This is a genomic window from Hyphomonas oceanitis, from assembly GCF_036964545.1.
Lineage (GTDB): Bacteria > Pseudomonadota > Alphaproteobacteria > Caulobacterales > Hyphomonadaceae > Hyphomonas > Hyphomonas oceanitis.
Window position 1 is genome coordinate 173,014 of sequence record NZ_JBALTL010000004.1, and the last position, 57,398, is coordinate 230,411.

The 57,398-nt window shown below is 59.1% G+C and carries 54 protein-coding genes and 2 tRNA genes (2 of these 56 only partly in view); 41 read left to right on the forward strand and 15 right to left on the reverse strand.

All coding sequences use genetic code 11. The features are described from left to right. Together V7651_RS12460 and V7651_RS12465 are read left to right on the forward strand one after the other, a co-directional pair. Nucleotides 1-968: the 3' end of a hypothetical protein gene (locus tag V7651_RS12460; RefSeq protein ID WP_335613390.1), read on the forward strand. Its footprint begins 1,558 nt before the window's first position; the window shows 968 of its 2,526 coding nt (coding positions 1,559-2,526); its start codon lies off the left edge, out of view; it ends in the stop codon at nt 966-968. 119 nt (nt 969-1,087) lie between these two features. Further along, on the forward strand, nt 1,088-3,694 hold the full coding sequence (locus V7651_RS12465; RefSeq protein WP_035539257.1) for a TonB-dependent receptor domain-containing protein: 2,607 nt from the start codon (nt 1,088-1,090) through the stop codon (nt 3,692-3,694). Nucleotides 3,695-3,770: 76 nt separating this feature from the next. On the opposite strand, the gene purB is transcribed toward V7651_RS12465, so the two are convergent. Further along, nucleotides 3,771-5,069: an adenylosuccinate lyase gene (gene purB / locus V7651_RS12470; protein ID WP_335592029.1), complete on the reverse strand. Its 1,299-nt coding sequence runs from the start codon at nt 5,067-5,069 to the stop codon at nt 3,771-3,773. 179 nt (nt 5,070-5,248) lie between these two features. Between purB and V7651_RS12475 the strand changes: the two genes are divergently transcribed. Then, on the forward strand, nt 5,249-6,220 hold the full coding sequence (locus V7651_RS12475; protein WP_035539260.1) for a peptidoglycan-binding domain-containing protein: 972 nt from the start codon (nt 5,249-5,251) through the stop codon (nt 6,218-6,220). A gap of 51 nt (nt 6,221-6,271) precedes the next feature. Continuing rightward, the gene (locus V7651_RS12480) at nt 6,272-6,973 is read left to right on the forward strand and encodes a VIT1/CCC1 transporter family protein (RefSeq protein WP_335613391.1); all 702 of its coding nucleotides are present in this window, start codon (nt 6,272-6,274) and stop codon (nt 6,971-6,973) included. Nucleotides 6,974-7,056: 83 nt separating this feature from the next. Here V7651_RS12480 and V7651_RS12485 read toward each other — a convergent pair whose 3' ends face one another. Beyond that, nucleotides 7,057-8,274: an NADP-dependent isocitrate dehydrogenase gene (locus V7651_RS12485; protein WP_335592032.1), complete on the reverse strand. Its 1,218-nt coding sequence runs from the start codon at nt 8,272-8,274 to the stop codon at nt 7,057-7,059. Nucleotides 8,275-8,351: 77 nt separating this feature from the next. Here V7651_RS12485 and V7651_RS12490 point away from each other — a divergent pair, with 77 nt between their 5' ends. After that, complete coding sequence (locus tag V7651_RS12490; RefSeq protein WP_335613392.1) at nt 8,352-9,152, forward strand: RNA methyltransferase; 801 nt, start codon at nt 8,352-8,354, stop codon at nt 9,150-9,152. Nucleotide 9,153: 1 nt separating this feature from the next. On the opposite strand, the gene V7651_RS12495 is transcribed toward V7651_RS12490, so the two are convergent. Next, the gene (locus V7651_RS12495) at nt 9,154-9,918 is read right to left on the reverse strand and encodes a crotonase/enoyl-CoA hydratase family protein (protein WP_035539265.1); all 765 of its coding nucleotides are present in this window, start codon (nt 9,916-9,918) and stop codon (nt 9,154-9,156) included. A gap of 157 nt (nt 9,919-10,075) precedes the next feature. On the opposite strand from V7651_RS12495, the gene V7651_RS12500 reads away from it, so the two are divergent. After that, on the forward strand, nt 10,076-11,269 hold the full coding sequence (locus V7651_RS12500) for an acyl-CoA dehydrogenase family protein (protein ID WP_335613393.1): 1,194 nt from the start codon (nt 10,076-10,078) through the stop codon (nt 11,267-11,269). A 13-nt stretch (nt 11,270-11,282) separates the two neighbouring features. Then, nucleotides 11,283-12,329, forward strand: a complete 1,047-nt coding sequence (locus V7651_RS12505) for an acyl-CoA dehydrogenase family protein (protein ID WP_335613394.1) — start codon at nt 11,283-11,285, stop codon at nt 12,327-12,329. A 16-nt stretch (nt 12,330-12,345) separates the two neighbouring features. On the opposite strand, the gene V7651_RS12510 is transcribed toward V7651_RS12505, so the two are convergent. After that, the gene (locus V7651_RS12510; RefSeq protein WP_335613395.1) at nt 12,346-13,305 is read right to left on the reverse strand and encodes a LysR family transcriptional regulator; all 960 of its coding nucleotides are present in this window, start codon (nt 13,303-13,305) and stop codon (nt 12,346-12,348) included. An 87-nt stretch (nt 13,306-13,392) separates the two neighbouring features. Between V7651_RS12510 and V7651_RS12515 the strand changes: the two genes are divergently transcribed. Together V7651_RS12515 and V7651_RS12520 are read left to right on the forward strand one after the other, a co-directional pair. Continuing rightward, nucleotides 13,393-13,971, forward strand: coding sequence for a hypothetical protein (locus V7651_RS12515; RefSeq protein WP_335613396.1), 579 nt, complete (start codon nt 13,393-13,395; stop codon nt 13,969-13,971). Continuing rightward, nucleotides 13,968-14,597, forward strand: coding sequence for a GNAT family N-acetyltransferase (locus V7651_RS12520; RefSeq protein WP_335613397.1), 630 nt, complete (start codon nt 13,968-13,970; stop codon nt 14,595-14,597). The genes V7651_RS12515 and V7651_RS12520 overlap by 4 nt, the downstream gene beginning before the upstream one ends. Before the next feature lies 1 nt (nt 14,598). Here V7651_RS12520 and V7651_RS12525 read toward each other — a convergent pair whose 3' ends face one another. From V7651_RS12525 to pgi, 7 genes are all read right to left on the reverse strand, one after another. Then, nucleotides 14,599-16,368, reverse strand: coding sequence for a glycoside hydrolase family 15 protein (locus V7651_RS12525; RefSeq protein WP_035539275.1), 1,770 nt, complete (start codon nt 16,366-16,368; stop codon nt 14,599-14,601). Further along, on the reverse strand, nt 16,365-17,096 hold the full coding sequence (gene otsB, locus V7651_RS12530) for a trehalose-phosphatase (RefSeq protein ID WP_051624854.1): 732 nt from the start codon (nt 17,094-17,096) through the stop codon (nt 16,365-16,367). The genes V7651_RS12525 and otsB overlap by 4 nt, the downstream gene beginning before the upstream one ends. Before the next feature lie 8 nt (nt 17,097-17,104). After that, on the reverse strand, nt 17,105-18,505 hold the full coding sequence (locus V7651_RS12535; protein WP_035539279.1) for an alpha,alpha-trehalose-phosphate synthase (UDP-forming): 1,401 nt from the start codon (nt 18,503-18,505) through the stop codon (nt 17,105-17,107). Between the two features lie 223 nt (nt 18,506-18,728). Beyond that, nucleotides 18,729-18,803, reverse strand: a tRNA-Phe gene (locus V7651_RS12540). A gap of 56 nt (nt 18,804-18,859) precedes the next feature. Then, nucleotides 18,860-19,081, reverse strand: coding sequence for a DNA gyrase inhibitor YacG (locus tag V7651_RS12545; RefSeq protein ID WP_084146309.1), 222 nt, complete (start codon nt 19,079-19,081; stop codon nt 18,860-18,862). Then, on the reverse strand, nt 19,078-20,127 hold the full coding sequence (locus tag V7651_RS12550; RefSeq protein ID WP_206741571.1) for a ribonuclease E/G: 1,050 nt from the start codon (nt 20,125-20,127) through the stop codon (nt 19,078-19,080). Before V7651_RS12550 ends, V7651_RS12545 begins: the two co-directional genes overlap by 4 nt. 3 nt (nt 20,128-20,130) lie before the next feature. Further along, complete coding sequence (gene pgi, locus V7651_RS12555) at nt 20,131-21,717, reverse strand: glucose-6-phosphate isomerase (protein WP_335613398.1); 1,587 nt, start codon at nt 21,715-21,717, stop codon at nt 20,131-20,133. A gap of 178 nt (nt 21,718-21,895) precedes the next feature. Between pgi and tuf the strand changes: the two genes are divergently transcribed. The 3 genes from tuf to V7651_RS12570 all read left to right on the forward strand — a co-directional run bounded on the left by tuf (nt 21,896) and on the right by V7651_RS12570 (nt 24,535). Then, nucleotides 21,896-23,086 (forward strand): elongation factor Tu, encoded by a 1,191-nt coding sequence (gene tuf, locus V7651_RS12560; protein ID WP_035542525.1) that lies wholly within the window; start codon nt 21,896-21,898, stop codon nt 23,084-23,086. Nucleotides 23,087-23,215: 129 nt separating this feature from the next. Then, complete coding sequence (locus tag V7651_RS12565) at nt 23,216-24,376, forward strand: aspartyl/asparaginyl beta-hydroxylase domain-containing protein (protein WP_335613399.1); 1,161 nt, start codon at nt 23,216-23,218, stop codon at nt 24,374-24,376. A gap of 83 nt (nt 24,377-24,459) precedes the next feature. Continuing rightward, nucleotides 24,460-24,535: transfer RNA gene (locus tag V7651_RS12570), tRNA-Trp, on the forward strand. A 30-nt stretch (nt 24,536-24,565) separates the two neighbouring features. On the opposite strand, the gene V7651_RS12575 is transcribed toward V7651_RS12570, so the two are convergent. Then, nucleotides 24,566-25,870, reverse strand: a complete 1,305-nt coding sequence (locus tag V7651_RS12575) for an FAD-dependent oxidoreductase (protein ID WP_335613400.1) — start codon at nt 25,868-25,870, stop codon at nt 24,566-24,568. A 195-nt stretch (nt 25,871-26,065) separates the two neighbouring features. On the opposite strand from V7651_RS12575, the gene V7651_RS12580 reads away from it, so the two are divergent. Further along, on the forward strand, nt 26,066-27,655 hold the full coding sequence (locus V7651_RS12580; protein ID WP_335613401.1) for a sensor histidine kinase: 1,590 nt from the start codon (nt 26,066-26,068) through the stop codon (nt 27,653-27,655). A gap of 7 nt (nt 27,656-27,662) precedes the next feature. Here the strand turns inward: V7651_RS12580 and V7651_RS12585 are convergent, their stop codons facing one another. After that, on the reverse strand, nt 27,663-28,214 hold the full coding sequence (locus tag V7651_RS12585; protein ID WP_035539925.1) for a thioesterase family protein: 552 nt from the start codon (nt 28,212-28,214) through the stop codon (nt 27,663-27,665). Nucleotides 28,215-28,277: 63 nt separating this feature from the next. Beyond that, entirely contained in the window at nt 28,278-28,769 is a 492-nt protein-coding gene (locus V7651_RS12590) for a flavin reductase family protein (RefSeq protein WP_206741583.1), read from the reverse strand. Nucleotides 28,770-28,904: 135 nt separating this feature from the next. Here V7651_RS12590 and V7651_RS12595 point away from each other — a divergent pair, with 135 nt between their 5' ends. Beyond that, the gene (locus tag V7651_RS12595) at nt 28,905-30,515 is read left to right on the forward strand and encodes an alpha-amylase family glycosyl hydrolase (protein ID WP_035539929.1); all 1,611 of its coding nucleotides are present in this window, start codon (nt 28,905-28,907) and stop codon (nt 30,513-30,515) included. Here V7651_RS12595 and V7651_RS12600 read toward each other — a convergent pair. Then, complete coding sequence (locus V7651_RS12600; RefSeq protein ID WP_335613402.1) at nt 30,512-31,528, reverse strand: LacI family DNA-binding transcriptional regulator; 1,017 nt, start codon at nt 31,526-31,528, stop codon at nt 30,512-30,514. The two genes, V7651_RS12595 and V7651_RS12600, sit on opposite strands and share 4 nt — an antisense overlap. Before the next feature lie 273 nt (nt 31,529-31,801). Here V7651_RS12600 and zwf point away from each other — a divergent pair, with 273 nt between their 5' ends. The 27 genes from zwf to proS all read left to right on the forward strand — a co-directional run. Then, nucleotides 31,802-33,268, forward strand: coding sequence for a glucose-6-phosphate dehydrogenase (zwf, locus tag V7651_RS12605; protein ID WP_035539933.1), 1,467 nt, complete (start codon nt 31,802-31,804; stop codon nt 33,266-33,268). Between the two features lie 4 nt (nt 33,269-33,272). After that, on the forward strand, nt 33,273-33,983 hold the full coding sequence (pgl, locus tag V7651_RS12610) for a 6-phosphogluconolactonase (protein ID WP_035539937.1): 711 nt from the start codon (nt 33,273-33,275) through the stop codon (nt 33,981-33,983). Further along, entirely contained in the window at nt 33,983-35,815 is a 1,833-nt protein-coding gene (gene edd / locus V7651_RS12615) for a phosphogluconate dehydratase (protein WP_051624938.1), read from the forward strand. The genes pgl and edd overlap by 1 nt, the downstream gene beginning before the upstream one ends. Then, nucleotides 35,816-36,787, forward strand: coding sequence for a glucokinase (locus V7651_RS12620; protein WP_035539942.1), 972 nt, complete (start codon nt 35,816-35,818; stop codon nt 36,785-36,787). Beyond that, complete coding sequence (locus V7651_RS12625) at nt 36,784-37,419, forward strand: bifunctional 4-hydroxy-2-oxoglutarate aldolase/2-dehydro-3-deoxy-phosphogluconate aldolase (RefSeq protein WP_035539943.1); 636 nt, start codon at nt 36,784-36,786, stop codon at nt 37,417-37,419. Before V7651_RS12620 ends, V7651_RS12625 begins: the two co-directional genes overlap by 4 nt. Nucleotides 37,420-37,664: 245 nt before the next feature. Next, nucleotides 37,665-38,039, forward strand: a complete 375-nt coding sequence (locus V7651_RS12630) for an NADH-quinone oxidoreductase subunit A (RefSeq protein WP_035539945.1) — start codon at nt 37,665-37,667, stop codon at nt 38,037-38,039. Next, entirely contained in the window at nt 38,009-38,611 is a 603-nt protein-coding gene (locus V7651_RS12635) for a NuoB/complex I 20 kDa subunit family protein (protein WP_162174863.1), read from the forward strand. The genes V7651_RS12630 and V7651_RS12635 overlap by 31 nt, the downstream gene beginning before the upstream one ends. Nucleotides 38,612-38,620: 9 nt before the next feature. Further along, a complete protein-coding gene (locus V7651_RS12640; RefSeq protein WP_035539947.1) occupies nt 38,621-39,241 on the forward strand; it encodes an NADH-quinone oxidoreductase subunit C in 621 nt (206 codons plus the stop codon). Further along, a complete protein-coding gene (locus tag V7651_RS12645) occupies nt 39,241-40,446 on the forward strand; it encodes an NADH-quinone oxidoreductase subunit D (protein ID WP_035539950.1) in 1,206 nt (401 codons plus the stop codon). The genes V7651_RS12640 and V7651_RS12645 overlap by 1 nt, the downstream gene beginning before the upstream one ends. Next, entirely contained in the window at nt 40,443-40,784 is a 342-nt protein-coding gene (locus V7651_RS12650) for a nuclear transport factor 2 family protein (RefSeq protein WP_035539952.1), read from the forward strand. The genes V7651_RS12645 and V7651_RS12650 overlap by 4 nt, the downstream gene beginning before the upstream one ends. Before the next feature lie 3 nt (nt 40,785-40,787). Then, nucleotides 40,788-41,240: a VOC family protein gene (locus tag V7651_RS12655; protein WP_035539954.1), complete on the forward strand. Its 453-nt coding sequence runs from the start codon at nt 40,788-40,790 to the stop codon at nt 41,238-41,240. Next, nucleotides 41,241-42,029: an NADH-quinone oxidoreductase subunit NuoE gene (nuoE, locus tag V7651_RS12660; protein ID WP_335613403.1), complete on the forward strand. Its 789-nt coding sequence runs from the start codon at nt 41,241-41,243 to the stop codon at nt 42,027-42,029. A gap of 3 nt (nt 42,030-42,032) precedes the next feature. Further along, nucleotides 42,033-43,337 (forward strand): NADH-quinone oxidoreductase subunit NuoF, encoded by a 1,305-nt coding sequence (gene nuoF, locus V7651_RS12665; protein ID WP_335591832.1) that lies wholly within the window; start codon nt 42,033-42,035, stop codon nt 43,335-43,337. 6 nt (nt 43,338-43,343) lie between these two features. After that, on the forward strand, nt 43,344-45,443 hold the full coding sequence (nuoG, locus tag V7651_RS12670) for an NADH-quinone oxidoreductase subunit NuoG (RefSeq protein ID WP_335613404.1): 2,100 nt from the start codon (nt 43,344-43,346) through the stop codon (nt 45,441-45,443). A gap of 9 nt (nt 45,444-45,452) precedes the next feature. Beyond that, nucleotides 45,453-46,544: an NADH-quinone oxidoreductase subunit NuoH gene (nuoH, locus tag V7651_RS12675; protein WP_335613405.1), complete on the forward strand. Its 1,092-nt coding sequence runs from the start codon at nt 45,453-45,455 to the stop codon at nt 46,542-46,544. After that, nucleotides 46,541-47,026 (forward strand): NADH-quinone oxidoreductase subunit NuoI, encoded by a 486-nt coding sequence (nuoI, locus tag V7651_RS12680; protein WP_035539961.1) that lies wholly within the window; start codon nt 46,541-46,543, stop codon nt 47,024-47,026. The genes nuoH and nuoI overlap by 4 nt, the downstream gene beginning before the upstream one ends. Before the next feature lie 133 nt (nt 47,027-47,159). Continuing rightward, nucleotides 47,160-47,699 carry an NADH-quinone oxidoreductase subunit J gene (locus tag V7651_RS12685; protein WP_418887185.1) on the forward strand — a complete coding sequence of 180 codons (540 nt, stop codon included), beginning with the start codon at nt 47,160-47,162 and terminating at the stop codon, nt 47,697-47,699. Between the two features lie 4 nt (nt 47,700-47,703). Continuing rightward, a complete protein-coding gene (gene nuoK / locus V7651_RS12690) occupies nt 47,704-48,012 on the forward strand; it encodes an NADH-quinone oxidoreductase subunit NuoK (RefSeq protein ID WP_035539963.1) in 309 nt (102 codons plus the stop codon). A gap of 7 nt (nt 48,013-48,019) precedes the next feature. Next, nucleotides 48,020-50,170, forward strand: coding sequence for an NADH-quinone oxidoreductase subunit L (gene nuoL / locus V7651_RS12695; protein ID WP_335613406.1), 2,151 nt, complete (start codon nt 48,020-48,022; stop codon nt 50,168-50,170). After that, on the forward strand, nt 50,170-51,669 hold the full coding sequence (locus V7651_RS12700) for an NADH-quinone oxidoreductase subunit M (protein ID WP_035539965.1): 1,500 nt from the start codon (nt 50,170-50,172) through the stop codon (nt 51,667-51,669). The genes nuoL and V7651_RS12700 overlap by 1 nt, the downstream gene beginning before the upstream one ends. Before the next feature lie 6 nt (nt 51,670-51,675). After that, nucleotides 51,676-53,103, forward strand: a complete 1,428-nt coding sequence (gene nuoN, locus V7651_RS12705; RefSeq protein ID WP_051624940.1) for an NADH-quinone oxidoreductase subunit NuoN — start codon at nt 51,676-51,678, stop codon at nt 53,101-53,103. Continuing rightward, on the forward strand, nt 53,100-53,837 hold the full coding sequence (locus V7651_RS12710) for a biotin--[acetyl-CoA-carboxylase] ligase (protein ID WP_335613407.1): 738 nt from the start codon (nt 53,100-53,102) through the stop codon (nt 53,835-53,837). Before nuoN ends, V7651_RS12710 begins: the two co-directional genes overlap by 4 nt. A 5-nt stretch (nt 53,838-53,842) precedes the next feature. Then, nucleotides 53,843-54,610, forward strand: a complete 768-nt coding sequence (locus tag V7651_RS12715) for a type III pantothenate kinase (protein WP_335613408.1) — start codon at nt 53,843-53,845, stop codon at nt 54,608-54,610. Between the two features lie 75 nt (nt 54,611-54,685). Beyond that, nucleotides 54,686-56,302 carry a ribonuclease J gene (locus tag V7651_RS12720; protein WP_241767044.1) on the forward strand — a complete coding sequence of 539 codons (1,617 nt, stop codon included), beginning with the start codon at nt 54,686-54,688 and terminating at the stop codon, nt 56,300-56,302. A gap of 5 nt (nt 56,303-56,307) precedes the next feature. Continuing rightward, nucleotides 56,308-56,736, forward strand: coding sequence for a methylmalonyl-CoA epimerase (mce, locus tag V7651_RS12725; RefSeq protein WP_035539973.1), 429 nt, complete (start codon nt 56,308-56,310; stop codon nt 56,734-56,736). Continuing rightward, nucleotides 56,736-56,969: a DUF1467 family protein gene (locus V7651_RS12730; RefSeq protein WP_035539975.1), complete on the forward strand. Its 234-nt coding sequence runs from the start codon at nt 56,736-56,738 to the stop codon at nt 56,967-56,969. Before mce ends, V7651_RS12730 begins: the two co-directional genes overlap by 1 nt. A gap of 49 nt (nt 56,970-57,018) precedes the next feature. Beyond that, nucleotides 57,019-57,398: the 5' end (the start) of a proline--tRNA ligase gene (proS, locus tag V7651_RS12735; protein ID WP_035540025.1), read on the forward strand. It continues 940 nt past the right edge of the window; the window shows 380 of its 1,320 coding nt (coding positions 1-380); the start codon lies at nt 57,019-57,021; the stop codon falls past the right edge of the window.

Genomic DNA, 57,398 nt, shown 5'->3' on the forward strand with positions numbered 1-57,398 from the left:
AGGTCAACGAAGCCGAGGCTATCGGTGAATGGGGTGGCCTCGTCATCCTGGGCCGCGCACCCATTAACCGCTGTCGCAACGCCGCCACACCGGCCACAGTCAATTGCGACAACGTCGTTGAAGGTGTGAGCAATCCCGATGCTGTCTATGGTGGCGTTACGGCTGACGATAACAGCGGTTCGCTCCGCTACATGGTCCTGAAGCATTCCGGCTTTGCTCTGGCGCCGGGTAACGAACTGAACGGCATCAGCCTTGCTGGCGTCGGTTCGGGCACGACGGTGGATTATGTCCAGGTTCATAACAGTTCGGATGACGGCATCGAGTTCTTCGGTGGCACAGTGAATGGGAAACACCTGGTTCTTACCGGTAATGATGACGACTCACTCGACACAGACAATGGCTACGATGGCAGCCTGCAGTACGTTATCGTGAAGCAACGTTCGCTTGGTGGTGACAACATGGTTGAAGCCAGTAGCGTCGCCGGTGTCACACCAGCTTCCAATGCCAAGGTTTCGAACTTCACCTTCATCGGCAACAATTCAGGCAACGCGCTCCGTCTCAACACGGGCACGATTGGTACCTATGTGAATGGTGTCGTCAGCAACCTGTCTGAATGCTTCCGCTGGGAAGACTCGGCCGGCAACGGTGTCGCTGGTTACCAGGCCGGTGTCGATCCGTCCTTTGCCTCAGTCCTGTTCGATTGTGCCGCCGGCCTTTCAACGGATGGCTCTGACGCTGCAGCAGCAACCGCTGCCGTCGCAGCCGACGCCAACAATTCGACTGGCACGGCCAACACGCTGACATCGACCTTCGTCAACGGTCCGGCAGAAACGGCCGTCACGCCATACGATGTGACGGGCCTTTCGGGCGATCTTGAGGCTGTCGACTATATCGGCGCCGTCAAAGACACCACCGACACCTGGTGGCAGGGCTGGTCGTGCGGTCTCGAGGCCAGCGACCCTTGTTGAGTTGAGAACCGCCGGGACGGCCGCCTTGTGTGCGCGCCGTCCCGGCACTTCCCATTTTCGGCCGACAGGGAAGGCTTGATTGAAAAGCCCCTGAATTACGGCAAGCTAGGTTCAAAAAAATGTCCAATATTCCAGTCAGATACAAATGGTTGCTGTCGACAGCGATCGCCTTGGCTTTGGTTCCTCTGGCCGTTGCCCAGGAGACTGGCAGCGCCAATGACGCTCCCGAAGACAGCCGCACACTCCAGACAGTCGTTGTTCGTGGTCAATTCATTCCGGAGCCACAACGTGAAACCTCCCAGGTCGCGACCTTCCTCTCGACCGAAGATCTGACACGCCAGGGCGACTCGAACGCCGCGCTCGCGCTGACGCGCCTCAGCGGTCTCAGCATTGTGTCGGGTAAGTTTGCCTATGTGCGCGGTCTTGGCGATCGGTATTCGTCGGCCCTGCTCAATGGTTCGCCGCTTCCAAGCCCTGAGCCACTGCGCCGCACCGTTCCGCTTGATCTGTTCCCGGCGAGCGTTCTCTCAGGTGCTGCCGTTCAGAAAACCTATTCCGCAAATTATCCGGGTGAGTTTGGTGGTGGCGTGATCGACCTCCAGACGCTTCGCCAGCCGGCAGAGAATTTCCTGACGATCAAGGCGGGCGTGTCTGCGAACACCGAGACCACGGGTTCCGACGGTCTCTTCGTTCGTGGAGGCGATCTCGACTGGTCAGGTTATGACGACGGCCTGCGGGACATTCCGGGTCCACTCGGCGCACTGCTCGCCTCTGGTGAGCGACTCAACGACCAGACACCGGCGCAGATTGAAATCATCGGTGAGAGCCTCGTCAACTCGCCACTGTCTGTGATCCAGCAGGGCAAGATGGATCCTAATCCAAGCGGTTCGGTTGAAGGCGGACTCATCCTCGACAAAGGCCAGTATGATATCGGTCTGATTGGCGTCGTTGGGTTTGACTCCGGTTGGACAACCAGAGACGCGACACGCCAATATGTTGAAGGCGGCGTTCTGGGCAGTGACCAGCGCCAATTGTCGACAGCGTATGACGCGACAATAAATGCACTGGGCTCTGGTTCGATCGGCTGGGGTGACAACGAAATCCAGGCCACGCTCTTCTACGTCCACACGACGACCAAACAGGCCGAGATCACAACAGGGACGGACTTCAACGCACCGGGCTCGACGGGCGAGATCTTTGATGAATCCTCGGGCTGGTTCGAGCGCGAGCTGAGCTTCCTGCAGCTGCGTGGCGATCACAAGGTGAATGGTATCGACCTGTCCTGGCGTGGCGCGTATGCCGTGTCCACGCGCGATGCGCCTTACGACCGTTCGCTGCGCCGCACACCAAATGCCGACGGTGAGCCACTCTATTCCACCGCAAATAACTACGGCATCCTCTTCTCCAATCTTGAGGACAAGATTGGCAGCTTTGGGGCTGATGCGTCCTATACGGTCGATATTGGCGATGCGCGTGAACTGGTCATGTCCGGTGGCTTCGATGTTGCGTCGACCGAGCGTAGCTATGACTTCCTGTCGCTGCGCTTTGTTGGGGGCAACGCGATTCCGCTTGATGTGCAGCAGGCGCGTCCTGACTATCTGTTCTCGCCGGACAATATCGGGCCAGGACGTTTCGTCCTGCAGGAAATCACGACACCGAACGATTCCTATTCGGCTGGCCTCGACGTGAATGCTTTCTATGTCCAGACGGATCTCGACATTCTCGACTTCGTGCGGGGTACGGTTGGCTTCCGCTACGAGGACGCTGAAGAAACGGTCAAGACATTCGACCGCTTCGGGAACCAGGGTGCTGGCGATGTGAATCTCAGCAATGACTATGTCTTGCCGACGTTTACGCTGACATGGAACTTTGCTGACGACCTGCAGCTACGCGCTGGCTACTCGCAGACGATTGCCCGTCCGCAATTCCGTGAACTGGCCTTGTCCTCGTTCATCGATCCTGAAACCGACCGGGTTTACCGCGGCAACAGCGGTCTCGTGGACAGCGAACTGAAGAACTACGACGCGCGTGTCGAATATTACCTTGGGCGCAACCAGTTCATCACTGCTGGCGCCTTCTACAAGGACATCAAGAACCCGATCGAGGAAGTGCAATACTCAACGGCTTCATTCGTTTTCGAAACGACCTTCATCAACAGCCCGAAAGCCGAGCTATATGGTGCGGAGCTGGAGTATCGCACGAATTTCAGCATGCCGATTTCGAATGCATGGTTTGATGCACGCGAGTGGCTTTTCTCTGCCAACTACACCTACACCTCTTCTGAAGTGCAGGCTCAGGATGGCGATCAGGTGTTCGACCCGATCTCGCGTTCGCGTCGTGATGCTGCCCTGTTCGGCCTGGATGGCTCCGATCTTCAGGGGACGCCACAGAATATCCTGAACATGCAGTTCGGCTGGGAGAGCGATGTTGACCAGTTTACGCTGCTTCTTGGCTGGGTTGATGACAGGATCCTTCAGCGCGGCTTTGGGATCGGTGCTGCAGCCCTGCCGGACGTTGTCGAGGAGCCAGGTGTCCAGCTTGACCTGGTGTTCAATCGCACACTCACGCTCGGCGGCCGCGACGTGGAGCTCGGCCTGAAAGGTCGTAACCTGCTCGGCACGAAACACTCGGAGTATCAGATGACCCAGGGCGATGTGGGGCGCACCGAGTTCAATACTTACGAGCGCGGAACGACAATCTCAGCGAGCCTGTCGACCACGTTCTAGATTTGTAGCGTACCTAAAAGAATACCCTGCGAAGCACTCCGCTTCGCAGGGTATTTTTATGCCAGTTTTTAGCGGGCTATGCCGCGCCGAAGACGCGTTCGAAAATCGTGTCGACGTGCTTGAAGTGGTATTCGAGATCAAACAGGTCTTCGAGTTCTTCATCCGTCAGTTTGGCTTTGACGTCGGGATCGGTCTTGAGCAGGTCGAGCAGGTTGCCTTCGCCGCGCCAAGTGCGCATCGCGTTGCGCTGGACGAGTGTGTAGGACTCCTCGCGGCTGACGCCATGTTCAACAAGGGCCAGCAGGATGCGCTGCGAATTGTGCAGGCCGCCCATGCTGTCGATCGTGCGCATCATGTTTTCCGGATAGACGACCAGGTTCTCTACAACGTTCGCCAGGCGATGAAGGGCAAAATCCAGATGGATTGTTGCATCCGGGCCGATGCCGCGCTCGACGGAAGAGTGCGAGATGTCGCGCTCGTGCCACAGGGCGACGTTCTCGAGGGCTGGCGTGACCGCCGACCGGACGAGGCGGGCAAGGCCCGTCAGGTTTTCCGTGAGGACCGGGTTGCGCTTGTGCGGCATGGCCGACGAACCCTTCTGGCCGGGCGAAAAGAACTCCTCGGCTTCCAGCACTTCGGTGCGCTGCAGGTGGCGCACTTCTGTCGCGAGGCGCTCGACGGATGAGGCGATCACGCCGAGCGTGGCGAAATACATGGCATGACGGTCACGCGGGATGACTTGAGTCGAAACCGGCTCGATGGCGAGGCCGAGTTTGGAAGCCACGTGGGCTTCGATCTGGGGGTCGATGTTAGCAAATGTGCCAACAGCGCCGGAGATGGCGCAGGTTGCGATTTCCTCGCGGGCAAGTTCCATCCGGGCGCGGGCGCGCTTGAACTCGGCGTAGAAGGTAGCGAGTTTGACGCCGAACGTGGTGGGTTCGGCGTGGATACCGTGGCTGCGGCCGATCGTTGGGGTGAATTTGTGCTCGCGGGCGCGTGTTTCGATGGCCTTCAACACGCGGTCGAGGCCCCCAAGCAGGAGGTCCGCGGCGCGCACCAGCTGGACATTGAGGCAGGTATCCAGCACGTCCGACGAGGTCATGCCCTTGTGCAGGAAGCGCGCTTCCTCGCCGACATGTTCGGCGACGTTCGTGAGGAAGGCGATGACGTCATGTTTCACTTCGCGCTCGATGGCGTCGATGCGGTCGACTTCGAAGGCGCCCCGCTCGCGAACGGCCTTTGTAACGCCTTCAGGGATGATCCCCAGGTTTTCCATGGCTTCAGCGGCGAGTGTTTCGATCTCCAGCCAGATGCCGAAGCGTGTTTCGGGAGACCATATTTCGGCCATTTCGGGACGGGTATAACGCGGAATCATGGGAAGCCTCTCTGCTTGTGTGGCCCGTATAGCCCGGAATCGCCCGATTGCCAGTGCCAGCGCGCCGCAGAAGGCCTGTTCGCGCCTTACCTGAACAGGCTGGCAGGTCAGGCCCGGCTGGGTTAAAACGGATTCAGGAACATACGATCGGGTGGGGTTGCCGACCGCAGCCAAGGGGAATGATGATGAAAAGACTGCTGTGGACCACAGCCCTGGCCATGACGCTGGGAGGCTTCGCGAGCGCACAGGGCGGCGCGGAGTATCCACCGACATCCGATACGGGTTCCTGTTTTGCGCGCGTATTGATGCCCGAGACCACAGAGGTCGTGACCGAACAGGTGCTGGATGCGCCGGAGCGGACGGAGATCAAGGTCATCCCGGCAGTCTATGAGACCTATACGAAGGAGATCATGGTGAAGGAGGCCACGACGGCCTACACAGTGATCCCCACAGAATACGACACACAAACCGAGCAGGTTCTTGAATCGCCGGAGCGGATCGAGACCGTCGTCATTCCCGCAGAATATGAGACCTATTCCGAGAAAGTGCTGATCCGGCCTGCTTATACGACATGGAAGCCCGGAGCAGGCCTCTATGGGCGCAATGTGACGGCGGCCAGCGCTGATGCAAGCTCGGTCGTATCGACGGGCGAGCTGCTTTGCCGCGTCGAGGTGCCCGCGCAGTATGATGAGGTGAAGCGGACCCGCCTGCTTCAGCCCGAGCGCACCGAAACGAAGATCATTCCGGCAAAATACAAGACAGTTACCAAGCAGCTGGTGAAGACGCCCGCTCGCGTTGTTGAAGAGGCCGTGCCCGCTGTCTACGAGACGCTTTCGCTGCAGAAGCTCGTGACGCCCGCGCAGGAGCAAACAATGGTCATTCCGGCCAGCTACAGGACCGTTGAGAAACGTGTTGTGACCGGTGGTGGCAGTGTCGAATGGCGCGAAGTGCTTTGCGACACGAATGCCTCGGCAGCGAAGATTGCGGAAGTGCAAAAAGCGCTGACGGCAAAAGGCTACAAGGTGCCTGCCGACGGTGATTTCGGGCCAGCAACGCTGAAGGCCATGGAAGCCTACCAGCGCGCAAACGGGCTGCCTGTTGGTTACCTGACGGTGAGTACCGTAGAATCACTAGGTGTTTCCGTCGAATAGCGACCTATAAGGTCATGCTCAGTCACACACCGCTTGCGGCAGAGGATAGTCATGGCCCGGTCCCATCATCATGTTGAACGCCATCTCGTGTCACGCATCGGCTGGATGCGTGCGGCTGTGCTCGGTGCCAATGACGGCATCGTGTCGACGGCCAGCCTCATCATCGGCGTCGCTTCGGCATCGGCAGCTCAAGGGGAGATCCTGATTGCCGGTGTCGCGGCGCTTGTTGCTGGCGCGATGTCGATGGCGGCGGGTGAATATGTGTCCGTGAGTTCGCAGTCGGATGCGGAGCAGGCCGATCTTGCGCGCGAGCGCAAGGAACTAAAAGACGGACCGGCGGCGGAGCATGCGGAACTTGCGGGTATCTATGTCGAGCGGGGACTGACTCCTGACACGGCAAAAGAGGCCGCGCGGCAGCTGATGGCGCATAATGCGCTGGAGGCCCACGCGCGCGACGAACTCGGCATTACGGACCTGACAGCGGCAAAACCGGTACAGGCGGCATTCTCATCGGCTGTTTCGTTCATTGTTGGTGCGGCGCTGCCGCTGGCGCTGGTCTGGCTCGTCCCGTTGACCAGTCTGATCTGGGTTGAGGCTGTCGCCTCGCTTGGCTTCCTGGCGCTTCTGGGCGCAGTAGGCGCGCGGGCGGGGGGCGCCGATATGCTTCGGCCGACCATACGTGTGACATTCTGGGGCGCTCTGGCGATGGCGATCACTGCCAGTATTGGCCATCTTATTGGCGGCGTCATCTGAGACCGGCAGTCTCATATTGTTAAAAAAGCCCCGGCACCTTTTGGCGCCGGGGCTTTTGATGTTTTAGCGCTGGAGCGCAGGTCTTATGCCTTCGACATCTCGGCTTCGAGGTTCTGAGCTACCTTCTCGATAAAGCCTTCGGTCGTCAGCCATTCCTGGTCTGGACCGACGAGGAGCGCGAGATCCTTGGTCATGTCGCCAGCTTCGACTGTTTTCACGATGACCGATTCCAGCGTCGCAGCGAACTTGCTGACTTCCGGTGTGCCATCCATGCGGCCGCGGTGGCTGAGACCTTGCGTCCAGGCGTAGATCGAAGCGATCGAGTTCGTCGAGGTGGCCTCGCCCTTCTGGTGGTTGCGGTAGTGGCGCGTAACGGTGCCGTGTGCAGCTTCGGCTTCAACCGTGTTGCCATCGGGTGTCATCAGAACGGAGGTCATCAGGCCGAGCGAACCATAGCCCTGTGCGACCGTGTCGGACTGGACGTCGCCGTCATAGTTCTTACAGGCCCAGACGTAACCGCCGGACCATTTCATGGCGGCTGCGACCATGTCGTCGATCAAGCGGTGTTCGTATGTGCCGCCAAATTCCTTGAACTTGTCAGCGAATTCCGCGTCGAACACTTCCTGGAAGAGGTCCTTGAAGCGACCGTCATAGGCTTTCAGGATGGTGTTCTTGGTCGACAGGTAGACCGGCCATTTGCGCTGCAGGCCATAGTTGAAGCTGGCGCGGGCGAAGTCGCGGATCGACTGGTCGAGGTTGTACATACCCATCGCGATGCCGGCCTCAGGGAAATCGAATACTTCTTTTTCGATCTTTTCGCCGTTCTCACCGACCCAGGTCATGGTGAGCTTGCCCTTGCCGGGAACGAGGAAGTCAGTGGCCTTGTACTGGTCGCCGAAAGCATGACGGCCGATGACGACTGGCTTGGTCCAACCTGGAACGAGGCGCGGTACGTTCGAGATCACGATAGGCTCACGGAAGACGACGCCGCCGAGGATGTTGCGGATCGTGCCGTTTGGCGACTTCCACATTTTCTTCAGCTTGAATTCTTCGACGCGCTGTTCGTCGGGCGTGATCGTGGCGCATTTGACCGCGACGCCATACTTCTTGGTGGCTTCTGCAGCATCGACGGTGATCTGGTCGTCGGTCTCATCGCGCTTCTGGATCGAGAGGTCGTAATACTTCAGGTCGATATCCAGGTAGGGATGGATCAGCTTGTCCTTGATGAGCTGCCAGATGATGCGGGTCATTTCGTCCCCGTCCATCTCGACAATCGGGTTCTTGACCTTGATCTTCGCCATGTTTTGAAATCCTTGCGGTTGGAGCTATTGGAGTGGCCTATAGCAGAGCGGGTCGCCGCGTCAAAACAGGTTCCTACATGTCAGATCAGCGCAGACCATGCGTCATCCTCCATTCTCCCCAACTTGGTGAAAACATAGGCGCTGCCGCCCGTGTCATGCGCAATTTCGGGCTGACCGATCTGCGGCTTGTCAGCCCGCGCGACGGGTGGCCCAATCCGGCAGCCGATACGATGTCAGCTGGCGCCTTTGATGCGGGTGTGGTCGTCAATGTCCATGAAACGCTGCAGGATGCGCTGGAGGGGGTGACCTATCTCATCGCGGCGACGGCTCGGCTGCGCGGTATCGAAAAGCGCGTGACGGATGCAGTGGGGGCGGCAGCGGCCGCTTTCGGGCGCTCGGGAGGTGATGGTAAGGGCATTGCCGCGGTCATGTTCGGGGGCGAGAAGGCCGGTTTGCCGAACGAAGCCGTGGCATTGTCGGACCTTTTAATGACCTATCCGGTGGATCCCGACTTCAAGAGCCTGAACCTGGCGCAGGCTGTGTGCGTGTTCGTGCATGAGTGGGGCAAGTTGAACGCAGCCGAAAACCCGTCAAACTTCCCGTCTCAAAATCAGGTCAAACCCCTAGAAGTCCCCTCGATGCCCGATGCAAACCCATCGACGCGCGATGATGTGTTCCGGATGTTCGAGCATTTCGAGTTTGAACTGGAGCGGGCCGGCTATTTCTTCCCACCGGAAAAGACGCCGCTGATGAAGGACAATCTGCGGTCAGCACTGATCCGAGCTGATTGGACGGAACAGGAAGTGCAGACTTTCCGCGGCGCGATAAAAGCACTGGCCATCGGCCGCGGAAAGGCACGTGTCGTTCGAGAGGACTAGGCTATTTGCCTTTCCAGACCGGCGCCCGCTTCTCGATGAAGGCGCGCGGGCCTTCCTTGAAGTCTTCCGTGGTGACAAGGCCTGCGAAGGCGGTGCCGCTGGCTTTCCAAAGTTCATCGTCGCCCTTCTTGAGCGCATCCACGGTGACTGTGCGGCTTGCCTGAACGGCGAGCGGGGCGTTGGCCATGATGCGGTCGGCGAGCGATGTCGCCTCGGCCATGACGTCGGCTTCCGGGACGACCTTGTTGACCATGCCGAGTTCATAAGCGCGCTGCGAGGAAAGCGGATCACCTGTCAGGATGACTTCCAGTGCCATGGGCATGCCGATGACGCGGGGCAGGCGGAAAAGGCCGCCAGCACCGGCTACCAGCGAACGCTTCACTTCAGGCAGGCCGAAATTGGTTGTGTCGGCGCAAACGATCATGTCGCAGGAAAGGGCGATCTCCGTACCGCCGGCAAGGGCGCTGCCGGTAATGGCGGCGATGAGCGGCTTGGTGCGCTCGCGGCGCGCGATCCCGGCAAAGCCGCCTTTTTTGGTGCTGAGCGCAGCGCCATTGCCTGCGCTGATTTCCTTGAGGTCGGCGCCGGCGCAGAAGGCCTTGCCATTGGCGGTGAGGATAGCGACCCAGAGGTTCGGGTCTTCCTCAAATTTGTCGAGTGCAGACTCGATGCCCTGGGCCATCACGCCGTTGATGGCGTTCCGGGCGTCCGGGCGGTTCAGGGTGATGATCGCAAGGTGGCCCTTGGTTTCGAATTCGACTGACATCTTGGCATTCCTCCAAATTGATTTTGGTCAGACTAGGAGGGGTTACGCAGCGTCTGCCAAGCGGAAAGACGACTGATGTCGTTAAAGGCGAAAGCGCCTCTTGGCGGACCCAAGGGAAGGCCTGCCAAGGTCGCCAAAAATAACGGAGACATGTCCAATGGACCTTTCATTCAGCCCGGAATACGAGGCCTTCCGCAAGGAAGTGGCGGATACACTCGCTGCCAATGCCCATCTCGCGCCGACGCCGGAAGACCGGGGCATGAAGAATGCGAAGCGGCAAGCCTGGCAGAAACTGCTGATCGAGAACGGCCTCGCGGCGCGCACCATCCCGACTGAATATGGCGGCTATGGCGCCGAACCGGATATTCTGAAGTCACGCATAATTGCCGAAGAGTTTGCACGCACCGGTCTCCCACGGGCCATGTCGAACCAGGGCATCTCCATGCTTGTGCCGACCCTTCTGGAACTCGGCACCCCCGAACAGAAGGCTGCCTATATCCGGCCGACCCTCCATGGCGAGATGATCTGGTGTCAGGGCTATTCGGAGCCGGGCGCCGGATCGGACCTTGCTGCGCTGCGCACGGCCGCGGTGAGCGATGGTGACGATTATGTCATCAATGGCAGCAAGATCTGGACGTCGACGGCCAAGCAGGCCGACATGATCTTCTGTCTCGTCCGGACTGATCCGAGCGCCAAGAAGCATGAAGGCATTTCCTATATCCTGTTCTCCATGGATACGCCTGGCATCGAGGTTAGGCCGCTGGTCGACATGACGGGCACGGCGAATTTCAACGAAGTGTTCTTCACCGATGTGCGCGTGCCGAAGAGCGGCATTGTATTTGCCGAGAACAAGGGCTGGCAGGTGGCCAATGCCACACTGACGCATGAGCGGGGTATGCTGGGGGACCCGAACGCGACCAAGGCGCGCCTGGTCGAACTCGTGGAGCTGATGAAGACCGAACGTGTGAACGGCGAACGGTTGATCGACAATCCACTGCTGCGCGATCGGTTGCTGAAGCTTCAGGGCGAGGTCTATGCGATGCAGGCGAACGGCTTGCGTATCACGACGCACAATCTGAAAAAGGAAAGCGCTGGGCTCGCGGGACTGGTCGTCAAGCTGATGGGCTGTGACTTGAACCACGAGATTGCGCGGCTTGCGATCGATGCGCTTGGCGAGCTTGGCATCATGTATGAAACGGGCGAGCATTTGCGCGCGGATGGTTCGTGGCAGTCACGTTACATGTATGACCTTGGTCTGATCATTGGTGGCGGCACGGCGCAGATCCAGAAAAATATCATTGCGGAGCGAGGCCTCGGCCTGCCGCGCGAACCCAAGCTGGCCAAGGCCTGAGAGGAGAAGACCGATGGAATTTGCACTCTCTGAAGACCAGCGCATGTTGCAGGATAGCCTGAGTGGCTTTCTCAAGGATACGGCACCGCTTGATACGATCCGCAAGATAGCAAAGGGCGATAGAGAAGCGTCATCCGCACTTGCGACCGGCCTGGATGACTTTGGCCTGTCAGGCCTTCACGTTTCGGAAGATCAGGGCGGATTGGGCCTTGGCCTTCTGGATGCCTGCCTTGTGCAGGAGGCGCTGGGATATGCTATCGCACCAAGCCGTTTCATGGCGACAACTGTGACGGCTCATGCTCTGCGGCATGCGGGCGATGCGCACCTGCCCGCCATTGTGGCCGGCGAGATGCGGATGGGACTTGCGCTGACGGAACTCTCATCGCGGCGCGATGGCGCTGGGGTGACGGCTGAGAAGGGCAGGCTAAGTGGTACGTCCCTGCTCGCACTTTCAGCTGAAGAGTCCACGCACATGCTGGTGGCAGATGCGGCCGCTGGTCTGCACATTGTTGAAACGCCAGATAATGTTTCTATGCAGACAATAGACCGGACGCGGGTGTTTTCGGAAGTCAGGTTTGCAGGGGAGGAGAGCGAAGTTTCCCTGAAGCCAGACGATGAAGCTCTGGCGGTGGCCCGCCTCCTTGCAGCGGCCGATACGCTGGGCGCAGCGCAGGCCATGATTGACAAGGCCGTGGCTTATGCGGCTGAGCGCCAGCAGTTTGGCCGGGTGATCGGATCATTCCAGGCAGTCAAGCATATGTGCGCCGAGATGGCAGCACGGCTGGAGCCATCGCGCGCGCTGATCTGGCATGCGGCGCATGCGCTGGATACGGGCGAGCCCGAGGGACTGGTGATGGCGACGCTGGCGAAATCGCATCTCGCCGAGGCGGGTACGTTTATCGCCCGCACGTCGACAGAAGTGCACGGCGGGATGGGCTTTACCGATCTTGTCGGTCTGCACTACTGGTTCAAGCGGGTTGGGGCAAACCGGCAGCTCTTTGGTAGCCCGGAACAGTGCCGGATGGACGCGGCGCGCCTTCAAGGCTGGTTGGCAGCCTGATCGGCTGCGTGCGCACTTAGGCGCCTGAGCCCGCTGCATCGGGTCGGATCAGGGTTTCACGGAACCAGAGGGCTTCGCGCGGATCAAGCGATGCTTTCAGCCAGTCTATGACGGCCTGTCCGCGCTCCAGCCGGCGGATACGTTCCGTATAGGTCATCCAGAACTGGATTGAGGCGACCTCGGGCAGGGCGAGAGGCACAAGCTGGGGATAGGCGGCGCCGATATAGGAGGGCAGGATGGCGATGCCCCCATCGGCGAGGCATAGCGCAATCATGGCGGCCGCCGAGTTTGTGACCAGTGCAAAAGACATAAGCTGGCGCGCCAGGTATATGCCATTGGCCCAGCGCTCTGACTGGTTGATATAACCTTCATGCAGCAGGCAGCGATGGCCATGGAAGTCCATCAGGGTCGCGGGGTGGCCGTGGCGTTCCAGATAGGGCGCCGTGGCAAAGCATAGATAGTGCACAACCCCCATGCGACGCCCGATCAGCTCGCTGCGCTTTGGGCGCTCGAACTGGATCGTGATGTCCGCTTCGTTGTTGAGCAGATCCGGGCTTGCCTCTGATACCGTCAGAGTGAGTTCGATGCCCGGATGGGCGCTTTGGAAATCCGGCAGGCGTGGTGCCAGCCAGTAGGGGCCGATTCCGTCGCCGGTGACGAGGTGTACAGGACCGCTATACGGCATATCGCTGTCGGAAACGTCATTGTGCGCTGCTGAGACAATATCGGCCATGACATTGGCATGCCGTAGCAGCATCTGGCCAGCAGCCGTCAGGTCGACGCCGCGTGTAGAGCGTTTCAGCAGCTCTGTGCGAAGGGCTGCTTCCAGTTCGGTGATGCGACGACTGATCGTTGGCACGGAACCGCCGAGCCGTTCGGCAGCCGCAGACATGCTGCCCAGCTCCGCCACTGTGCGGAAGATACGGATCCTGTCCCAGTCAAATGTCTCCGCGAGCACGCGTGTGTCCCCTTTCACGGGTGTAAGTCCCCGTTTCACCAGTTGGTAAAGCCACGCGGCGATGCCTGTGGCATCACACAAGTACGCTTGTAGTGGTAAACAGATATGAACACAATCACAAATAGTATATCGGCGCGTGGCGTGATCGATCTTGATCGCGTTGCGGCCAAGGCGGTGGAATTTGGATTTCGCCGGGGGACATTTTCCGAGCTGGAACAGGGCGTTGCTGTGGCGGAGGCCCTGATGCAATCAAAACTGGCAACGCCCGAAGCGATTGGCGAGATGGATCGGATCACCGGCATGACAGCCTGGGTGACGGGCGATCCGGTGGATGGGATATTCCTGTCGCTGCCACTGACGCCGACTGGCGAATCAGCCGTGCGAAACGGGACATATACGCCAGGCTCGCCTGATCCCGCGCATTTGTGTTCGGGCGGGCAGGGGTGTTCGGCATTTTATATAGGGGTCTACGCAGGCGCCAACCGCGACGCCCGACGGAAGGTGATGACGGCCGCAGCGGTAATGCGCGTGGAGCTGTTCAGCGCCTATCCATGCTTCGCGCGCGGCGCCACAGAAGACGGGCGGCGTTCAATGGACAGCCTCGGCTTCAAGCCCTTCGATGGCGGGTTGCCGGACTTGTATGTTCAGGAAGCGCTGGACCCTTCGCGGTGGGCTGCAGCATGACAGAGCGGCCAGTTATAGGTGAGCAAGTGCTCTGCCGACGGGTGCCGGAAGGGGCGTTCGAGCGATATTCCGCGCGCCCTGTTCGGACGTTGGAAGACTATCAGAAGATGGCGGCCATAAGGGCGGCTGTTTTCATGTCGGAACAGGACTGCCCCTATGAAGAGGAGTTCGACGGGAACGATCTTTGTGCCACGCATTTCCTCGTCTTCGATGGCCCGCAGCCGGTTGGCACGTTGCGGATGCGCTGGTTTGCTGGGTTTGCGAAGCTTGAACGTGTGGTCCTGTTGCGCAGCCAGCGCGGTCGTCCTGCGTTGCAGGTCATGCTGGCGGAAGCATTCGAATTGGCTGCCCGCAAGGGCTATGAGATGATGATCGCCCAGATACAGGCGCGGCTATGGCCGGTCTGGTCGCGCACTTTCAAGTGCCGCATCGTGCCCGGGCGGCCGTGTTTCTGGTTCTCGGACTATGAATATATCGAGATTGAAATCCCGGTGCCGCACCACCCGCAAGCGCTCTCGGCAGATGAAGACCCGATGGTCATGATCCGACCGGAAGGGCTGTGGGACAAGCCGGGCGTGCTGGATGCATCTGTCGGGCGGTCAGGCCAGCCGGATGTCGCCGCCTGACCTAGATCACCTCTGACCATGGCTTGCTGAGCAGGGCGGCGGAATTGATGATGCCCACCATGCAATAAGTCTGGGGGAAGTTGCCCCATAGCTCGCCTGTCGACGGGTCGAAGTCTTCCGAGAGCAAACCGACATGGTTGCGGCTGGACAGGACAGACTCAAACATTTCGCGTGCCTCGTCGACCCGGCCGACGCGATAGAGCGCGTCGATATGCCAGAACGTGCAGGCCGTGAAGGCAGTCTTGGGACGCCCAAAATCATCCTCGGTCTTGTAGCGATAGACGTGATTGCCTTCGCGGAGTGTGCTGTCGATGGCGTCTACTGTTGCGACATAGCGCTCGTCGCTCGCGGGCACGAAGCCGATCTCGGCCATGAGCAGGACGGAAGCATCGAGCGTCTCTCCGCCGAAAGAGGCTGTGAAGGCGCCGACCTTGGGGTTCCAGGCCTTCTCCAGAATGGTCTTGTGGATGATGGCGGCACGTTCAGACCAATAGGTTGCTCTGTCGGACAAACCGAGATGAGCGGCGATCTTCGACAGGCGGTCACAGGCCGCCCAGCACATGATGGCCGAGGATGTGTGCACTTCCGCGATGGTGCGGAATTCCCAGATGCCAGCATCTGGCGTGTCATGCACAGCGAAGGCGCGCTCGCCGACGGGTTCCAGCTGACGGAACTCGGCTATGCCAGGCCGTGAAATCAAGCGGCTGTCGAAGAAGGATTGCGAGACGCCGAGAACGACCTGGCCATAGACATCATGCTGGATATGTTCGGCGGCCTGGTTGCCGCGGCGAACCGGGCCGGTATGGCGGAAGCCCGGCAGATGCGTTGCGTGTTCCTCGGTGAGGTCTGATTCAAGGCCGATGCCATACACGGGCTGGATATGCCCCCCCTTGGATTGGGCCACGATATTGCGGACCCAGCGCATATAATGTTCCAGCGTTCCCATGGCGGACAGGCGGTTCAGCGCAGTGACCGTGAAATAGGCATCCCGGATCCAGCAAAAGCGATAGTCCCAGTTGCGTTCAGAGCCTTCGTGCTCTGGGATCGATGTCGTAAGTGCAGCGACAATGCCGCCTGTTTCCTCAAAGACGCACAGTTTCAGGGTGATGGCGGCGCGTATGGCGGCTTCCTGCCACTCATAGGGCACAGCGAGGCTGCGCGCCCATTTTGTCCAGTATTGACGGGTGCGTTCTTCCCAGTCGAGCGTGATCACATCGACCGTATCGGTCAGCGACTCGTCTGCACCAAGGATGAACGACACGTCCTGTTCCAGCAGGAAGCTGGTGCCCGAGAGGACATAGGAAACGGGCGCATCGGTCGTGACGCGGAAAGCCAGCTCACCATCATTGAAACGGATATGGTTGACGCCGCGCACAGTTGGCAGCTTGCGGTCGCCCCAGTCTGTTTCCGGCGTCAGTGTTATGCGGATACGCGGTGTACCGGAAACCACATGGAAGCGGCGGACGACGGAAGCCGGGCGAAAGACTCGTCCACGTGTTTCAAAGCGTGGGGCGAAGTCGATGATCTCCATCACTGCGCCATCCTCTGATTCAAGACGTGTGCGGAGGATGGCGGTGTTGGTGTCATAGGATTGCGAGCGCGATACCAGCCCGTCCATCCAGATGTCGAACTGGCCGCCGCCGCCGAGCAGCTTGTTGAAAACCGGCTCGCCATCAAAGCGTGGCAGGCATAGCCATTGATAATTCCCCACAGAGTTTACGAGTCCTGCAATTGTTCCGTTGCCGACGACTCCCAGATCCAGTCCGTTCATGATGATGCAAACTCCCTGAGTAGTGCGTGAACGTCTGCAACAGACGCAAGCCTGTGATGTGCCACTGTTGAGCCTTCGCCGACTTTAATGGCTAAACCACCCAATGATTGCGCGGCGGAAAAAGCGTCTTCGTCCGTCGTATCATCTCCAATCATGACCGGACGTCGGCCCTTGAATGGCGCACTGGACATTGCTTCCGTCAGGCAGGCGCCCTTGTTGGCAGCACTTGGTTTTGCCTCATATACCATCTTGCCATGCTGAATCGAATAATCAGCGAACGGCGTGATTGCGTGGTTCAAAGCTTGGCCAAGCTCATCCTCAACATCCGGCGCCGCGCGATAGTGAATTGCGAGGACAGGCCCTTTTGGTTCAAGCTGAACGCCAGGATTGCGTGTTGCGATTATCTGTAGCGCAGCGACCAGCCCGGCGGGGGCGTCGGCAATAGTACCGGTCGATGTTTCGTTTGGCGCTGCGCGCCGGAGGCCGTGATTGCCGAAGCGCCACAAATCCGGAGGCACGCGTTTTGAAAGATCTGACAGATCACGGCCAGAGAGGACTGCCAGCGCGCCGCCAACGCGTTCCGCACATGAGATGAGCACGTCGTCCATCCCGGAAAGGAGGCTAACGGTGTCGGCGTTATCCTGCAGTCCAGCCAGCGTCCCATCGAAATCAAGGAACAGGGCATCATCAGACGCCAGCGCAAATTGTCTGTCGGTTGTTTCAGCCATACGCTGCACTAGTCGGCGGGTTCGGATGTGTCAAACGCCGCCAGAAAGTGGTCTCGCCACCAGTTGATGTCCTGCTCACATATGCCTCGATACAAGGCACGCCAGCGTCTTTGGCGCTCATCCAGTGGCATGTGGAGCGCTTCCCGGACCGCTTCGGCGACGGCGTTGCGATCATGTGGGTTGATAATTAGGGCTTCGGTCATTTGCTGCGCGGCGCCAGCAAATTGCGACAGGACAAGAACGCCCGGGTCGTCGGGGGCTTGCGCGGCAATATATTCCTTTGCGACCAGGTTCATGCCATCTTGCAACGGAGTCACGAGCCCGACCCGCGCCAGGCGGTAGAGCCCCGCAAGCTCTTCGCGTTCATACCCGCGTGCCAGATAACGGATAGGTATCCAGTCAAGATCACCGTAATCGCCGTTGATGCGACCGGACAGCTCGTCAAGCTGCTGTCGCAACTGGGCATATTCCTCAACGACAGAGCGGGACGGCGGCGCGATCTGCGTGAAGGAGATATTGCCGTGCAATTCCGGATATTTGTCGAATAGTGTCGCCATACCCTCGAAGCGTTGGGGCAGGCCTTTGGAATAGTCCATCCGGTCAACGCCGATGACGAGATTACGATTGCCGAGGAAGCGTGAGAGACGGTTTGACGCCTTCTCAGCGACTTCACTCGTCGCACTTAAGCTGAAGCCTTCCGCGTCGATCCCGATCGGGCACAGTCTCATCGTGAGGACATGGTCGCCGATGCGGTAGCGCTCATCATCCAATTTCTCGGCACCCATCTCCTCATGCAGGTAACGGCCGAGATTGGCGCAATCATGCGGGCTTTGAAGGCCGACAACATCATAGGCGCAAATGCCTTCTGCGAGAGTCATGTGGTTTGGGATAGAACGGAATACTTCCGGTGCCGGAAACGGAATGTGCAGGAAGAAGCCGGTGCGCCGCTTACAGCCCGCATCCTTCAGATGCCGGGCCAGAAGGAAGAAGTGGTAGTCTTGAACCCAGACAATGTCCGTCTCGCTTGTCTGGGCCTCAACGGCTTCGGCAAATCGGCGGTTTATCGATTCATAAGCCGCGAAATAGTCGCTGTCGAAGACGGCGAGGTCGAGTCGGTTGTGCATGACGGGCCACAGAACGCTGTTGGCGTAGCCGAGATAGAAGCCCTCATATTCGGCCTTCGACATGTCAACGAGCGCAAATGAGACCCCATCTTCCTCCACGAGTTGCACCCGCCGGCGGGGAACGTCGAAAATCTTTCCGCTCCAGCCGATCCATAAGCCACCTGATTCCGCCAGCGTGTCCCAGAGGGCGACAGCGAGACCTCCAGCGCGGGTCTGGCTGCCATAGGCCGTCCGATTGGACACGGCGACAAGGCGATGTGGTGATGATTGCTTCAAATCTGTCATATGAACCCGCCAACTCTACCCGCAACGTATGACAAATGTTCCGCCGATCACAGGAAATAGGAGATAATCCACAAGTTGCACGAATTGCAGGCAATGCAGGAAGACGTGAGAATGCGCTGGCGAATATTGGCTGTGGGCGAAAGCGGCGCTGGCGTTTCCAGGCTCAGCCGAGACGAAGACTCAGTCCGACAAGATCATTCCGGCTGGCGAGACCGATCTCAAATGGTGCCCGGGGGCGGAATCGAACCACCGACACGCGGATTTTCAATCCGCTGCTCTACCCCTGAGCTACCCGGGCGGGCCAGCAGGGAAGGCGGGTTCTAGCCAAGGCAGGCACGCTTGTCCATCGTGTTTTCAGTCATCATCTGTGATGTCTCCAGATGGCGATGTATCGCGGGGGTTTTCCTCAAGTTCTGCTGGCGCTCCGGGGATCGCATAGCCGCCCTTCAACCATTGCCCGAGATCGATATCGGCGCAGCGTTTGGAGCAAAATGGGCGGTACTCAGGCGAAACCGGCTTTTTTTGGCACTGTGCGCACTTCGGGGTGCGCTTCTCGGGGGCGATCGGTTTGCTCATGTCGGGAAAATGTCCGGTTTGGATTGATCGTGCGGTAAAATAGTCAGGCGGGCTCCGAACGTTTCATCGAGTTGCCCCTGTAGGTCCAGACGACTCGCTGTCATCCACTCAAAGGCCCGCTGCGGCAGCGCGAGCGTCAGCCGCGCCATGGGCTGTGATCTTGCTTCGCGCTGGAGCTGCCGTAGAGACTCCAGACAAAGAGTCTCGTCTGTTGGCTCGCCGTCTGGCTTTAGCAACCTGTCAGCAAGCGGCGCGGCGCCCCAGGCGACCGAGGCTTCCATCAGACCGAACGCCGAGGGTGCCAATGCGCGCACATTGCGATGCGACTGCCCCTTGAAAGCAGTTAGAAACGAATCGCGGACCTTGATGCCGGCGTCGCGATTGATGGGGGAGACGCAATCCAGAACCATGGCGCCGCCGAGATTTCTCAGGCTGGCCTGGCGGGCGAGTTCCTGCGCCGCTTCGGTGTTTATGCGGAGCGCTCGGGCCGCGGCACGCCCCGGATCATTGCGGCCGGATGTGTCCAGGTCGATGGCGACGAGAGCGTTTGTTGGCTGGATATGCAGTGTCCCGCCACCCGGCAGCGTTACGGATGCCGATAAAGCCTCATCCCATGCGGCGGAAATTTCGATATCGCCTATGGAGACGTCTTCAATGGCCACCCCCCCCGCGCCGGGCAGCGCCAGTCGCCATCGTTCCTGCCGATTTTGGTTCACTGCCGCGGCCGAGGACTTCTGCACTCGCGCAAGCTTGTCGCGCCGCGCTTCAGCGACAATTTCGACGAGCAAACTCTGACCTTCCGTCAGCCCATGGCCCTCATCAAGACGCATGAAAGCATTCTCGCCGGAAGTAAGTTCCACGAAACCACCGCCCTGGCGCGGATGAATTGCCCGCAGACGGGCGCCGAGCACGTCGCCAAGATAGGCGCGGGTTTCCCGGTCACTTAAACGCTCAAGGTGGAGCGCCATAGGACGCCCTGTGTTGTCGAGGGCGACCAATCGCGTCTCGCCGATTGCCGTTTCGCGCAGGATGCGGGCAATCGGCATCAATCAGCGGAGCGCAGCAATCAGGGACGCGGTGACGGGATCATCCGCCGATGCGTCGCCCGTGAGCGCAGGCTTCAGACGACCGGCCATGGTCTTACCGCGCTCGACACCCCACTGGTCGAACGAGTTGAGGCCCCAGAGCTTGCCAGAAAAATAGGTGCGATGCTCGTACATGGCGACGAGGGCGCCAAACGCTTCCGGCCCGAATGAGGCATGTGTCATGAAGGTTGATGCACGCCCTCCGGCATGAACCTTTTGGCGCGCAACAGCGCCGGTGAGGCCTGGTTCTTCCTTCTTGACCTCATCAAGCGAACGGCCGTTGGCGAGCACTTCGGCCTGTGCGAGCGCGTGCGCTGTCAGTGCGGCAAGACCGGCTGAGTCGCGACCGGCATCAGGTGCGAGAATGAACTCGCAAGGTACGGCCTGAGACCCCTGATGCAGCCACTGGTGATAGGAGTGCTGACCGACGGAGCCCTCGCCGCCCCAGAGTGCAGGCGCCGTCGCCACCGCGATAGTTTCGCCGTCGGGCCCGACGCTCTTGCCGTTGGACTCCATTTCGAGTTGCTGGAGATAGGTTGGCAGCATGCGCAGTCGGTTGGCATAGGCGAGGACGACCCGCATCTTGTCACCCAGGATCGACGTGTTCCAGTAGTCCAGAAGCGCGAGGCGCATGGGTACGTTTTCCGCCAGTGGCGTGTCGCGTGTGTGGGCATCCATCGCCGCGGCACCTGCAAGGATCCGCTCGAACACATCGGCGCCAAGATAGATCATGCAGGCAAGCGAAGCCGCAGACCAGAGCGAGAAACGCCCACCGACAGACAGTGGCATGTCGAAGACATGCGCGTCACGGCCATCGAGCCAGGCCTTTGCTTTTTCAGGCGCAGCGGTGACAAGCCCAAGATGATGCGCGGCATCATCACCAAGGGCACGCTCGAGCCATTTGCGAGCGCGAGCCAGATTATAAAGTGTCTCTTCGGTGCCGAATGATTTTGAAACACCGATGACGAGGGTGGACTTCGGATCGAGCCCTGTCAGGGCGCGATCGAGATCAAGCGGGTCGACGTTAGCGCAGAAACGCAGGTCGATGCCTGCGGGCGCCATGTCCTCAAAGGCGTCGGCGATTAGGCGGGGCCCGAAGTCCGAACCGCCAATGCCGATATGGACCACGGACGTGAATGGCGCGCCGTTTGATGTTTTTACCTTTCCGGAACGCAGGTCGCGGGCGAATTGCAAGGCGGGCTGGACGCTCTGGCGTACCGTTTCAGCCTCTCCCTCAAGCGGGGAACCGGCGCGCAAGGCCCAGTGCAATGCGGGGCGGCCTTCAGACGGGTTCACGATGGCTCCACCGAAGAGGTCCGACGCGGCGGTTTCGAGGACGTGGGCCTGACCGAACGCAAGCAATGCCGCCTCCGATTCCGGATCCAGATATTGCCGCGCCATCTCTATGCGCCAGCCAGCAGCCGTCAGCGTGGCTTTGCCTGCGCGGCTTGCTGCGATGGCGCCAAGGGAGCAATTGCGTATGCGGTCGCGATGAACAGACAGGTCAATATCCATGTTAAGGCCCTCGGTGGCGAAGTTGAGCTTTGGCATATCCGGCCTTGGGGCAGGTAGGCAAGTCGCACCCACCTTGGGCAGCCAGGATACAATTGCCTGCTTGAAACCCGCGTCACACATGGGTATGAGGCGCGTTTAACGGGCAGTCTGCCTGCCAAATCAATATGAAACCCTGTCCGGCGGGCCGGACGACAGACACCTAAGGAGAGGCCCGATGGGCAAGGCAAAGTTTGAACGCAACAAGCCGCACGTGAACATCGGCACGATTGGACACGTTGACCACGGCAAGACGACGCTGACGGCGGCCATTTCGATGGTGCTTGCAGAGGCATCCGGTGGCGAAGCGAAATCGTACGCTGATATCGACTCGGCGCCTGAAGAAAAAGCACGCGGCATCACGATCAACACGGCGCACGTGGAATATGAGACGGAAAACCGTCACTATGCCCACGTCGACTGCCCGGGCCACGCTGACTATGTGAAGAACATGATCACCGGCGCAGCGCAGATGGACGGCGCGATCCTTGTTGTGAACGCAGCTGACGGCCCGATGCCACAGACGCGCGAGCACATCCTGCTGGCCAAGCAGGTCGGCGTGCCTGCCATGGTTGTCTTCCTGAACAAGGTTGACCAGGTTGACGATGCCGAGCTTCTGGAACTGGTCGAGATGGAAGTGCGCGAGCTTCTGACATCGTACGACTTCCCGGGCGACGACATTCCGATCATCGCGGGTTCAGCGCTGGCCGCTGTTGAAGGCCGCAATCCTGAAATCGGCAAGGACAAGGTTCTTGAGCTGATGCAGGCCGTTGACGATTACATCCCGACGCCAGAGCGTCCGCTGGACAAGCCGTTCCTGATGCCTGTGGAAGACGTGTTCTCGATCTCCGGCCGTGGTACGGTTGTGACGGGCCGTGTCGAACAGGGCGTCGTCAAGGTTGGCGAGGAAATCGAGATTGTCGGCATCCGTCCGACCGTCAAGACGACCTGCACGGGCGTTGAAATGTTCCGCAAGCTGCTCGATCAGGGCCAGGCTGGCGACAACATCGGCGCCCTGCTTCGCGGTATCGACCGTGAAGGCGTTGAGCGCGGCCAGGTTCTCTGCAAGCCAGGTTCGATCACGCCACACACGACGTTCGAAGCCGAAGCCTATATCCTGACGAAGGAAGAGGGTGGCCGTCACACGCCATTCTTCACCAACTATCGTCCGCAGTTCTACTTCCGCACGACCGACGTGACGGGCGTGGTGACGCTGCCGGCCGACAAGGAAATGGTTCTGCCAGGCGATAACGTGAAAATGGACGTCGAGCTGATCCAGCCGATCGCCATGGACCAGGGCCTGCGCTTCGCCATCCGCGAAGGCGGCCGTACCGTCGGCGCCGGCGTCGTCTCCGCAATCAAGAAATAAGCTGTAAACAGCTTGTTGAAGTCAAACGCCGCTCCGGAAACGGGGCGGCGTTTTGCGTTGTGGCGAAGTGTTGTAGACCGACGTGGTGAACTTTAGCCAATTTCCTTTGATCAACAGGTGCGACTGCGAATGAGCGAAATGACCGACATCAATCAGCTCGGCGCGACCGGCATGCAGGCCTTGCGGGCAGGGGATGGAAAGACCGCGCGGGAAAAATTTGAAGCGATCGCCGCAGCGGGTCAGGCCGATATATCTGTCTGGATCGCGATTGCCTTGTCAGCACGTATTCAGGCAGACTGGCAAGGTGTGGCAGGGGCAGCTGATCGGGCCTTGAATCTCGAGCCGAGAAATCTCCGCGCCCTGATCCTCAAAGGCGATGCGCTTTGGAACAGCGACGATAAACGCGGTGCCGCGTCATTTTACGATCTGGTGGGCCGCCTGGCGCCCGAAGGGGACGGCTTGCCGTCAGAAATGGCGGTCGAATTGCTGCGTGTTCGCCGACTTTATGAATCGCATAAGTCAGAATTGGTCCATCATATTGAGGCGCGTCTGAGTGCGCTTTTCGGCCATCGTGACGGGCTGAGCGCGCGTTTTAGGCAGTCTCTGGACCTGTTGGCGGAGAGAAAGCAGAGATACATACAACAACCGCGGGCGTTCTATTATCCGGAGCTGCCCGATATCCAGTTTTATGAACCCTCCGAATTCGAATGGACGGACGGTCTGATGGCTGCGTCAGGCGCAATCCAGCGTGAGTTTGAAGCGGCTCGTGCAGATATCTCGGCTTTCGTCCCCTACATCCACACAACGGGGAACAAGCCGGTCAACAAGGATAATCCCCTGATCGATAGCCAGGACTGGACGGCCTTGTTCATTCAAAAGGATGGCGTTGTGATGGATCGCGGCTCAGAGCGTTTTGCTAATACGCTGGCCGCACTGGGCGGCGTGCCACAGGAAATCATTCCCGGTCGTGGGCCTTCAAGTTTGATATCACGTCTGGCGCCGAAGGCCCGGATAGCGGCGCATGTCGGATTTTTGAACACGCGTCTGACATGCCACCTGCCTCTGGAAATTCCGGATGACTGCGGTTTGAGAGTCGGCAATGAGGCGCGCGCATGGCGCCCTGACGAGCTGTTGATTTTCAACGATTCCATCGAACATGAGGCGTGGAACAACAGTGACCGAGACCGCTTCGTGCTAATCTTCCAGGTATGGCGTCCGGAGATAAGTCTCGAAGAGCAGACCTGGATATCGGGCGTCCTTCAGGAAATTGATACCTACTTCGCTGGGTAATTCACCAAGTCAGTTCTGCGAAACAGATACATTCTTGCGCTTGCACCGCCGCGCAGTTTGGGGCAAACCACCGCTTCGCCTGTAGGGGTATAGCTCAGTTGGTAGAGTACCGGTCTCCAAAACCGGGTGTCGTAAGTTCGAGTCTTACTGCCCCTGCCAGGCGTTAATTCATTTCTTGTTCTGGCCAGATCAAGCGTCGGCTGAGACAGGTTTCTGCTGTCCTGATAGCGCAGCGGTCATATCGCGAACCACGATTTCGCTTCGACCGACAACGCTGGACACGAGTTCATGTGAGAATGTTGACCCGCTGAACCATGTACTGTTGTGGCCCTGCACCCTGAGCAGATCTCCAAACAGGCCATGCGCTACGGCGTCAGGCTTGTATTGCGGAAAATATTGCCAGGATTTCTGTAGGATAACGTTGTTAATCGTGAATCCGAGATGTGCAGCATCGGCATGAAGGATTTCACGCAATTCTTCCGGCGTCAGGCTCTCCGAGAACTGTCCTGTGACGTATAGGCGGCCGCCAAGGTCGGCGCTTTCGCCCTCGGCACGGCCACCCAAAATAGCCCCCTGAAGTGAGCTGTCCTTGGATGCGCGCGAATAGCCGATCACCTGATGGCCTGTGAACCAGTCATTCGAGGCGAGCAGTGTCGTCGTGTAGGTTTGCCAGGCAATGCTTTCAGCGACGCGTTGCTCAAGTTCCGTTGCCTTTGCGATTGACGTGAACAGTTGCATCGGGATTGTTGACAGAACGGCATCAAAGACGTGTTCGCCGTCGCGCGTATAAATCACGGGTTTGGGGCCAGATCGGTCGATGCCGAGAACGGGCGTGCCGAGTCGGACGTCGAAGCTGCGGGCGAACCTTTGCCAGAACGTCGTCCAGCCCTGTTCGGGCATATGAAGATCATTCAGAACGCCGGACAGGACGTATTGCAGATCGCACCATTGGACGGTCTGACCGATCGTGGCCTTGTCAACATAGCCATATCCCTGAGTGGTCTGGATTCGGTGCATGGCCCGTTCGATTTTGGGGATGTTGAGCGCGCGCACCCATTCGATCGTTGAGAGCGAAGCCTCTTTCATAATCTCGGGATCGTCAGGGCGTTGCTTGATGCCTTTCCGGAGGATGGCCGCCTTTCGAATGAATCGGAGAACCTGAAAGGGCAGGGGGGCTCCGGGGCCATGTTTGACATAATTCACAACGGGCTCCCCATCATAGAGGGCTACGCCGAGTCGCTTCAACGTGATTCCGTTATCCTTCATCCACCCCTTGATCATCGTATGTGACCGAGTGGTGTAACAGGTTCCCATCTCGTTCAGGTTGTCCCCGTTAAGGATCGAAAAGGATTTTCCACCTATACGGTCATTAGCCTCGAAAACGGTCGCGCGAATGCCGCGCTGCATAAGAAAATGCGCAGCGCTGAGGCCCGCGGGACCGGCCCCGATAATTGCAATCTTCAACGGATTGGGCGTGTCCACACTGTGTCCCATGAACTCAATTTATTAACGAAATCGCATTCACTCTCATAAAGTTAGCACTTGGTGACAAGGCTCATTTTCATCTTATGGCGGTAAACGGGCCTAATGCCGACTAATGGTTCTCAGATTTCATTCCTGAAGTACTTGCTGCAGAGCAGGCACCCGAACGCGACCGCTGTGGATCGCGTGGTCTTGCTTGAGCAGCACTTGGCGTTCGCGAGTCACACTGCCACGATGGCAGGGGTCATGCTCGTCAACTCGACGGCGACAACCATTCTGATCGAGCAAAGCATCGCGAATACGTCGCTGCGCTACTGGCTGTTCATGAACTGGGTGCTGGCGGCCGTGCTCGTCATCGATGCCCTGCTGAAGCGTGGACTGTCCCGACCAACAGAGGTCAGCGGGCGATACCTGCGGCGTTCTGAGTGGCTGGCCTATACGTTCGGCGCGGCTTGGGGCTCTCTACCATTCTTCATCAACGGCGATAAGTATATGGCGGTTATCTATGCCGCCCTGCTTATCCTGCCGATGATTGCAGGCATGTCGGCTTTGCTGCCGCATGTGCCAAGGGTGGCGCTGCGCTACTCAGGCGCGGCGATCTTCATGTTCCTGCTCTTTGTCGGTATCGCATGGGCTCGCTCGACCGTCGCAATCTCGCTGATGGTTATGGTGTTCATGTTCGCCGTCTATTTCGGCATGAAGCGTACCTACCTGACATTCGTATCGAACGTGGAATCCCGCATCCGCGCGACAGAATCGCATGAAATCCTGATTGGCGCCTTGAACGCGAGCGGGCAGGCTTTTGCCTATCTCGACGCCAATGGAACAGTTCTCGTCCAGAATGACCTCCACAAGGCCTACTTCACGGGCACAGAAGGTGATCTGAGTGTCGGTTCGCGGCGCCTGCCGAAGGCGGGCGATCGTTACTGGCAGAAGTCGGTCGAGACCGTACCGAATGGCGGTCACGTGATTCTCCACACGGACGTGACCAGCCTGGAACAGAGTAAGCGTGAGATCGAGGTAGCGAAGGAAGAGGCAGAGACCGCGGATGCGGCCAAAACCCGCTTCCTCAACTCGATGAGCCGGGAACTCAAGGTGCCGCTGGATGTGATCGTCGGGTGTTCGGGCCTGATGGGAAGTGATTCGAACATTCCGTTCGATGAGCGCGAATTCCGCGGCTACGCAGACCAGATTCGCAAACACGCGTCTTATCTAGGCGGCATCATTGATCAGATCATCAGCTTCTCGAAACTGAACCGTGAAACTGTGACAGCCGAAGAAGAGATCGTGGAACTTTCCGAGATCATCAATAGTGCTGTCAGTCGGGTCCGCCTTGCTTCGCCAGGCTATGCCGATGTGCCTCTGCAGGTCAGCGCTGAGCCGGGGCTGCCGAAGGTGTATTATGATCGCACGGCGCTGGAGCGGATTGTCCAGAACCTTGTGACGAACGCGTTCGAGCATGGCTCAGGCTCGGCAATTACCGTGAAAGTCTCACGGATCGTCGGGCGGGGTATCCTCCTTATGGTCCGAGATCGCGGATCGGGCATGGGCAAAGAGGAAATTGAAAAGGCCTTCGAACCCTTCTTTCAAGGCGCACGGACAAACGAATTCAAGGATGGTCGTGGCGTAGGCCTCGGCTTAACAGTGAGCCGTAAACTCGCGCGTCAGCATGATGGCGACGTCCTCCTCGACAGCCAGGAAGGCCGTGGCACTAGTGCTTTCCTAGTTATACCGTCCAGCCGCTGCGTTATTCCAGGCGACAAACACTCCGCGGACCAGGCGCAGGAAGCCATCTGATAGAGCGTTAGGCAGCGTCGTGCGCAGAGCCTGCGAGGGCGCGGCCTGTTTCCGATTCGGCGATCATCGCCACAAAGCTCGCGTCCAGCCGGGGGCTTTCCGCCGGCGCTCCCAGCTCTCTCGCGATCCCATCAATACCGATCTTGACCCCTTTTCGACCAATGATCCGCGCCAGCATGCGGCTGACAGCGACGGTCTCTCCCTCCATATTAATATCGTGGGTGTAGCAAACATAATTATCCTGCCAGCCGACAATCCGGGTGACGATCTCGACCTTCGCAGGACACCTCAGTTCACCTGACAGGCTGATCGTTTCGACCTGTATGATCGGCATCCAGCCGTTCTTCCGGATCAGCCGACCCAGTCCGATACGAATGACGGAGTTGATTGTCGCAAGATCGGTGAACGAGCGGATCCGGTGCAGTGGCACAGCAGGCGCAAAGGCCTGATCAAGCCGCCAAACCGGGACAGTCACCCTTGTCGGCGCCAAAGGATCGCTGGCAATGGGGCTGCGCAAGGCAGACAGCAAAACGATCATGAATCGCAAAAACAGGTTCATTGGAGCCCCTCCATCTGGCGTGCTTATCGCGGAAGGGTGCCCCGGCCTTCGGCGCGTGCTCGCCTAGGAAGTGATGGTATCAGATAAAACGGCGTAACGCCCACCATGAAACAGAAGGGGGCGCGCTTCATGATCTGCAGCAATGCGGATGACCTCGCCGAGGAATATCACATGGTCACCGCCGTCATGCTGGGCGTAGGTTCGGCACTCAAGGCGTGCGGCACTTCCGGGAAGTATCGGAACGCCGCCCGCTCCCGGTTCAAATTCCATGCCTTCGAACTTGTCGATATCGCTCATCGCAAAGCGCCGGGACAGGTCTTCCTGATTTTCCCGCAGTATGTGCACACAGAAATGTTGCGCTTTTTGGAAGGCGGAGACATTGCGCGACGCCCGGCTCAGCGACCAGAGGATCAAAGGCGGGTCCATGGATACGGAATTGAAGCTGTTGGCCGTCACGCCGAAGGGAACGCCCGCCTCATTACGCGCAGTGATGATGGTGACGCCCGTGACAAACAAGCCAAGTGCGTCCCGAAGAGAGCGGGTGTCGAATTCCATACGCCACATCTAGGGTGCTTTCGGTCTGGGTCAAAGGCGATTTTCCCGTGCCTTTATTGCGTTGACCGCGAGATGGAATGGCCTTGAATGCGCTGGCTGGCGGGCTTTTGACGCCCGGACGCATGTGAGGACGAGATGGAACACGAACAGGACGACCAGCCGTGGTGGCGTGGCGCAGTCATTTATCAGATATATCCGCGCAGCTATCTCGACACCAACGGCGACGGGATCGGAGACCTGCCGGGCATTACCGCGAAACTCGAATATGTTGCGTCGCTCGGCGTTTCGGGAATCTGGATTTCACCCTTCTTCACGTCGCCGATGAAAGACTTCGGCTATGATGTTTCGGACTATTGCGATGTGGATCCAATCTTCGGAACCCTCGCCGATTTTGATCGCCTCATAGAAGAAGCGCATGCGTTTGGCCTGAAAGTTGTGATCGATCAGGTCATGTCGCACACGTCGGATGCCCACGCATGGTTTGCCGAAAGCCGGAGCAGCCGAACGAATGCCAAGTCAGATTGGTACGTCTGGCGTAATGCGCGACCAGATGGGACACCGCCTAATAACTGGCAGGCTGTCTTTGGTGGTGCCGCCTGGACATGGGATGCGCGACGCCAGCAATATTACATGCATAACTTCCTCAGCGAGCAGCCGCAGCTGAACCTCCACAATGAGGAAGTACAGGACGCCTTGCTGGCCGCGTCCCGCTTCTGGCTTGAGCGCGGCGTTGATGGTTTTCGCCTCGATGCCATCAACTTTTCAATGTTTGATCCAGGGTTCCGGGACAATCCGGCCTGGGAGGTTGCCGACCGCACCATCACGCGCCCCTTCGACCTCCAACATCATGTGAACAACCAGTCGCACGCCGATATTCCGCTCTATCTGGAACGCGTGCGCGCATTGACGGACGAATTTGGCGCCGTCTTCACTGTCGCCGAAGTCGCCGGGCCTGATCCGCTGCCAGAAATGCGGGCCTTCACAGTCGGCGACAGCCGCCTTAACTCGGCTTACAATTTTGATTTCCTCTATGCATCAAGTTTGACGCCCGGTCGCGTTCGGCGTGCCCAATCAAACTGGATGGGTCCGGTCGAGGAAGGCTGGCCATCCTGGGCTTTCTCCAATCATGACGCGCCGCGATGCGTTAGTCGCTGGTATGATGGGGCAGACAGAAACCGTTTTGCCAAGCTGACCAATGCGCTGCTTTCATGCCTGAGAGGCAACCCGATATTGTATCAGGGTGAAGAGCTCGGCCTGCCTCAGGCGGAGGTGACGTTCGACAAACTACAGGACCCGGAAGCCATTGCTAACTGGCCGTTGACACTCGGCCGTGACGGGGCACGCACGCCGATGCCTTGGGTCTCAAGGGCGCCTGTGGGCGGTTTCACGACAGGAGTTCCCTGGTTACCTATGGGGCAGGGCCATCTTGAGGCTGCCGTTGACGTCCAGCATGGCGATTCTGAGTCCGTTCTGAACTTCACACGCCGTCTCTTGGCTGTCCGAGGGGCTTCGGGCGCGCTGACGGAAGGCGATATAGAGTTCGAAGAGGTCGCGGCGCCGCTGCTGACCTTCCGGCGCTCATCCGGCGGTGAGACCCTTCTCTGCATTTTCAATCTCGGAGCTTCGGCGCAGGCGAGGCCTTCATGCATGCCGGAGGACGCGCAGACGCTGCTGGCGTCGGGTTGGGACGCAGACGGCATGACTGGCGCTGTACCTGAATATTCGGTCTGGATTGGTCGCACTTAGGCGAGTCCACAGGATTCCCGGACAATGAGTTCAGTGGGCAGGCGTTCAGACTGCATCGGGACGCCGTCGCTGGCGGCTAGGAGCTTTGAGACAATCACACGCCCCGCTTTGCCCAGATCCTGCGAGATGGTGGTCAACGAAGGCAGGCTGTAGGCGGCAAGGCCGATATTGTCGTAGCCGACAACGGACACATCAGTAGGCACCTGGCGGCCGGCCTGTGACAGGCTGCGTATGGCACCCAGCGCCACAAGGTCACTGCTGCCAAATACGCCGTCAAAATTCCGGCCGTCCGAAAGCAACGCATTCATTGCTGCCTCAGCCGACTCAATCTCGAAACGGGCTGAGACGATGAGTGTGGGGTCAACCTCTTCTCCGGCGCGTGCGTGAGCTTCAACATAGCCTTCATAGCGTTGCAGCACCTCAGGCACACGAATATCGCCGATAAAGGCGATCCGTCGGCGGCCAAGGTTGAGCAAGTGGCTCGTTGCGCGCATGCCGCCCTTCACATTGTCCGATCCTACGGAACAGTACTTCTGCCCTTGCAGCTGCCCGCCCCAGACCACGAATCGAGTCTCCGTTTCCGCAAGCTTGTTAAACCGCTCGTGGAAAAGGCTCTGGCCAAGAAAAAATACTCCGTCAGCGCGGTTGGTCGACATCACATGCGCAAGGTCATCGGGGCTTTTGGGCGCGAGGTGGGAGATCAGAACATCGCAATCTGCGCTGCGCGCTGCATCACTGATCCCGCCAACGAGTTCCTGAAAGAAGGGGGTCAAAGCCTGAGTAGGGCGGCCGGGTGATGTTGGAATGATGAGTGCGATCGTAGCTGTGGCGCCGGAAATAAGGGCCGGCATGCTTGGCCGAAAGCTGTAATTCTGTTCGCGCGCGATTTTCCAGACACGCCGCTTTGTTTCGTCGTTGACTGCCGAACTATTGTTCAATGCGCGTGATACGGTGGCGATGGATACACCAGCGATTTCGGCAAGGTCTTCAAGTCGGGTACGGTTGCTGGACATTCTGCCTCAAGTTCGGAAAATCGTAGGGGAATTCTCACGCCCGGTCGCCAAGGTGAGCGCCGCAATCTAGAGGGGTATGAAAAATACTGCAAACTGCTATGCCGATGCAGTGGGATCTATAATAAAATTAGATAGCGACTGGTGTAAACCTGATCATGGGCGCTAAAATGATAGGCGCTAACACAGTCTGCTTTTGCATGTTCCGCAAAATACTATAAGTCAGAGCCGAATTCGCGCATTGGCGCGAACATGTCTGATCGGGGAGTTCGAAATATGGCCAAGTTTATTCCGGTCGATCCGTTCGACATTGTCATTTTTGGCGGCACGGGGGATCTGTCACGTCGGAAGCTTCTCCCCGCGCTTTATCACCGCTGGCTTGATGGACAGATTCCAGAATCCAGCCGCATTGTCGGCACCGCGCGTTCCGAGATGACGACAAAGGAATACCGCGAAATGGCGCGGGAGGCCTGCGAAACGGCGTCAGGCAAGAGCTGGGACGCCAAGGCCTGGAAGGTTTTTGAGAAGCTGGTTGAATATGTGGCCATCGATGCCACGAACCCGGATGCAGACTGGCCAACCCTGAAGTCCAAGCTTTCTGCCAATGACCATCCGTGCGTGTTCTATCTGGCGACGTCGCCGCGGCTCTATGTGGACATTTCTGAAGCCCTTGGCCGGGCCGGACTTGCCACACCCAATGCGCGCGTTGTGCTTGAAAAACCGATCGGCACGGATCTCGATTCCGCCCGTGAAATAAATGATGGCGTTGGCGCTGTCTTCGCCGAGCGGCAAGTGTTCCGGATTGACCACTACCTCGGCAAGGAGACCGTCCAGAACCTGATGGTTCTGCGGTTTGCCAACATGCTTTTCGAGCCGCTCTGGTCGCGCAACTATATCGATCACGTTCAGATCACCGTCGCTGAAGACCTCGGGCTGGAGGGGCGCGCCGACTATTATGACAAGTCCGGCGCGCTACGTGACATGGTTCAGAACCACATGCTCCAGCTGCTTTGTTTGACGGCGATGGAGCCGCCAAACCATCTCGATGACGATGATGTTCGAACAGAAAAGATCAAGGTTCTCAATGCGCTGACGCCAATCACGGGCGATGACGCGAAGCGTCTCACAGTGCGCGGCCAGTATAAGGCGGGTGTGCGCGGCGATGAGCCAGTCAAAGGCTATGTCGACGAACTGTCGTCAGATACCGAGAGCACGACGGAAACATTCGTGGCCATCAAGGCGGCTGTCGACAACTGGCGCTGGGCTGGTGTGCCGTTCTATCTGCGGACCGGCAAGCGTCTCCCTTACCGCCATTCAGACATCGTCATCCAGTTCAAGCCCACGCCACATCCGCTCTTCGGAGAGGGGAATGACGCGGTAAATCGGCTGGTCATTCGCCTCCAGCCTGATGAAGGCGTGCGACTCTATGTGCAGATTAAGGAGCCCGGTCCGGGTGGCCTGCGGGTTAAGTCGCTTCCGCTGAACCTTTCCTATGCCGAGAGCTTCACGGTCCGTTACCCGGATGCGTATGAACGCCTGTTGATGGACGTTGTTCGCGGCAACCTTTCCCTCTTCATGCGTCGCGATGAGGTTGAGGCGGCATGGACGTGGGTCGATGGCCTGATTGAGGCTTGGGATCGCGGCGGCGGCGCTCCGGAGCTTTACGCGGCCGGAAGTAACGGTCCGCTTGCGGCAGCCATGATGATGGACCGTGACGGGCGCGCCTGGTTCGAAGGAAAGTAGGGTTATGAAGCACGAATTCCTCGCCCATGCGACGCGAGAGGAGGCCGCAGACTTTGCGGCACGTATGGCGAGTGGCGTGCTCGCGGCGGCTATCGAGGATTCGGGCAAAGCAAGCTTCATGGTGTCTGGCGGATCAAGCCCCGCGCCCGTCTTCAATCGCCTGTCAAAAACTGATCTGGCTTGGGATCGGGTGACGGTCGGACTCGTTGACGAAAGGTGGGTTGGGCCGGAACATGCCGGCTCCAATGAAGCGTTGGTGAGGCAAAATCTACTTACAGGCAAAGCTGGTGCGGCTGGCTTCCTCCCTATGAAGACGTCGGCAGAAACTGCCGGCGAGGCGGTCGCGGATCGCGTGCTCGCATATCAGCCTCATTGCGATCCGATTGACCTCATTCTTCTCGGAATGGGCTCTGACGGTCATACGGCGAGCTGGTTTCCCAATTCGCGCGGCCTCAAGGCTGCCATGCATGCGGGTGAGGGCGCGACTGTGGCAGCTATTGACGCCACCGGCTGCGAGATCGCCGGGCAATATGCCGATCGCATGACGCTGACGGGGCCAGCGATCATCGATTCCGATGCCGCTATCTTGCTCATATTTGGAGAGGACAAGCGCGAGGTGCTAGATTTAGCCCTCAAGGCGTCGCCGGAAGACATGCCAGTCAGGTATGCCATTGATGGACTCGGACCGCGTCTCACAATCATATGGGCCCCATAATGCCAGACATGAACCCGACAATCGCTGAAGTTACGGAACGCATCAGGCTTCGTTCGAAGGACACACGCGCAGCCTATCTCGAGATGATCCGGTCGCGGCGACCGACGAACTTCGCTCGTTTGAAGATGACAGAGGGCAATCTCGCACACGCCTCTGCGGGCTGCGCGGTGATGGAGAAGGCCGAACTGCTGGGCGCGGGGTGGCCAAATATCGGCATCATCACGGCGTATAATGACATGCTCTCGGCTCATGCGCCGTTCGAGCATTATCCGGACATCATCCGTAAAGCTGCCCGCGAGGCTGGCGCCGTGGCGCAAGTCGCCGGCGGTGTGCCGGCGATGTGCGATGGTGTTACGCAAGGCCAGGAAGGCATGGAGCTGTCGCTGTTTTCGCGCGACGTGATTGCCATGTCGTCCGCGATTGGTCTCAGCCATGACGTTTTCGACGCCGCTTTGCATCTCGGTGTTTGCGACAAGATTGTCCCTGGGCTCGTGATCGCGGCCCTGCGCTTCGGCTGGATACCGTCCGTCTTTGTGCCGGCAGGCCCGATGCCATCCGGCCTGCCAAACCCAGAAAAAGTGCGCATCCGCCAACTGTTTGCAGAAGGTAAGGTTGGCCGCGACGAACTGCTCAAAGCCGAAGCCGAGAGCTACCACACCCAAGGCACCTGCACCTTCTATGGTACGGCCAATTCGAACCAGATGCTGATGGAAGTCATGGGTCTGCATCTGCCGGGGGCTGCTTTCACCAATCCAGGCACGCCATTGCGCGAGGCGTTGACGCGCGCGGCGACACAGCGGGCTGCGGCTATTACAGCGCAGGGCGATGATTACCGACCTGCTGGTGAACTGGTGGATGAGCGCTCGGTCGTGAATGGCATTGTCGGGCTGATGGCAACCGGCGGCTCCACCAATCACGCACTGCACATTCCGGCCATGGCCGCAGCTGCAGGCATTCAAGTCACGCTCGAAGATTTTGCCGACATAAGCGCGGTAACGCCGTTGCTTGCGCGCATTTATCCGAATGGTCCGTCCGACGTGAACCATTTCCACGCGGCGGGCGGCATGAGCTTCCTGATGCGCGAACTGCTTGGTGCCGGGTTGATGCATGGGGATTGTGAGGGCGTTGCCGGACCCATGTCGGGGTATTGCCGAGAGCCCTTCCTTGATGATGGCAAATTGGTGTGGCGCGATGCGCCGAACGAGAGCGCTGACCTTGAGATATTGCGCCCGGCCAGTGATCCATTTTCGAAAGATGGCGGATTGCGCCTGATGAGCGGCCAGCTTGGCAGGGGGGTGAGCAAGGTCTCAGCCGTGAAGCCTGCCAACCGCGTTCTTGAGGCGCCAGCGATTGTCTTTGATTCCCAGGCCGCGCTGAAAGCGGCCTTCGAGGCGGGCAAGCTCGATCGTGACTTCGTTGCGGTGGTTCGCTTTCAGGGGCCTGCAGCCAATGGCATGCCGGAACTACATGGCCTGACACCTGTGCTCGGCATTCTTCAGGACAGGGGTTTCAAGGTCGCGCTTGTAACTGATGGGCGAATGTCAGGGGCCAGCGGCAAGATCCCGTCGGCAATCCATATGAGCCCGGAAGCCGCACGCGGCGGTCCGCTCGCGAAAGTACGCGATGGCGACATGATCGCTTACGACTCGGAGAAGGGCAGTCTCGACATCAACGTGGATAGCGCCACATTTGATGCGCGCGAACCGGCGCAATTCCGCCCCAACGAGTCGTCGATGGGGCTTGGCCGGGAAATGTTCTCCTATTTCCGCCAGTTTGCTGGAACGGCCGATGCAGGCGCCAGCCAGTTCGCCTTTCTGGGCGAGGAGCGCTGAGTGACGGGACATGAACTTCTGGTCGGCGATGTCGGTGGCACCAATGTTCGATTCGCGATGGCGCGCCGTGTGGATGGGCGCTTTAAGATCGAATCCTTCGAAAAACTCAAAGGCGATGATTTCGGCTCTTTCGATGACGCGCTGGCGAGCTACTTGGATAACACTGGCCTGAAGCCGAGCATGGCGTGTTTCGCCATGGCAGGACCTGTGAGCAAGGGTGAGGTCGTTCTGACCAATCGCGGCTGGCAGGTCTCAGCCGGCCGGATCAGCCGGGCTTTTGATATCGGCAGCGTCCATCTCATCAATGATTTCGCTGCAATGGCGCGCGCTGTGCCGGAACACGGTCCCGAAGACTTTGAAACCATCATTGAGGGCACGCCGGTCGATAATGCGCCAATGCTCGTGGCAGGGCCCGGAACGGGTTTTGGCGTTGCCACTTTGCTGCGCAATCGGACCGGTGGTTGGTACGTGCTGAACGGGGAAGGGGGGCATATTGCCTTTTCACCGAGGGATGCGACGGAGATCGAGCTCACACGCGTCCTGCTGAAGCGCTATGGCTATGTGTCGAATGAGCTTGTCGCCTCGGGCAGCGGACTTGAAGCCGTGCACGAAGCTTTCTGCGAAATCTATGGTCGCGCGTATGAGGACGTCAGCCCGCAGGAAATGCGCCGGCTGGCTGATGACGGCGATGAAATGTTTCTGAAGCTCATCAAGGTGCGCGCCAACACTGTTATGAGTGCAGTCGGTGATCTGGTGCTGGCGAATGGAGCTCTCGGGGGTGTCGTTGTGGCAGGCGGTGTCAGCGAGCGTATTGCTGACTTCCTCAAGACACCCGAAGCATGCGAAAGGTTTGTTGAGCGCGGTCCGCTCAGCAAATACCTGAGCACATGCCCCGTTAAGCTGATGCACGACCCGGAAGCGCCCCTGATCGGCGCAGCTGCCTATCATGAACAGGAGACACTAAAGACATGACCTTCCCGCTGAAGTCACTTGTCGAGGCTGCGAGCAAAGCGCCTGTTGTGCCCGTTCTGGTTGTTGATCGTATCGAGATGGCTGCACCGCTGGCGCGTGCACTGGTCGATGGCGGCCTGACCATTGCTGAAGTGACGCTCAGGACTCCATCGGGGCTGGCCGTGATCGAAGAAATGAAATCTGCTGAGCCGGGTCTCAAGGTCGGCGCGGGCACGGTGTTGACGGAAGCCGATGTCGACAACGCCCTCTCGGCCGGATCTGACTTCCTAGTATCACCGGGGATGTCCCCGAAATTGCTGGCGGGACTGGGCAATCGGCGGCGACTGATGATCCCGGGCGTTGCGACGGCCAGCGAGGCGATGAGCCGACATGAAGACGGGTTTGACCTGCTGAAGCTGTTTCCGGCCACAATCGCAGGCGGTGTTGGGGCCTTGAAGGCCATTGCCGGCCCGCTGCCCCATCTGCGCTTCATGCCGACGGGGGGAATTACCGAGGCAGATGCTGGAAAATACCTCGCGCTGCCCAATGTTGTCGCCGTGGGCGGCTCCTGGATCGCCACCGGTGCGGATATTGCTGCTGAGGACTGGAAGGGAATCAGCGCCAAGGCGCGCAAGGCGCTTGCGGCGATCTGACGAAAAACATGCGATTCCCGGCTCTCGGGAAGTCGTTCGCGCAATAGGCGCCTGAGCGCCGCGCACAATAAATGGTTTCAGGCTCTATGTCGTGCCTGCGCGTGACGCACCGCCGCAGCTGATGACCCGTGAATTCAGGGCTTTAACAGTATAGAGTCTCCGCTGGAGATATAATGTGGCTGTCTGTTGCGCGATGGGCAAAACCGTCCTAATCCGGCGCCAGACAAGGTCAGGAGAAACTGCACATGACCGAGATTGAACGGCTCGCGCTGGATTATCTTCCGGTGATCATATTCCTGGTGATTGGCGCCGCTATTTCGGGGCTTTTTATCGTGGGAACAACGCTTCTGGCGCCCTCGAACCCAGATCCTGAGAAGAACTCGGCCTATGAGTGCGGTTTCAGCGCATTCGACGATGCGCGGATGAAATTCGACGTGCGATTCTATCTCGTCGCCATCCTGTTCATCATTTTCGACCTTGAGGTCGCATTCCTGTTCCCGTGGGCCATCACGCTTGGGACAATCGGTCTTGTCGGCTTCTGGTCAATGGTCGTTTTCCTCGGCGTGTTGACGATCGGGTTCATCTACGAATGGCGCCGTGGCGCGCTGGAGTGGGAATAATGGCTGACGACGGTTTCAAGAAATACGCGCTCGGCGCGGCACGTTCGGGCGTCGAGGGCGGCTTTGTTCCTCGCGCCGACGACCCGTTCTATAACGGCCTTTCGGACGAACTGGCCGACAAAGGCTATTTCACTGCCGCTGCAGACGACCTGATCGCCTGGGCGCGCACCGGCTCGTTGATGTGGATGACCTTCGGCCTCGCCTGCTGCGCTGTTGAAATGATGCACGCCGGCAACCCGCGCTACGATCTCGAGCGCTTCGGCATGGCGCCGCGTGGGTCACCACGCCAGTCCGATGTGATGATCGTCGCCGGCACGCTGACCAACAAGATGGCCCCGGCCCTGCGCAAGGTTTACGATCAGATGCCAGAGCCGCGCTATGTCATCTCCATGGGCAGCTGCGCCAATGGTGGCGGCTACTATCACTATTCTTATTCCGTTGTTCGCGGCTGTGACCGGATTGTGCCTGTGGACATCTACGTCCCGGGCTGTCCGCCGACCGCAGAGGCGCTGGTCTATGGCTTCCTGCAATTGCAGAAGAAAATCCGCCGCGAAGGCTCGATCGAGCGCTAGGGGAAAAGCATGAGTATCGAAGCACTGAAAGATCTCGCTGCCCATATCGAGGCAACGCACAGTGATTCTGTGCGGGCGTCCCAGATCGTCGTTGGCGAGCTGACCTTGCTAGCCGAGCGCGACCATATCATATCCTTGCTGCGTTTCCTGCGCGACGACCAGCAGTGCAACTTCGAGACGCTGATTGACATTTGCGGTGTAGACTACCCCGAGCGGTCCGACCGTTTTGAGGTCGTCTACCACCTACTGTCGATGCGCATGAACCACCGTATTCGCGTGCGCATCCGCACGGATGAAGAAACGCCTGTACCAAGCGCGACCGTTCTCTGGCCAGCCGCCAACTGGTTCGAGCGGGAAGCCTTCGACATGTACGGCATCCAGTTTTCTGACCACCCCGACCTGCGCCGAATTCTTACGGACTACGGTTTCGAAGGTTATCCGCTGCGCAAGGATTTCCCGCTGACCGGCAATTACGAAGTTCGCTATGACGATCTCGAAAAGCGGGTTGTCTACGAGCCTGTGAAGCTGACCCAGGAATACCGCAACTTCGATTTCCTCTCGCCGTGGGAAGGCATGACCAGCCAGATCCCGGGCGATGAGAAAGCCGTCTCCGAAGAGGCATCCGAATAATGGCTGACACGATCCACACCTCAATCGAAGACGAGCGCAAGTTCACGCTGAACTTCGGTCCGCAACACCCGGCCGCTCACGGCGTGCTCCGCATGATCATGGACCTCGATGGCGAGGTCGTGACGCGTATTGACAGCCATATCGGCCTGCTTCACCGCGGCACTGAGAAGCTACTTGAGTACAAGACCTACTTGCAGGGCATGCCTTACTTTGATCGGCTCGACTATTGCTCACCGATGAACCAGGAACACGCCTGGTGTCTGGCAATCGAGAAGCTTCTGGGTGTTGAGGTTCCGCGCCGCGCCAGCCTCATCCGCGTGATGTACTCGGAAATTGGCCGCATCATGTCGCACCTTCTCAACATTGGCACAGGTGTGATGGACGTTGGTGCGCTGACGCCAATCACATGGTGCTTTGAAGAGCGTGAAAAACTATGCGTCTTCTATGAGCGCGCTTCCGGCAGCCGCATGCACGCCGCCTATTTCCGTCCCGGTGGAGTCCATCAGGATCTGCCTCAGGCGCTGATTGATGATATCGCGTCGTGGTGCGAGTTTTTCCCCACAGCGATGGATCGTGTGGAGTCCCTCGTCACAGAGAACCGCATCTTCAAGCAGCGCAATGTCGATATCGGTGTTGTCGACATTAAGACCATCATGGAGTGGGGCTTTTCCGGCGTCATGGTGCGCGGTTCGGGCCTCACCTGGGACCTTCGGCGTTCGCAACCCTATGAGTGCTACGACGAGCTCGACTTCAAGATTCCGGTCGGCAAGAACGGCGACAACTATGATCGCTATGTTTGCCGCATGGAAGAAATGAAGGAATCGACCAAGATCATCCAGCAGTGCATTGAGCTTCTGGCCAAGGAAGGTCCCGGACCGGTCCTGCCACGGGACTCCAAGCTCTCACCTCCCCGACGTGGTGAAATGAAGAACTCGATGGAAGCGCTGATCCATCACTTCAAACTCTACACCGAAGGTTTCCACGTTCCTGAAGGCGAATGTTACGCTGCTGTCGAAGCGCCAAAGGGTGAATTTGGCGTCTATCTCGTCTCGGACGGCACCAACAAGCCGTATCGCGCCAAGATTCGTGCACCGGGCTATCCGCACTTGCAGGCGATGGATCACCTTTCGAAGGGGCATATGCTGGCAGACGTCTCGGCCATTCTCGGTACGCTCGATATCGTGTTCGGGGAGATTGACCGTTGAGCGCATCAACCGATCTCGTACAGCGCCAACTTGATGCCTACAATGCGCAGGATATTGAGGCCTTTATGGCGTTCTATACCGAGGACGCTGAACTGGCGGGCTTCAACGGCTCCGTGAACCAGGCAGGGCATGCAGCCATTCGTGCCCGTCACCTTGAGCTGTTTGCAGAGTTTCCGGAGAACCGCGCCGACGTGGTCAACGAAATCGACCTTGGATCCATCGTCATGGTGCATGAGCGGGTTGCGCGCACACCGGGCGGTGACAGTTTTGAAGTCGCGGCCATCTATACACTCCGCGACGGCAAGATCTCCCGCGTCGACTTCGCGCGAGGCGGCTGAGCCATGGGCGCGTTTCCGGAACAGCGTGTATCGATCATCACCATCGGGGTCAGCGACCTCGCTGGCATGATCCATTTTTACACGGACGTTCTGGGTTTCGAGGACCGGGGCGTAAAGGGCGAGATCGCATTCTGTAATGCTGGCGGAATGGTGCTTGGCCTTTGGGACAGGGCGAAGCTCGCCGATGACGCCGGAATGGCGGCAGGTAGCGGCGAAGGATTCAAAGGCTTTGCGCTGGCATTCAATGCGCGGTCTGCCGATGAGGTTGACGAGATTTTCGGTAGGCTGGAGCGCGCAGGCGCGCGCATTTCCAAGCCACCGCACAAGACATACTGGGGCGGATATTCCGGCTACTTTGCAGACCCTGAAGGGAATGCCTGGGAAGTCGCGCACAATCCGTTCTGGCCAATTGACGAAGCAGGACACGTTACTGTCCCGCTTGCGAAGGAGCAGTAGATGGCATTGCGCCGGTTCGACATCGAGGCAGGCGGCGACAGCTTCGCCTTCAAGCCTGAAACAGAAGACAAGATCGCCTTCTGGCGTGCCAAGTATCCGGCGGACCGCCAGCGCTCGGCTGTCATCCCGCTGCTTTGGCTGGCCCAGAAAGACAATAACGGATGGCTATCCGAGCCGGCGATGCGTGAAGTCGCTGACCGTCTTGAGATGCCGTATATCCGCGTCTACGAAGTCGCGACGTTCTACACGATGTTCCGCATGCAGCCGGTGGGCAAGTTCCACATCCAGCTTTGTGGCACGACACCCTGCATGCTGCGCGGTTCTGAATCGCTACGCGAAGTGTGCAAGAAGGAAATCGGCCCTGCGATGTACGTCACCGACGACAAGCGCCTCTCTTGGGAAGAAGTCGAATGTCTTGGTGCTTGCGTGAACGCTCCCATGGCGCAGATCAATGACGACTATTTCGAAGACCTGACCGCTGACAGCTTCAGCAAGATTCTTTCCAAGCTCAAGAACGGCGCCGACGTACAGCCAGGCCCGCAGATCGACCGTATCAATAGCGGTCCTGAGGGCGGCACGACCGTGCTGACCGAACCGCACCTCTTTGATGGCTCGCGTAACGAGGTTTCGGTGCTTCCGAACCTACCGGCTGCTGAACCTGCAGCGGATGCCGAAGGTTCCAAGGCGTTGCCGAAAGAGGATGCGCCGACCAATACGAAACGTGAAACTCCAGAGGCCAAGCCGGGTACGAAAACGACCCTGCTGCCCAAGAAGGGTGATGAGGACTAGGACATGTTGCTCGACAAGGACCGCATCTTCACCAATCTCTACGGGCTCCATTCACCGAGCCTTGAGGCCGCTAAAAAGCGCGGTGCATGGCACCTCACGCGCGAAATGCTCGCGATGGGGCCAGACTGGATATGTGATCAGATCAAGGCCAGCGGCCTGCGCGGTCGTGGTGGCGCTGGCTTCCCGACGGGACTGAAGTGGACTTTCATGCCGAAGGAAGTGCGCGAGCGGCCGCACTATCTCGTCGTGAACGGTGACGAGTCCGAGCCGGGCACGTGTAAGGACCGCGAGATCATGCGGCACGACCCGCATCTTTTCATCGAAGGCTGCATGGTCGCGAGCCGCGCGATGCGCGCGCACAAATGCTATGTCTATCTGCGTGGTGAATACATTGCCGAACGCCATGCCATGGAACTTGCGATCAAGGAGGCCTACGAGGCCAAGCTGATCGGCCAGGACAATGACAATGGCTGGGACTTTGATATCTACGTCCACCACGGCGCCGGCGCCTATATCTGCGGCGAAGAAACCGCGCTGCTCGAAAGCCTTGAAGGCAAGAAGGGTCAGCCACGCATGAAGCCGCCATTCCCGGCCAATGCCGGGCTCTATGGCTGCCCGACGACCGTGAACAATGTGGAATCCATCGCCGTTGCGCCGACCATCCTGCGCCGTGGCGCCGAATGGTTCGCAGGCTTTGGTCGTCCGAATAACTCCGGCACGAAACTCTTCTGCATCTCCGGCCACGTGAACAAGCCGTGCAACGTGGAAGAGGAGATGTCGATCACGTTCCGCGACCTGATCGAAACGCATTGCGGCGGCATTCGTGGCGGATGGGACAATCTGAAGGCGGTCATCCCGGGCGGTTCGTCCGTGCCGATGGTGCCTGCCGAGCAGATCATGGACGCCTACATGGACTTTGACACGCTGCGCGACCTTAAGTCGGGGCTTGGCACAGCGGCCGTCATTGTGATGGACAAGGACACCGACCTGATAAAGGCGATCGCGCGCCTCGCATATTTCTACAAGCACGAATCCTGCGGCCAGTGCACGCCATGCCGTGAAGGCACCGGCTGGATGTGGCGTGTGATGGAACGCATGGTCAAAGGCGAAGCCGAGCACGACGAAATCGACACGCTGCTCGACGTGACCAAGCAAGTCGAAGGCCACACGATCTGTGCGCTTGGCGACGCAGCCGCCTGGCCAATCCAGGGTCTGATCCGCCATTTCCGGCCTGAAATTGAAGACCGCATCAACCAGTATCGTCTGCCTCGCGCCATGGTGCAGGGCGCAGTCATCGCGGCGGAGTAAGAAGACATGTCCGACACGTTCAAACTGAATATCGATGGCCAGGACATTGAGGTCCCCAAGCACTACACGCTGATGCAGGCGTGTGAGGAAGCCGGCGCCGAGATTCCGCGCTTCTGCTATCACGAGCGCCTGTCGGTTGCCGGTAATTGCCGCATGTGCCTCGTCGAATGGGAAGGCGCGCCGAAGCCGATCGCCTCCTGCGCTCAGACGGTGGGCGACATGCGCCCGAACCGCGACGGCTCCGCGCCGAACGTGCGCACCAAGGGCGACTATGTCCAGAAAGCCCGCAATGGCGTGATGGAATTCCTGCTGATCAACCACCCGCTCGATTGCCCGATCTGCGACCAGGGTGGCGAGTGCGACTTGCAGGACCAGGCCATGGCCTATGGCCGGGGTGGCAGCCGCTATGAAGAGAACAAGCGCGCCGTCGACGACAAGAACATGGGCCCGCTGGTCAAGACGATCATGACCCGCTGCATCCAGTGCACGCGCTGCGTCCGCTTTGTGGCTGAAGTTGCGGGCGTGGAAGAGATCGGCATGATCTCGCGCGGCGAGAATGCCGAAATCACGACCTACCTTGAAAAGTCGCTGACATCTGAACTGTCGGGCAACGTGATCGACCTCTGCCCGGTTGGTGCTCTGACCTCGAAGCCTTACGCCTTTAACGCTCGCCCATGGGAGCTGCGCAAGACCTCGTCCATCGACGTCATGGATGCGATGGGCGCTGCGATCCGCGTCGATGCCAAGGGCGACGGCGTGATGCGGATCCTGCCGGAAACCAATGAGGAAGTGAACGAAGAGTGGATCTCCGACAAATCCCGCTTTGTCTGGGACGGCCTGGCTCGCCAGCGCCTCGACACACCTTATGTCCGCGTGAACGGCAGGCTGGTTCAGGCAACCTGGGGTGAAGCTTTCGAGGCCGCCAAGGCTGCACTGGCAGCGCCCACCGACAAGATTGGCGTCGTTGCAGGCGACCTCATCGAAGTCGAACAAGCCAAGGCCGCGCTTGACCTGTTCCGCGCCATGGGTGTCCAGAACACAGACTGCCGCCCCGCTGGCGCCGTTTACGGCACCGACGGCGTGCGTGAGCGCTACATCCTCAACCCGACGCTTATGGGCGTTGAAGAGGCCGATGCGCTACTCCTGATCGGCACCAATCCGCGTGTTGAGGCAGCCGTCTGGAACGCCCGCATCCGCAAGTCCTGGCTCTGGGGCGACCTGAAGGTTGGCGTGATTGGCGAAGCTGTCGATCTGACCTATGATTATGACCATCTCGGCGCCGGTGGCGACGCGCTCGCGAATGTCGCAAGCAGCGATTTCTTCAAAGTGCTGAAAGATGCCAAGCGTCCCATGGTCGTCGTCGGCGAGGGCGCCCTTTGCCGTGCAGACGGCCAGGCCGTGCTGGATGCGGCGCTGAAGCTTGCTCAAGATGTTGGCGCAGTGGCGGATGACTGGGCCGGGTTCGGTGTCCTGCATAATGCGGCTGGCCGTGTTGGCGCGCTGGATGTCGGTTTTGTGCCGGGTGAAGGTGGGAAGCCAACAGCCGAGGTTCTCGGCGGCGGCATGGAGACCGTTGTCCTGCTCGGCGCTGACGAAGTCGACCTGTCAGGTATTGGCAGTGCGAAAGTTATCTATGTCGGCTCCCATGGCGACGCTGGCGCCGCGCGCGCTGACATCATCCTGCCTTGCGCCACCTATACCGAAATGGATGCCACTTACGCCAATACCGAAGGCCGCATTCAGATGACGACCCGCGCTGTCCAACCGAAAGGCGAGGCGCGCGAAGGCTGGGCAATCTTCCGCGCGCTGTCGCAAGTCGTTGGCAAAACGCTGCCTTATGACACCGCTGCCGCACTACGCGCCAGCTTGCGTGGGTCGGAAGGCGAAAACACGGTCTTCTCCGGACTGGGATTCGCGCCGGGAGCCAGTGGCGCGTCAGCACTCCAGGCTTCTGGTTCGGGCTCGGCGGGGACTATCTCCGCAGACACCTTCAAAGCGCCCATCGAGGATTTTTACCTGACAAACCCGATCGCAAGAGCGTCGAAGACCATGGCGGAGTGTTCATCGCTCAGCACGGCTCTGGACACTCCGGTAGCAGCGGAGTAGGGCGGCGGCATGAGCAATCTCATCGAGTCTTTCGGCGATTTCACGGGCTTCTGGATGGTGCTTGGCCAGATTGCCTTGTTCACGCTTGTCCTGCTGATTTCCATCGCATTCCTGCTCCTGCTCGATCGCAAGATCTGGGCTGGCGTGATGATGCGCAAAGGCCCGAACGTGGTCGGGCCGTTTGGTCTGTTCCAGTCATTCGCGGACTTCGGAAAGTTCCTGCTGAAGGAAATCGTCATTCCAGCGGGCGCCAATAAGACCGTGTTCATTCTCGCGCCGATCCTGACCTGTACGCTGTCATTCGTGGCATGGGCTGCAATCCCCGTCGCGCCGGGTACGACATCCGGCACAAGCTGGGTTGTCTCGAACCTCAACGTGGGTGTGCTTTACCTCTTCGCCATCAGCTCGCTGGGTGTCTACGGCATCATCATGGGCGGCTGGGCCTCGAACTCGAAGTATCCGTTCCTCGGGGCGCTGCGCTCGGCTGCGCAAATGGTCTCTTATGAAGTGTCCATCGGCTTCATTATCGTAACGGTGATCTTGCTGACCGGGTCCATGAACCTGAGCGCAATTGTCGAGAACCAGTCTGGCGGCTTCTGGAACTGGCACATCTTCAGTTTTCAGTACTTCCCGATGATTTTCGTCATGTTCCCGATGTTCGTGATGTTCTTCATCTCGGCGCTGGCTGAGACAAACCGCCCACCGTTCGACCTTCCGGAGGCGGAATCAGAACTCGTGGCTGGCTATCAGGTCGAGTATGGCTCCACGCCGTACCTCCTATTCATGCTGGGCGAGTATCTGAATATCGTCCTCATGTGCGCCATGATGACCATCATGTTCCTCGGCGGCTGGCACGGCCCGTTCGATCTTGGCGAGGTGGTGAAAGACTGGCCACCGCTGCTGCTCAGTCTGTCCGGCCTGTTCTGGTTCATGCTGAAGATTCTCTTCTTCTTCTTCATGTTCGCCATGGTGAAGGCCATCGTGCCCCGCTATCGCTATGACCAGCTGATGCGTCTCGGCTGGAAGATCTTTCTCCCCACATCGCTTGCAGCCGTCCTCATCGTTGCAGGCTATGTTGTTTATACCGGAGTGCAGGCATGAGCATCGCACAGACCATCCGCGGCGCGCTATTGACCGACTTCCTTGGCGCATTCTGGACCGCCCTTGGGGAGATGTTCCGTCGCAAGGCGACCGTGAACTATCCCTTCGAGAAGAACCCGCTCAGCCCACGCTTTCGGGGTGAGCATGCGCTGCGCCGCTATCCAAGTGGCGAAGAGCGCTGCATCGCGTGTAAGCTGTGTGAAGCCGTGTGCCCGGCGCAGGCTATCACGATCGAGGCCGAACCACGGGCGGACGGCGCGCGCCGCACGACGCGCTACGACATCGACATGGTGAAATGCATCTATTGCGGTTTCTGTCAGGAAGCCTGCCCGGTGGATGCCATCGTCGAAGGGCCAAACTTTGAGTTTGCGACGGAAACGCGCGAAGAGCTGTTTTACGACAAGGATCGCCTGCTAGCGAATGGCGACCGTTGGGAACGACTGATCGCGAAAAACCTGGAGCTGGACGCGCCTTATCGATAGGGGCGCGCCTGTAGAATGACTGAACCGGAGCGGCAGGGCAGAGGCCTCGCTGTTTCACCAAATAGGGGCTTTGAGGGCTTTGGCAGTTTACGCTTTCTGGATTTTGGCCACGATCGTGGTCTTGTCCGCCGTGATGGTGATCGCGGCGCGCAACCCCGTGCACTCGGTTCTCTTCCTGATCCTCGCCTTCTTCACGTCGGCGGGGCTGCTCGTGCTGATCGGCGCTGAATTCCTCGCGATGCTGCTCGTCGTTGTCTATGTCGGCGCGGTCGCGGTACTCTTCCTGTTTGTCGTCATGATGCTCGACGTGGATTTCGTCGAGCTGAAGCAGGGCTTTCTGAGCTATCTGCCTTTTGGCCTGCTGGTCGGCGCAGTCTTCCTCGCGGAAATCGTGATGGCGTCGTTTGCTGGGCTCGAAAACCATGTCGGCACCTTCGATGCTTCGCCGGGCGCAGAAACGAATGCCGAGGCCATCGGTCAGGTCATGTATACGCAGTATATGCTGCTGTTCCAGCTCGCGGGAATCGTGCTTCTCGTCTCCATGATCGGCGCCATCGTGCTGACGCTTCGTCATCGTCCCGGGGTGAAACGTCAAAGCATCGCTCACCAGACAGCACGGCGCCGTTCTGACGCCTTCGAATTGAAAGACCCGAGCTCCGGGCAGGGGATCTGATATCATGGACCTTGGACTTTCCCATTATCTCGCCGTATCGGCGGCCCTGTTCACGATCGGTGTCGTCGGCATCTTCGTGAACCGGAAGAACATCATCGTCATTCTCATGGCGATCGAACTGATCCTTCTGTCGGTGAACATCAACATGATCGCCTTCTCGGTGTTCAATGGTGACATCACCGGGCAGATCTTCGCCATGCTTGTCCTGACCGTCGCCGCCGCTGAAGCGGCCGTCGGTCTCGCCATCCTCGTCGTGTATTTCCGCAATCGCGGCGATATCGCGGTCGAGAATGTTGACCTGATGAAAGGGTAACGGACACATGCTGCCGGACTTCCTCATCCTTTTCATCGTCCTCGCGCCCGGTATCGTAGCGCTCTCGGGTCTTGTTCATAAGCAGATTGGCGATGCGCCGGTGATGATCCTGACGACAGGTACGGTCCTGCTCGCGGGCGCCCTGTCGCTTTACCAGCTGTTTGCCTATGCCGCCGGAATTCATGGCGCTGAAGGTCATGCCGAGGAAGTCGGTCATGCGGTTGAGGCTGTTGCCACGAATGGGGCACATGTCATCACCCTGATGCCGTGGATAGACGTCGGCGCGTTCCACGCAAACTGGGCGATCCGTATCGACACGCTGTCCATCGTGATGATGGCCGTTATCACAGGCGTCTCCGGCCTCGTGCACCTCTATTCCTGGGGCTATATGAGCGAAGACCCGCACCGCTCGCGCTTCTTTGCCTACCTGTCGCTGTTTACCTTCGCGATGTTGTCGCTCGTCGTGGCTGACAATTTCATCCAACTCTTCTTTGGCTGGGAAGGCGTGGGCCTCGCGTCCTACCTGCTGATCGGATTCTGGTACACGAAGAAGGCGCCGAACGATGCGTCCATCAAGGCCTTCGTGACCAACCGCGTTGGCGACTTCGGTCTGGCGCTTGGCATCATGGCCGTGTTCTTCGTCTTCGGCTCGGTCGAGTTCGAGCCGGTCCTGACCGCGATCCGCGAGAATGCGATCGTGACGCCACTCGCCTTTGCCAGCGCGGCGCCAGCCCAAGAGCTCGCGATCGACTTCCTGGGACAGCACGTCTACGCGCTTGAACTGATCGGCGTGCTTCTCTTCATCGGTGCGATGGGCAAGTCGGCCCAGTTCTTCCTGCACGTCTGGCTGCCGGACGCCATGGAAGGCCCAACGCCGGTTTCCGCACTGATCCACGCCGCGACCATGGTGACGGCAGGCGTCTACCTCGTCTGCCTCATGTCACCGCTCTATGAGCACACGCTTTATGCCGCCGGCATGATCACGATCATCGGCGCAGTGACCTGTCTCTACGCCGCAACGGTCGGCATGGCGCAGAACGACATTAAGCGCGTCATCGCCTATTCGACCTGTTCGCAGCTCGGCTACATGTTCTTCGCGGCAGGCGTCGGCGCCTATGAGGCCGCCATGTTCCATCTCTTTACGCACGCCTTCTTCAAGGCGCTCCTGTTCCTCGGTGCCGGCTCGGTCATCCACGGTATGCACCACGAGCAGGACATGCGCCGCATGGGCGGTCTCGCGAAATACATGCCGCTGACCTATGCGGCGATGATGATCGGTACGATTGCCATTATCGGCCTCGGCATTCCGCATACGCTGATCGGCTTCTCCGGTTTCTTCTCGAAGGATGCCATTCTGGAGAGCGCCTTCGCGGCGGGCGAACATCATGTCATGTTCGGCCAAGTGGCTTTCTGGTTCGGTATCATCGCGGCCATGCTGACCAGCTTCTATTCTTGGCGCCTCATCTACATGACGTTTCACGGCCCGATGGCCTCGGCGGAACACCATGATGATCACGCGGATCACGCGCATGCTGCTGCAGATGATCACGGTCATGACCATGCGCATGCACACGATGATCACGCCCATGAGCCGCACGAGAGCCCGGCCATCATGCTGGTGCCGCTCGCGCTACTCAGCCTGGGTGCCATGTTTGCAGGCTTCTACTTCCACGATTGGTTTGTCGGGGATGCCGAGAGCGCGTTCTGGGGCAGCTCGATCTATTCGGCTGTCGACAACCATGTCCTGCATGACCGCCATGATGTGCCTGAGTGGGTGATCCTGGCCCCGCTGGTGGTGACCGTCATCGGTTTCCTGATCGCCACGTTCACCTATTTCTTCAATCGCGGCTTCGGCAAACGTATCGCCGACAGTGGTGGTCCGCTGCATGCCCTGTTTGCGAACAAGTGGTATTTTGACGAGATCTACAACGCGACGCTGATCAAGGGCTCGGCCATGCTGGGCAACCTGTTCTGGAAGGCCGACAAGAAAGTCATCGACCGTCTTGGACCCGATGGCGTCACATCCCTTACCCGCTGGAGTGCGCGCCGCCTGTCGGCCATGCACACCGGCTACCTGTATCATTACGCCTTCGTGATCATCGGTGCGGCGCTCGTCTTTGGCGCTGTGATGTGGTTGCGGGCTGGAGGAGCTAACTAATGGGCGGGTTCCCCATCCTTTCAGCAGTCGTTTTCCTGCCACTGATTGGCGCGCTCATCATCATGGGCGTCCGCACGGCCACGGCCGGCAGCTTCAGCAAGGAGGAGGCCGGTAAAGACAACCGCGCAGCCCTGCTTGCCGGCATGATCATCTCCGGTGCGACCTTCATTGCTTCGGTAGCAGCGTTCCTGACATTCGATTCAAACGCAGCCGGCTACCAGCTGGTCGAGCACTATGCCTGGTATGGCGCCGTGACCTACAAGGTCGGTGTCGACGGCCTCTCGATGCCGCTGATTCTGCTGACGACATTCCTCACGCCGATCTGCCTGCTGGCGAGCTGGAACTCGATTCATACGCGGGTCACCGAATACGTGGTCGCCTTCCTTGTGCTCGAAACATTCATGCTCGGCGTTTTCGCGGCGCTGGACATCGTTCTCTTCTACATCTTCTTCGAGGCTGGCCTGATCCCGATGTTCCTGATCATCGGTATCTGGGGCGGCAAGGAGAAGATATACGCGGCCTTCAAGTTCTTCCTCTACACGCTGCTTGGCTCGCTATTGATGCTGGTTGCCGTCGTTTACATGTTCCAGGCGGCTGGCTCGTCGGACATTGAAGTTCTGGAGAAATTCGCCTTCCCGCCACACGTGCAGACATGGCTCTGGCTGGCGTTTGCGGCATCCTTTGCGGTGAAACTCCCTATGTGGCCGGTGCATACTTGGCTCCCTGATGCGCACGTTCAGGCACCAACGGCCGGCTCTGTTATCCTGGCAGGCGTGCTGCTGAAAATGGGCGGCTACGGCTTCCTGCGATTCTCGTTGCCGATGTTCCCGGATGCGAGCCACCTGTTCCAGCCGGCGATGTTCGCACTGGCCGTTATTGCGATCGTCTACACGTCGCTTGTCGCGTGGCGCCAGACCGACATGAAGAAGCTGATCGCGTACTCATCTGTTGCGCACATGGGCTTTGTCACCCTCGGCATCTTCTCGTTCAACGAGGTCGGTGTTCAGGGTGCCATCTTCCAGATGCTCAGCCACGGCCTGATCTCCGGCGCGCTCTTCCTGATCGTCGGAGTGGTTTACGACCGCATGCACACACGCGAGATCGCTGCCTATGGCGGCCTCGTCAATCGCATGCCGGTTTACGCAACCCTGTTCATGCTCTTCACGATGGCAAACGTGGGCCTGCCGGGCACCAGCGGCTTCATCGGTGAAATCCTGACCATGGTTGGCGGTTTCCAGGCGTCGACCTGGGCGGCTGCCGGAGCAGCCCTCGGCGTGATCTTCTCGGCTGTCTATATGCTGACGCTCTACCGTCGCACCGTGTTCGGCGAGATCACCAATCCGAAACTCGAAGGCATCCGCGACATGAGCATGATCGAACTGGTCTGCATCGTGCCGCTGGCCTTGCTTACCTTGCTGTTTGGCGTGGCGCCGAACCTGATTTTCCACATTACTGAAGGGGCGACCAACCGCATTCTGTCCCTGATGGTCGGAGGCTGACGGCCCATGCTCGACTATACTGCTATGATCCTGGCAATCGGACCGGAGCTTTGGCTTGCGGCAGCTGGCCTTGTGGGCGTCCTGCTGGGCGCCTTGCTCAAGGACCGGTTCAACAGCCTGTCATTCAAATACGGCGCGCTGGCCCTGTTCGGCGCTGCGGCAATCACGCTCATCTTCTATGAGGGCGGTGAGGCGTTCGGCGGCCTCGTGAGAACGAACACGTTCGTGAACTTCGCAAAATTCGTCAGCTTCTCTGTTGGCGGCTTCGCGCTGATCATGTCCGAGGGCTTCCTCAAGCGTCATGACACGATCCGTTACGAATACGTCCTGCTGACGATCTTCGCGTCGCTCGGTATGGGCATCATCCTGTCCGCTTCAGACCTCATGACCCTCTATATGGGCATCGAGACGCTGAGCCTCTCGTCCTATGTGCTGGCCGCGTTCCACCGCGACTCTGCGCGCTCTTCCGAAGCGGGCCTCAAGTATTTCGTACTGGGCGCACTGGCATCCGGCATGCTGCTCTACGGCGCTTCGCTTGTGTACGGCTTTGCAGGCACGACGAGCTATGCCGGCATCTTCACGGCTGACACATCCATTGGGCTCCTCTTCGGCATGGTCATGATGATTGTTGGCCTGGCCTTCAAAGTGTCTGCAGCGCCTATGCACGTCTGGACGCCCGACGTTTACGAAGGCGCCCCCACGCCAGTTGGCGCTTTCTTCGCGACCGCGCCCAAAATGGCCTCCATGGTCGTCTTCGCGAATGTCATGTTCACGGCCTTCGGCAACATTCTCGACCAGTGGCAGATGGTCATTTCGATCATCGCCGGCATGTCGATGCTTGTCGGTTCGTTCGGCGCGCTGACGCAGACCAACATCAAGCGCCTTCTTGGCTACTCCTCGATTGCCAACATGGGCTACGCACTTGTGGCCGTTGCTGCAGGACGTGAGACCGGAGCAGGGGCCCTGCTGATCTTCATGACCCTCTACGTGATTTCATCGCTCGGTCTATTTGCCGGCGTGTTGGCGATGCGACGCCGCGGTGGCATGGTTGAGAGCATTGACGAGCTTGGCGGCCTGATGAGCTCGCGCCCATGGTTGGCGATCGCCCTGTCTATCCTGATCTTCTCGATCGCCGGCCTTCCGCCTTTCGGTGGTTTTTTCGGGAAATGGGAAGTCTTCAATGCGGGCATTCAGGCAGGTCTTATGCCGCTCGCGATCATTCTGGTGGTCGCGTCGGTTGTGTCGCTTGGATACTATCTCCGCGTCGTCAAGATCATGTGGTTTGATGAACCGAAAGAGCGCTTCGAGCCGATTGACGGTTCGGTGACGCTCACTGTTCTGGTCTCGGCCTTTGTGGCGGGCATCGTGTTCCTGATCTTCATCAACGCGCTAGCCGAGTGGGCCAATACGGCCGCGTTGGGACTGCCCTCTTGAAGTTTGACTGGCCCGTCCATCATCTCGGCACGATAGACAGCACCAATACCGAGGCAAAACGCCGTGCCGCGACAGGTGGATTCGCCGACTGCTGGCTTGTTGCCGAAACCCAGACAGCTGGTCGCGGACGGCTTCAGCGGAACTGGCTGTCACCGCCGGGAAACCTTTTCACGACAGTGCTCTACCGCGAACCAGGCGGCCTGGCTGTCGCCTCCCGTACACCGTTTGCCGCAGCGCTGGCCGTCAGTGATATGGCGCTGCAGTTCGCGCCTGATGCCGCTGTTCAGGTCAAATGGCCAAATGACGTACGTATCCATGGCGCGAAACTGTCCGGCATCCTGATCGAAACCGGCATGTCAGGCCCTGATACATGGGTGGCCGCTGGCATGGGTATCAATGTCACACATGCGCCAGAGGGCGCAGGCCAAAGCGCAACTTCAATTGCAGCTTTGCGCGGAGACACGGTCATTACCGCGGCCATGGTGTTTGATGCACTGAGAGACGCCTTTTCAGCACGCCTCGTCGAGGCTCGCTCGGGCTTCTCAACGCTGCGAAAAAGCTGGCTGGAACGTGCGGAGGGTCTCGGTGGGACTATACGTGTAAACGCCTCGGCAGAGCCTGTTGAAGGCATTTTCGAGGACATGGACGAAACGGGTGCCCTTATACTCAGATTGCCCGATGGCACGCGGCAGACCATAAGGGCTGGAGACGTTGACCTGATAGGGAGAGTATAAGCGCGATGCTGCTTGCGATTGACGTAGGTAACACGAACACGGTTTTCGGCGTGCACGATGGCGACAAATGGGTCGTCCAGTGGCGCAGCGCCACTGATGCCCGCAAGACGGCCGACGACCATGCGGCATGGCTCTGGCGCCTGGCGGACATGCACGGCATGGATCTTGGCAAGATCAATGGCTGCGTGATTTCGACCGTTGTGCCGCAAGCGGTGTTCAACTTCCGCAACCTTGCACGCCGTTATCTGAATGTAGAGCCAATGTTCATTGGTGATCCAGCGCTCAAATCGGGCGTCGAAATCCGTATTCACCGCCCCGAGCAAGTCGGTGCCGACAGGATTGTCAGCGCGCTCGGTGCGCATGTCACCTATCCGGGCAACCTGATCGTCATCGATAGCGGTACGGCGACGACGTTTGATATCGTTGCAGAGGATGGCGGTTTTGAGGGCGGCATTATCTCCCCTGGTATCAACCTTTCTGTCAGCGCCCTGCACGATGCCGCAGCGCAATTGCCGCGCATCGCCATTCAGCGCCCTGCGCGGGTAATTGGCCAGGATACGATCAGTGCGATGCAGTCCGGTGTGTTCTGGGGTTATATCGACCTGATTGACGGGCTGGTGCGACGCATCAAGGCCGAGTATGGAAAGCCCTTGCAGGTGGTTGCGACCGGCGGCGTTGCCTCGCTTTTTGAAGGCGCCAGCGAAACGATTGACCACTACGACCCGGATATTCTCATCACGGGCCTCCTCGAAATCTATAAACGTAATAAATAGGACCTTATGGCCGATTCAGCACAAATCAGCGACGAACTCGTTTTCCTCCCACTAGGGGGATGCGAGGAAATCGGCATGAACCTGAACGCCTACGGCTATGGGCCGGCCCATGCGCGCCGCTGGATCCTTGTCGATGTGGGCGTCACGTTCGGATCGCTGGATACGCCGGGGATCGACCTCATCTGCGCCGATCCTGACTATCTCATCGGCGAGCAGATCGACGCGATCTTCCTGACCCATGCCCATGAAGACCATATCGGCGCTGTCGGCCTGCTTTATCCGCGCCTGCAGACCAAGGCGCCTATCTATGCGACGCCGTTCACAACGGAACTCGTGCGCTCCAAGATGCTGGAGCGCGGTGTCGATCCGCGTTGGCTGAAGCCGGTTGCGCTGGGCGGCACGGTCGTTGCCGGGCCGTTCTCGGTCACTTACGTGACCCTGACCCACTCCATCCCTGAACCCAACGCGCTGGCCATCGAGACCCCGGCAGGCATGATCCTGCACACCGGCGACTGGAAGATCGATCCCGATCCACAGATTGGCGGGCCGACGGACATCAAGGGCCTTACGGCGCTCGGTGATCGCGGCGTGCTGGCCATGGTCTGTGATTCCACGAACGTGTTCGAGGAAGGCGAGTCCGGCTCTGAAGAGACCGTGAAGCAGGGCCTGATCGAACTCATCGCCGAACAGAAGCAGGCCGTTGCCGTCACGACCTTTGCGTCCAACGTGGCGCGCGTGAAATCCATCATCGAGGCGGCTGAACTGGCCGGTCGCAGCGTCTGCCTCGTCGGGCGCAGCATGCACCGCATCACTGATGCCGCAAAAGCCGTCGGCATCCTGCCGCGCAATATGGAATTCGTGAACGAGGCGGACGCCAGTTCCATTCCGGCCGAGAACATTCTCTATCTCTGTACTGGTAGCCAGGGCGAGGCACGCGCCGCACTCGCTCGTATCGCCCGCAAGGACCACCGCAACGTGTCGCTTCATGAGGGCGACTGCGTGATCTTCTCGTGCCGCATCATTCCCGGTAATGAGCGCGAAATCTTCCAGCTCCAGAACTCGCTCGCCGACCAGGGCGTGCGGATCATCACGCCGCGCATGGTGAAGGATCCGATCCACGTCTCCGGCCACCCGTGCCGCGGCGAGCTGCAGCGCATGTACCAGTGGGTACGGCCCGAGATTGCCGTGCCTGTCCATGGCGAGCGCCGCCACATCGTGGAACACGCCGCATACGCCAAGTCGCTGCAGGTGCCGCAGTCAATTGCCCCGCGCAATGGCAGTCTTGTGCGCCTCGCGCCGGGAAAGGCCGAGATCATTGATCTTGTCCCTGCCGGGCGCCTTTATCTCGATGGCAAGTTCCTCGTGCCGGAAGGCGCGCAGGGCATAAACGAGCGCCGCAAACTTGCGGAGAATGGTTTCGTACTTGCCAGCGTCGTCATCGATGAAGCCGGTGACGTGATTGACGGCCCGGTCGTGGTCGTTCGCGGCTTCTCTGAAGCTGACGGGCGCCTTGCTGACGAAAGCCTCGATGAGCTGGATGAGGCAGCGGAAAATGCTGTCCAGAAAATGAAGCGCAAGACCCGGCTTGAAGATGATCTGGTTGAACGCGAGATCGGCCGCGCGTTGCGCAAGGCCTGCGATTCCACGTTCGGCCGACGCCCGATGATAGATGTGACCGTATTGAGGAGTTGAACACGATGAGCGAATTCAAACTGGGCCCGCTGAACCACGTTGGCGTTGCCGTTCCGGACCTTGAGGAAGCCTGCGAAACCTATCGCACCCTGTATGGCGCAACCGATATCACCACACCTTTCGACATGCCGGAGCAGGGCGTCAAAGTCTGCTTCGTCAACCTGCCCAACGCGCAGATCGAACTGATTGAGCCGCTGAACGCCGAATCGCCTATCGCCAATTTCATCACGAAAAACCCCAAGGGTGGACAACACCATGTCTGCTTTGAGGTGGATGATATCAACCAGGCCGTGGACGAGATGAACAAACGCGGCGCGACAGTGCTCGGCAAGCCGCGCATCGGCGCACATGGCACCATGATCATCTTCGTGCACCCGAAGAACTCGAACGGCGTTCTGATCGAGCTGATGGAAACGCCGAAAGGCCACCACTAATGACCATAGCGAGCGGCGTTGTCGTCTTCGTGTTGTGTTGGTGGATCTGCTTCTTCGCAGTCCTGCCGATTGGCGTTCGCGGTCAGTTCGAGGATGGCGCGCACACACCGGGCACCGAAGAAGGCGCGCCTGTCCGCCCCATGATCTGGAAGAAAGCGCTGTGGGCCAGTATCGGCGCAGCAGTTCTGACAGCCATTGCCGCCGTCGTTGTGCCGCTGCTCCTTGCGGAGTAGGGGCGGCTGCGGCTAGTTGAGCGCCAAGTCCATCGATAACGGGGAATTCATGCGCCTTTCCAAGTATTTTCTGCCGGTCAGCAAAGAGGCCCCGGCAGATGCGGCCATCGCATCGCACAAGCTGATGCTGCGTACCGGCATGGTTCGCCAGAACGGCGCCGGTATCTACACGTGGCTGCCGATGGGTCTGAAGGTTCTGACGCGGATCGAGCAGATCGTGCGCGAGGAGATGAACCGCGCGGGCGCCGTTGAAATGCTGATGCCGACGCTGCAGCAAGCCGATCTATGGCGCGAATCCGGACGCTATGACGACTATGGCAAGGAAATGCTGCGCATCACCGACCGGCACGACCGCGAGATGCTCTTCGGCCCGACCAATGAAGAGCTGATCACGGACGTGTTCCGGGCCTATGTGAAAAGCTACAAGCA

Bases quoted from the DNA above. Each gene is read 5' to 3' on its own strand.
- V7651_RS12520 (WP_335613397.1), top strand. From the start codon at position 13,968: ATGACAGAGCGGCCAGTTATAGGTGAGCAAGTGCTCTGCCGACGGGTG.
- nuoN (WP_051624940.1), top strand. From the start codon at position 51,676: ATGCTCGACTATACTGCTATGATCCTGGCAATCGGACCGGAGCTTTGG.
- V7651_RS12630 (WP_035539945.1), top strand. From the start codon at position 37,665: ATGACCGAGATTGAACGGCTCGCGCTGGATTATCTTCCGGTGATCATA.
- V7651_RS12495 (WP_035539265.1), bottom strand. From the start codon at position 9,918: ATGTCAGTCGAATTCGAAACCAAGGGCCACCTTGCGATCATCACCCTG.
- V7651_RS12715 (WP_335613408.1), top strand. From the start codon at position 53,843: ATGCTGCTTGCGATTGACGTAGGTAACACGAACACGGTTTTCGGCGTG.
- V7651_RS12535 (WP_035539279.1), bottom strand. From the start codon at position 18,505: ATGACAGATTTGAAGCAATCATCACCACATCGCCTTGTCGCCGTGTCC.
- V7651_RS12465 (WP_035539257.1), top strand. From the start codon at position 1,088: ATGTCCAATATTCCAGTCAGATACAAATGGTTGCTGTCGACAGCGATC.
- V7651_RS12700 (WP_035539965.1), top strand. From the start codon at position 50,170: ATGGGCGGGTTCCCCATCCTTTCAGCAGTCGTTTTCCTGCCACTGATT.
- nuoE (WP_335613403.1), top strand. From the start codon at position 41,241: ATGGCATTGCGCCGGTTCGACATCGAGGCAGGCGGCGACAGCTTCGCC.
- V7651_RS12720 (WP_241767044.1), top strand. From the start codon at position 54,686: ATGAACCTGAACGCCTACGGCTATGGGCCGGCCCATGCGCGCCGCTGG.
- V7651_RS12480 (WP_335613391.1), top strand. From the start codon at position 6,272: ATGGCCCGGTCCCATCATCATGTTGAACGCCATCTCGTGTCACGCATC.
- pgi (WP_335613398.1), bottom strand. From the start codon at position 21,717: ATGCCAAAGCTCAACTTCGCCACCGAGGGCCTTAACATGGATATTGAC.
- V7651_RS12575 (WP_335613400.1), bottom strand. From the start codon at position 25,870: ATGGGACACAGTGTGGACACGCCCAATCCGTTGAAGATTGCAATTATC.
- V7651_RS12595 (WP_035539929.1), top strand. From the start codon at position 28,905: ATGGAACACGAACAGGACGACCAGCCGTGGTGGCGTGGCGCAGTCATT.
- V7651_RS12545 (WP_084146309.1), bottom strand. From the start codon at position 19,081: ATGAGCAAACCGATCGCCCCCGAGAAGCGCACCCCGAAGTGCGCACAG.
- nuoF (WP_335591832.1), top strand. From the start codon at position 42,033: ATGTTGCTCGACAAGGACCGCATCTTCACCAATCTCTACGGGCTCCAT.
- V7651_RS12640 (WP_035539947.1), top strand. From the start codon at position 38,621: ATGAGTATCGAAGCACTGAAAGATCTCGCTGCCCATATCGAGGCAACG.
- V7651_RS12525 (WP_035539275.1), bottom strand. From the start codon at position 16,368: ATGAACGGACTGGATCTGGGAGTCGTCGGCAACGGAACAATTGCAGGA.
- nuoI (WP_035539961.1), top strand. From the start codon at position 46,541: ATGAGCATCGCACAGACCATCCGCGGCGCGCTATTGACCGACTTCCTT.
- nuoH (WP_335613405.1), top strand. From the start codon at position 45,453: ATGAGCAATCTCATCGAGTCTTTCGGCGATTTCACGGGCTTCTGGATG.
- nuoK (WP_035539963.1), top strand. From the start codon at position 47,704: ATGGACCTTGGACTTTCCCATTATCTCGCCGTATCGGCGGCCCTGTTC.
- V7651_RS12515 (WP_335613396.1), top strand. From the start codon at position 13,393: ATGAACACAATCACAAATAGTATATCGGCGCGTGGCGTGATCGATCTT.
- V7651_RS12730 (WP_035539975.1), top strand. From the start codon at position 56,736: ATGACCATAGCGAGCGGCGTTGTCGTCTTCGTGTTGTGTTGGTGGATC.
- V7651_RS12490 (WP_335613392.1), top strand. From the start codon at position 8,352: ATGTCAGATCAGCGCAGACCATGCGTCATCCTCCATTCTCCCCAACTT.
- V7651_RS12585 (WP_035539925.1), bottom strand. From the start codon at position 28,214: ATGAACCTGTTTTTGCGATTCATGATCGTTTTGCTGTCTGCCTTGCGC.
- V7651_RS12635 (WP_162174863.1), top strand. From the start codon at position 38,009: ATGGCGCCGTGGCGCGCTGGAGTGGGAATAATGGCTGACGACGGTTTC.
- V7651_RS12500 (WP_335613393.1), top strand. From the start codon at position 10,076: ATGGACCTTTCATTCAGCCCGGAATACGAGGCCTTCCGCAAGGAAGTG.
- V7651_RS12475 (WP_035539260.1), top strand. From the start codon at position 5,249: ATGATGATGAAAAGACTGCTGTGGACCACAGCCCTGGCCATGACGCTG.
- V7651_RS12565 (WP_335613399.1), top strand. From the start codon at position 23,216: ATGAGCGAAATGACCGACATCAATCAGCTCGGCGCGACCGGCATGCAG.
- edd (WP_051624938.1), top strand. From the start codon at position 33,983: ATGCCAGACATGAACCCGACAATCGCTGAAGTTACGGAACGCATCAGG.
- V7651_RS12625 (WP_035539943.1), top strand. From the start codon at position 36,784: ATGACCTTCCCGCTGAAGTCACTTGTCGAGGCTGCGAGCAAAGCGCCT.
- tuf (WP_035542525.1), top strand. From the start codon at position 21,896: ATGGGCAAGGCAAAGTTTGAACGCAACAAGCCGCACGTGAACATCGGC.
- zwf (WP_035539933.1), top strand. From the start codon at position 31,802: ATGGCCAAGTTTATTCCGGTCGATCCGTTCGACATTGTCATTTTTGGC.
- V7651_RS12685 (WP_418887185.1), top strand. From the start codon at position 47,160: ATGGTGATCGCGGCGCGCAACCCCGTGCACTCGGTTCTCTTCCTGATC.
- V7651_RS12485 (WP_335592032.1), bottom strand. From the start codon at position 8,274: ATGGCGAAGATCAAGGTCAAGAACCCGATTGTCGAGATGGACGGGGAC.
- V7651_RS12505 (WP_335613394.1), top strand. From the start codon at position 11,283: ATGGAATTTGCACTCTCTGAAGACCAGCGCATGTTGCAGGATAGCCTG.
- V7651_RS12600 (WP_335613402.1), bottom strand. From the start codon at position 31,528: ATGTCCAGCAACCGTACCCGACTTGAAGACCTTGCCGAAATCGCTGGT.
- otsB (WP_051624854.1), bottom strand. From the start codon at position 17,096: ATGGCTGAAACAACCGACAGACAATTTGCGCTGGCGTCTGATGATGCC.
- V7651_RS12645 (WP_035539950.1), top strand. From the start codon at position 39,241: ATGGCTGACACGATCCACACCTCAATCGAAGACGAGCGCAAGTTCACG.
- nuoL (WP_335613406.1), top strand. From the start codon at position 48,020: ATGCTGCCGGACTTCCTCATCCTTTTCATCGTCCTCGCGCCCGGTATC.
- pgl (WP_035539937.1), top strand. From the start codon at position 33,273: ATGAAGCACGAATTCCTCGCCCATGCGACGCGAGAGGAGGCCGCAGAC.
- mce (WP_035539973.1), top strand. From the start codon at position 56,308: ATGAGCGAATTCAAACTGGGCCCGCTGAACCACGTTGGCGTTGCCGTT.
- V7651_RS12655 (WP_035539954.1), top strand. From the start codon at position 40,788: ATGGGCGCGTTTCCGGAACAGCGTGTATCGATCATCACCATCGGGGTC.
- V7651_RS12590 (WP_206741583.1), bottom strand. From the start codon at position 28,769: ATGGAATTCGACACCCGCTCTCTTCGGGACGCACTTGGCTTGTTTGTC.
- V7651_RS12550 (WP_206741571.1), bottom strand. From the start codon at position 20,127: ATGCCGATTGCCCGCATCCTGCGCGAAACGGCAATCGGCGAGACGCGA.
- purB (WP_335592029.1), bottom strand. From the start codon at position 5,069: ATGATTCCGCGTTATACCCGTCCCGAAATGGCCGAAATATGGTCTCCC.
- nuoG (WP_335613404.1), top strand. From the start codon at position 43,344: ATGTCCGACACGTTCAAACTGAATATCGATGGCCAGGACATTGAGGTC.